Annotated in this window: 53 protein-coding genes (1 of these 53 running past the window's edge); 19 read left to right on the forward strand and 34 right to left on the reverse strand. The window is 53.6% G+C overall.

Annotated elements, in window-relative coordinates:
* The coding region (locus tag ACMV5H_RS16070) for a hypothetical protein (RefSeq protein WP_245209168.1) at positions 1-92 on the forward strand (92 nt) is incomplete at its 5' end.
* Positions 93-276: 184 nt separating this feature from the next.
* Here ACMV5H_RS16070 and mglC read toward each other — a convergent pair.
* The 7 genes from mglC to ACMV5H_RS16105 form a co-directional block, all read right to left on the reverse strand.
* Entirely contained in the window at positions 277-1,287 is a 1,011-nt protein-coding gene (mglC, locus tag ACMV5H_RS16075; protein WP_021805061.1) for a galactose/methyl galactoside ABC transporter permease MglC, read from the reverse strand.
* An 11-nt stretch (positions 1,288-1,298) separates the two neighbouring features.
* Positions 1,299-2,807, reverse strand: coding sequence for a galactose/methyl galactoside ABC transporter ATP-binding protein MglA (gene mglA, locus ACMV5H_RS16080; RefSeq protein WP_094983262.1), 1,509 nt, complete (start codon positions 2,805-2,807; stop codon positions 1,299-1,301).
* Positions 2,808-2,934: 127 nt separating this feature from the next.
* The gene (mglB, locus tag ACMV5H_RS16085; RefSeq protein WP_021180577.1) at positions 2,935-3,927 is read right to left on the reverse strand and encodes a galactose/glucose ABC transporter substrate-binding protein MglB; all 993 of its coding nucleotides are present in this window, start codon (positions 3,925-3,927) and stop codon (positions 2,935-2,937) included.
* A gap of 257 nt (positions 3,928-4,184) precedes the next feature.
* Positions 4,185-5,222, reverse strand: a complete 1,038-nt coding sequence (gene galS / locus ACMV5H_RS16090; RefSeq protein WP_021805063.1) for an HTH-type transcriptional regulator GalS — start codon at positions 5,220-5,222, stop codon at positions 4,185-4,187.
* A 129-nt stretch (positions 5,223-5,351) separates the two neighbouring features.
* On the reverse strand, positions 5,352-6,533 hold the full coding sequence (gene yeiB / locus ACMV5H_RS16095) for a DUF418 domain-containing protein YeiB (protein ID WP_094983263.1): 1,182 nt from the start codon (positions 6,531-6,533) through the stop codon (positions 5,352-5,354).
* Between the two features lie 67 nt (positions 6,534-6,600).
* Positions 6,601-7,266, reverse strand: a complete 666-nt coding sequence (gene folE / locus ACMV5H_RS16100; protein WP_021180574.1) for a GTP cyclohydrolase I FolE — start codon at positions 7,264-7,266, stop codon at positions 6,601-6,603.
* Between the two features lie 314 nt (positions 7,267-7,580).
* Complete coding sequence (locus ACMV5H_RS16105; protein ID WP_414822089.1) at positions 7,581-8,738, reverse strand: YbfB/YjiJ family MFS transporter; 1,158 nt, start codon at positions 8,736-8,738, stop codon at positions 7,581-7,583.
* Between the two features lie 105 nt (positions 8,739-8,843).
* Between ACMV5H_RS16105 and ptrR the strand changes: the two genes are divergently transcribed.
* Genes ptrR through fghA form a run of 3 tightly spaced genes read left to right on the forward strand, consistent with a single transcriptional unit; the run spans position 8,844 to position 11,768 of the window.
* A complete protein-coding gene (ptrR, locus tag ACMV5H_RS16110; protein WP_021805066.1) occupies positions 8,844-9,746 on the forward strand; it encodes a putrescine utilization regulator PtrR in 903 nt (300 codons plus the stop codon).
* Between the two features lie 39 nt (positions 9,747-9,785).
* The gene (locus tag ACMV5H_RS16115; RefSeq protein WP_021805067.1) at positions 9,786-10,910 is read left to right on the forward strand and encodes an S-(hydroxymethyl)glutathione dehydrogenase/class III alcohol dehydrogenase; all 1,125 of its coding nucleotides are present in this window, start codon (positions 9,786-9,788) and stop codon (positions 10,908-10,910) included.
* A 15-nt stretch (positions 10,911-10,925) separates the two neighbouring features.
* Positions 10,926-11,768, forward strand: a complete 843-nt coding sequence (gene fghA, locus ACMV5H_RS16120) for an S-formylglutathione hydrolase (protein ID WP_414822090.1) — start codon at positions 10,926-10,928, stop codon at positions 11,766-11,768.
* Positions 11,769-11,949: 181 nt separating this feature from the next.
* On the opposite strand, the gene gsiD is transcribed toward fghA, so the two are convergent.
* The 6 genes from gsiD to ACMV5H_RS16150 form a co-directional block, all read right to left on the reverse strand.
* Positions 11,950-12,855 carry a glutathione ABC transporter permease GsiD gene (gsiD, locus tag ACMV5H_RS16125; protein WP_024485755.1) on the reverse strand — a complete coding sequence of 302 codons (906 nt, stop codon included), beginning with the start codon at positions 12,853-12,855 and terminating at the stop codon, positions 11,950-11,952.
* Between the two features lie 12 nt (positions 12,856-12,867).
* Positions 12,868-13,788: a glutathione ABC transporter permease GsiC gene (gene gsiC, locus ACMV5H_RS16130; protein WP_059200301.1), complete on the reverse strand. Its 921-nt coding sequence runs from the start codon at positions 13,786-13,788 to the stop codon at positions 12,868-12,870.
* Between the two features lie 58 nt (positions 13,789-13,846).
* Positions 13,847-15,382 (reverse strand): glutathione ABC transporter substrate-binding protein GsiB, encoded by a 1,536-nt coding sequence (gene gsiB / locus ACMV5H_RS16135; RefSeq protein WP_414822091.1) that lies wholly within the window; start codon positions 15,380-15,382, stop codon positions 13,847-13,849.
* 25 nt (positions 15,383-15,407) lie between these two features.
* Positions 15,408-17,285 carry a dipeptide ABC transporter ATP-binding protein gene (locus tag ACMV5H_RS16140; RefSeq protein WP_414822092.1) on the reverse strand — a complete coding sequence of 626 codons (1,878 nt, stop codon included), beginning with the start codon at positions 17,283-17,285 and terminating at the stop codon, positions 15,408-15,410.
* Positions 17,286-17,304: 19 nt separating this feature from the next.
* On the reverse strand, positions 17,305-18,264 hold the full coding sequence (locus ACMV5H_RS16145; RefSeq protein ID WP_059200298.1) for an isoaspartyl peptidase/L-asparaginase family protein: 960 nt from the start codon (positions 18,262-18,264) through the stop codon (positions 17,305-17,307).
* 340 nt (positions 18,265-18,604) lie between these two features.
* The gene (locus ACMV5H_RS16150) at positions 18,605-19,141 is read right to left on the reverse strand and encodes a DUF924 family protein (protein WP_209524067.1); all 537 of its coding nucleotides are present in this window, start codon (positions 19,139-19,141) and stop codon (positions 18,605-18,607) included.
* Between the two features lie 118 nt (positions 19,142-19,259).
* Between ACMV5H_RS16150 and moeA the strand changes: the two genes are divergently transcribed.
* Complete coding sequence (gene moeA, locus ACMV5H_RS16155; RefSeq protein ID WP_115159242.1) at positions 19,260-20,498, forward strand: molybdopterin molybdotransferase MoeA; 1,239 nt, start codon at positions 19,260-19,262, stop codon at positions 20,496-20,498.
* Positions 20,499-20,500: 2 nt separating this feature from the next.
* Entirely contained in the window at positions 20,501-21,310 is an 810-nt protein-coding gene (moeB, locus tag ACMV5H_RS16160) for a molybdopterin-synthase adenylyltransferase MoeB (protein ID WP_115159241.1), read from the forward strand.
* 139 nt (positions 21,311-21,449) lie between these two features.
* Here moeB and ACMV5H_RS16165 read toward each other — a convergent pair whose 3' ends face one another.
* Positions 21,450-23,042, reverse strand: coding sequence for an ABC-F family ATPase (locus tag ACMV5H_RS16165; protein ID WP_021180561.1), 1,593 nt, complete (start codon positions 23,040-23,042; stop codon positions 21,450-21,452).
* A gap of 175 nt (positions 23,043-23,217) precedes the next feature.
* Entirely contained in the window at positions 23,218-24,105 is an 888-nt protein-coding gene (gene cynR, locus ACMV5H_RS16170; protein WP_414822093.1) for a transcriptional regulator CynR, read from the reverse strand.
* 118 nt (positions 24,106-24,223) lie between these two features.
* Between cynR and ACMV5H_RS16175 the strand changes: the two genes are divergently transcribed.
* Both ACMV5H_RS16175 and cynS read left to right on the forward strand, forming a co-directional pair.
* Positions 24,224-24,877: a carbonic anhydrase gene (locus ACMV5H_RS16175; protein ID WP_218519621.1), complete on the forward strand. Its 654-nt coding sequence runs from the start codon at positions 24,224-24,226 to the stop codon at positions 24,875-24,877.
* Between the two features lie 25 nt (positions 24,878-24,902).
* A complete protein-coding gene (gene cynS, locus ACMV5H_RS16180; RefSeq protein WP_059200294.1) occupies positions 24,903-25,373 on the forward strand; it encodes a cyanase in 471 nt (156 codons plus the stop codon).
* Positions 25,374-25,436: 63 nt separating this feature from the next.
* On the opposite strand, the gene ACMV5H_RS16185 is transcribed toward cynS, so the two are convergent.
* Positions 25,437-25,781, reverse strand: a complete 345-nt coding sequence (locus tag ACMV5H_RS16185; protein ID WP_414822115.1) for an antibiotic biosynthesis monooxygenase family protein — start codon at positions 25,779-25,781, stop codon at positions 25,437-25,439.
* On the reverse strand, positions 25,762-26,739 hold the full coding sequence (locus ACMV5H_RS16190) for a cytochrome P450 (protein ID WP_414822094.1): 978 nt from the start codon (positions 26,737-26,739) through the stop codon (positions 25,762-25,764). The genes ACMV5H_RS16185 and ACMV5H_RS16190 overlap by 20 nt, the downstream gene beginning before the upstream one ends.
* Positions 26,740-26,818: 79 nt before the next feature.
* Here ACMV5H_RS16190 and ACMV5H_RS16195 point away from each other — a divergent pair, with 79 nt between their 5' ends.
* From ACMV5H_RS16195 to ACMV5H_RS16210, 4 genes are all read left to right on the forward strand, one after another.
* Positions 26,819-27,502, forward strand: coding sequence for an ArsR/SmtB family transcription factor (locus ACMV5H_RS16195; protein ID WP_059200291.1), 684 nt, complete (start codon positions 26,819-26,821; stop codon positions 27,500-27,502).
* A 77-nt stretch (positions 27,503-27,579) separates the two neighbouring features.
* The gene (locus ACMV5H_RS16200; RefSeq protein WP_414822095.1) at positions 27,580-28,287 is read left to right on the forward strand and encodes a glutathione binding-like protein; all 708 of its coding nucleotides are present in this window, start codon (positions 27,580-27,582) and stop codon (positions 28,285-28,287) included.
* Positions 28,288-28,425: 138 nt separating this feature from the next.
* A complete protein-coding gene (gene phoA / locus ACMV5H_RS16205) occupies positions 28,426-29,838 on the forward strand; it encodes an alkaline phosphatase (protein WP_223499161.1) in 1,413 nt (470 codons plus the stop codon).
* Between the two features lie 219 nt (positions 29,839-30,057).
* Entirely contained in the window at positions 30,058-30,501 is a 444-nt protein-coding gene (locus tag ACMV5H_RS16210; RefSeq protein ID WP_021180553.1) for a helix-turn-helix domain-containing protein, read from the forward strand.
* A gap of 102 nt (positions 30,502-30,603) precedes the next feature.
* On the opposite strand, the gene ACMV5H_RS16215 is transcribed toward ACMV5H_RS16210, so the two are convergent.
* From ACMV5H_RS16215 to ACMV5H_RS16230, 4 genes are all read right to left on the reverse strand, one after another.
* Positions 30,604-31,635, reverse strand: coding sequence for a fimbrial protein (locus tag ACMV5H_RS16215; protein ID WP_059200288.1), 1,032 nt, complete (start codon positions 31,633-31,635; stop codon positions 30,604-30,606).
* Complete coding sequence (locus tag ACMV5H_RS16220) at positions 31,632-34,190, reverse strand: fimbria/pilus outer membrane usher protein (protein WP_179249359.1); 2,559 nt, start codon at positions 34,188-34,190, stop codon at positions 31,632-31,634. Before ACMV5H_RS16220 ends, ACMV5H_RS16215 begins: the two co-directional genes overlap by 4 nt.
* Before the next feature lie 74 nt (positions 34,191-34,264).
* The gene (locus tag ACMV5H_RS16225; RefSeq protein WP_414822096.1) at positions 34,265-34,996 is read right to left on the reverse strand and encodes a molecular chaperone; all 732 of its coding nucleotides are present in this window, start codon (positions 34,994-34,996) and stop codon (positions 34,265-34,267) included.
* 168 nt (positions 34,997-35,164) lie between these two features.
* Complete coding sequence (locus ACMV5H_RS16230) at positions 35,165-35,722, reverse strand: fimbrial protein (protein WP_021180549.1); 558 nt, start codon at positions 35,720-35,722, stop codon at positions 35,165-35,167.
* Between the two features lie 471 nt (positions 35,723-36,193).
* Here ACMV5H_RS16230 and ACMV5H_RS16235 point away from each other — a divergent pair, with 471 nt between their 5' ends.
* Together ACMV5H_RS16235 and ACMV5H_RS16240 are read left to right on the forward strand one after the other, a co-directional pair.
* The gene (locus ACMV5H_RS16235) at positions 36,194-36,910 is read left to right on the forward strand and encodes an EAL domain-containing protein (protein WP_414822097.1); all 717 of its coding nucleotides are present in this window, start codon (positions 36,194-36,196) and stop codon (positions 36,908-36,910) included.
* Positions 36,911-36,931: 21 nt separating this feature from the next.
* Entirely contained in the window at positions 36,932-37,522 is a 591-nt protein-coding gene (locus ACMV5H_RS16240; RefSeq protein ID WP_037375072.1) for a helix-turn-helix transcriptional regulator, read from the forward strand.
* 77 nt (positions 37,523-37,599) lie between these two features.
* On the opposite strand, the gene ACMV5H_RS16245 is transcribed toward ACMV5H_RS16240, so the two are convergent.
* Genes ACMV5H_RS16245 through ACMV5H_RS16255 form a run of 3 tightly spaced genes read right to left on the reverse strand, consistent with a single transcriptional unit; the run spans position 37,600 to position 39,349 of the window.
* Entirely contained in the window at positions 37,600-37,890 is a 291-nt protein-coding gene (locus tag ACMV5H_RS16245) for a pentapeptide MXKDX repeat protein (RefSeq protein WP_021805098.1), read from the reverse strand.
* 60 nt (positions 37,891-37,950) lie between these two features.
* Positions 37,951-38,739, reverse strand: coding sequence for a molybdopterin-dependent oxidoreductase (locus tag ACMV5H_RS16250; protein ID WP_115159220.1), 789 nt, complete (start codon positions 38,737-38,739; stop codon positions 37,951-37,953).
* Positions 38,740-38,749: 10 nt separating this feature from the next.
* Complete coding sequence (locus tag ACMV5H_RS16255) at positions 38,750-39,349, reverse strand: cytochrome b/b6 domain-containing protein (RefSeq protein WP_414822098.1); 600 nt, start codon at positions 39,347-39,349, stop codon at positions 38,750-38,752.
* Positions 39,350-39,499: 150 nt separating this feature from the next.
* On the opposite strand from ACMV5H_RS16255, the gene ACMV5H_RS16260 reads away from it, so the two are divergent.
* Positions 39,500-40,213 (forward strand): response regulator transcription factor, encoded by a 714-nt coding sequence (locus tag ACMV5H_RS16260; protein ID WP_414822099.1) that lies wholly within the window; start codon positions 39,500-39,502, stop codon positions 40,211-40,213.
* A gap of 3 nt (positions 40,214-40,216) precedes the next feature.
* Positions 40,217-41,683 carry a sensor histidine kinase gene (locus tag ACMV5H_RS16265; protein ID WP_059200285.1) on the forward strand — a complete coding sequence of 489 codons (1,467 nt, stop codon included), beginning with the start codon at positions 40,217-40,219 and terminating at the stop codon, positions 41,681-41,683.
* A gap of 77 nt (positions 41,684-41,760) precedes the next feature.
* Here ACMV5H_RS16265 and ACMV5H_RS16270 read toward each other — a convergent pair whose 3' ends face one another.
* The 10 genes from ACMV5H_RS16270 to ygbI all read right to left on the reverse strand — a co-directional run bounded on the left by ACMV5H_RS16270 (position 41,761) and on the right by ygbI (position 55,029).
* A complete protein-coding gene (locus tag ACMV5H_RS16270) occupies positions 41,761-43,854 on the reverse strand; it encodes a fimbria/pilus outer membrane usher protein (protein WP_414822100.1) in 2,094 nt (697 codons plus the stop codon).
* Between the two features lie 89 nt (positions 43,855-43,943).
* Positions 43,944-44,432 (reverse strand): hypothetical protein, encoded by a 489-nt coding sequence (locus ACMV5H_RS16275; protein ID WP_021805103.1) that lies wholly within the window; start codon positions 44,430-44,432, stop codon positions 43,944-43,946.
* A 412-nt stretch (positions 44,433-44,844) separates the two neighbouring features.
* On the reverse strand, positions 44,845-45,510 hold the full coding sequence (locus ACMV5H_RS16280) for a LuxR C-terminal-related transcriptional regulator (RefSeq protein ID WP_223501168.1): 666 nt from the start codon (positions 45,508-45,510) through the stop codon (positions 44,845-44,847).
* A 100-nt stretch (positions 45,511-45,610) separates the two neighbouring features.
* Positions 45,611-46,270: a hypothetical protein gene (locus ACMV5H_RS16285; protein WP_414822101.1), complete on the reverse strand. Its 660-nt coding sequence runs from the start codon at positions 46,268-46,270 to the stop codon at positions 45,611-45,613.
* Positions 46,271-46,279: 9 nt separating this feature from the next.
* The gene (ecpD, locus tag ACMV5H_RS16290; protein WP_115159217.1) at positions 46,280-47,923 is read right to left on the reverse strand and encodes a fimbrial adhesin EcpD; all 1,644 of its coding nucleotides are present in this window, start codon (positions 47,921-47,923) and stop codon (positions 46,280-46,282) included.
* Positions 47,913-50,396: a fimbrial biogenesis outer membrane usher protein gene (locus ACMV5H_RS16295; protein WP_051363686.1), complete on the reverse strand. Its 2,484-nt coding sequence runs from the start codon at positions 50,394-50,396 to the stop codon at positions 47,913-47,915. The genes ecpD and ACMV5H_RS16295 overlap by 11 nt, the downstream gene beginning before the upstream one ends.
* 115 nt (positions 50,397-50,511) lie before the next feature.
* Complete coding sequence (locus tag ACMV5H_RS16300; protein WP_115159216.1) at positions 50,512-51,180, reverse strand: hypothetical protein; 669 nt, start codon at positions 51,178-51,180, stop codon at positions 50,512-50,514.
* 77 nt (positions 51,181-51,257) lie between these two features.
* The gene (ecpA, locus tag ACMV5H_RS16305) at positions 51,258-51,848 is read right to left on the reverse strand and encodes a common pilus major fimbrillin subunit EcpA (RefSeq protein WP_021805109.1); all 591 of its coding nucleotides are present in this window, start codon (positions 51,846-51,848) and stop codon (positions 51,258-51,260) included.
* Between the two features lie 899 nt (positions 51,849-52,747).
* On the reverse strand, positions 52,748-53,536 hold the full coding sequence (locus tag ACMV5H_RS16310) for a winged helix-turn-helix domain-containing protein (RefSeq protein ID WP_037375075.1): 789 nt from the start codon (positions 53,534-53,536) through the stop codon (positions 52,748-52,750).
* 728 nt (positions 53,537-54,264) lie between these two features.
* Positions 54,265-55,029, reverse strand: a complete 765-nt coding sequence (gene ygbI / locus ACMV5H_RS16315) for a DNA-binding transcriptional repressor YgbI (protein ID WP_021180531.1) — start codon at positions 55,027-55,029, stop codon at positions 54,265-54,267.
* A 260-nt stretch (positions 55,030-55,289) separates the two neighbouring features.
* Here ygbI and ltnD point away from each other — a divergent pair, with 260 nt between their 5' ends.
* The 3 genes in view from ltnD to otnC are tightly spaced (at most 2 nt apart) and all read left to right on the forward strand, a layout consistent with a single transcriptional unit that may run on beyond the window.
* Positions 55,290-56,204 (forward strand): L-threonate dehydrogenase, encoded by a 915-nt coding sequence (gene ltnD / locus ACMV5H_RS16320; protein WP_414822102.1) that lies wholly within the window; start codon positions 55,290-55,292, stop codon positions 56,202-56,204.
* Positions 56,204-57,466 carry a 3-oxo-tetronate kinase gene (gene otnK / locus ACMV5H_RS16325; RefSeq protein WP_115159215.1) on the forward strand — a complete coding sequence of 421 codons (1,263 nt, stop codon included), beginning with the start codon at positions 56,204-56,206 and terminating at the stop codon, positions 57,464-57,466. The genes ltnD and otnK overlap by 1 nt, the downstream gene beginning before the upstream one ends.
* A 2-nt stretch (positions 57,467-57,468) precedes the next feature.
* Positions 57,469-57,671, forward strand: partial view of a 3-oxo-tetronate 4-phosphate decarboxylase gene (gene otnC, locus ACMV5H_RS16330; protein ID WP_414822116.1) — the start only. 430 nt of this gene lie beyond the right edge of the window; 203 of the gene's 633 nt are visible here — the first part of the coding sequence; it begins with the start codon at positions 57,469-57,471; its stop codon lies beyond the right edge, outside the window.

A 57,671-nucleotide genomic window follows, 5' to 3' on the forward strand; every position in this document is an offset into this window, starting at 1 on the left:
GAGAGGGCTACTACGAGATATGGTGGTACAGCACGAAAGTGGGGATGATCGACCTGAGAAATAGGTCGATCATCATGGGTAAAGGATGTTAAAAAGTGTTCACCATGTCCTTGAACACCTGTCTACCCTGTCCCCGGTCTGTACATGGGGAGAGGGTTGGGGTGAGGGGGAACAGCGACGAATGGAATAACAGTAAGATGGCATATCTGCCGTGTTACATAGCAAAAGCAAAACGGCCAGCAGATGCTGGCCGTTAACGTAAAACGCAAAACAGACTTATTTTTTCTTGGCGTACTTCAGGGAGTCCAGCGCTACCGCGAAGATGATAATGCTACCCTTGATAATGTACTGCCAGTAAGGGTTCACGCCGATATAGGTCAGGCCGTAGTTGATGACGGTAAAGATGATCACCCCGGTCACCACGCCCAGCACCGTACCTACCCCACCGGCGAACGACACCCCACCGACCACACAGGCCGCGATGGCATCCAGCTCATACATAAAGCCGAGGTTGTTGGTGGCACTACCAATACGGCCCGCCTCCAGTAAACCGCCGAAGGCATAGAACACCCCGGACAGCGCATAAATCATGATCAGGTTCAGCGGAACGTTGACGCCAGAGACTTTCGCCGCTTCCGGGTTACCACCGATGGCGAAGATATTCTTGCCAAAGCGGGTTTTATTCCACAGCACCCAGACAAAGGCGATCGCAATAATGGCGTAGAAGGTGATATAGGACAGCTTGAAGTCACCGAATCGCAAGAACCCTTGGGCAAAGGTGGAGAATTTCGGATCGAAACCGGCCACCGGTGAAGCCCCCACGTAATCGTAATACAGGGAGTTAATCCCATAAACGATGATCATGGTGCCCAACGTGGTGATAAACGGCGTCACGTTGAGATAGGCAATAATCAAGCCGTTGACCAGGCCAATCACCGCGCCCACGGCGCAAACCAGCAAGATCACCAGCGGGATCGACCAGGTTTCCATATGCGGGAACACTTTGTTGACGTTATCCATCGATTGCAGCAGGGTCGCGGCAATTACCGCTGCCAACCCTACCTGACGCCCTGCGGAAAGGTCTGTCCCCTGCGTGACGATCAGCCCGGCCACGCCCAGCGCAATGATAATACGCACCGAGGATTGGGTCAGGATATTACTCAGGTTCATCAGGCTTAAAAAGGTGGGGTCCTGGATAATAATAATCGCCAGTAACACCAACAGGACCAGATAAATGCCACCCTCTTTAAAATAGGTGAACAAGGTTTTTTTATTCAGTGCGCTCATAATTACGATCCTTAAAGATGCAAGGAGGCTAGCCGCAATATTTCATTTTGCGAGGTCTGTTTGGTATTCACAATGCCCGCAACCTGACCATTACTCATCACCAATATTCTGTCGGTAATTCCCAAAAGCTCCGGCATTTCGGAAGAGATTATAATGATCCCCTTGCCCTTCTTCGCCAATTCGGTCATTAACTGGTAAATTTCAAACTTGGCCCCCACGTCGATACCGCGCGTTGGCTCATCCATCATCAGGATTTCCGGCTGTGTCAGTAGCCAGCGGCCAATGATCACCTTTTGCTGATTACCGCCGGAAAGCGATCCGATATTGGTATGGTGGCCCGGCGTTTTCACCCGCATGGCATCGATCACCCATTGGGTGTCGCTTTTCATCCGGTTATTATCCAGCAGGCCCATCTTGTTTTTGTATTGGCGAATATTGGCAATCAACGAGTTAAAGCCAATATTCAGGTAAGCATAAATACCGGTGGAACGACGCTCTTCCGTCACCAGGGCAAAACCGTGGTTGATGGCTTCGTTAGCACTGTTATTGTTGATATTTTTACCGTGCAGCTTGATGGTGCCGGCCACCTTTTCGCGGATGCCAAACAGGGTTTCCACAATGTCGGTGCGCTTGGCGCCCACCAGCCCGGCAATGCCCAGGATCTCTCCCTGATGCAGATCAAAGGAGATATCGCGGATCGAAGGCTGGCGCAAAGAGGTCAGGCCTTTCACCTCTAAAATCACCTCACCCGGCGTATTCTGACGATCGGGGAAACGCTGGCTCAGCGAACGCCCAACCATCATTGAGATAATCTTGTCCATATCCAGCCCTTCCAGCGGCTGGGTGGCGATCCATTGGCCGTCGCGCAGAATGGTGATTTCATCGCATAGCTGGAAGATCTCTTCCATCTTGTGCGAGATATACACGATGCCGCAGCCACGTTCTTTCAGCTTACGAATAATGGTGAACAGATGATTCACCTCCTTCTCGGTCAGAGAAGAGGTTGGCTCATCCATAATCACAATTTTAGCGTTGTAGGAGAACGCCTTGGCAATTTCGATCATCTGCATCTGGGATACCGACAGCGTGCCGACTTTGGCACGGGGATCGATATCAATATCCAGTTCGTCGAAAATTTCCTTGGTGTCTTTGTACATCTTGTCCTGATCGACAAACAGCCCTTTGGTGGGATAGCGACCCAGCCACATGTTGTCCATCACGGTACGTTGCAATACCAGGTTCAGTTCCTGATGTACCATCGAAACGCCCTGCTCCAACGCCTCTTTGGAACTTTTGAAATCGACTTCCTGCCCCTGAAACAGAATACTGCCGGAATCTTTATTATAAATGCCAAACAGGCATTTTAATAAGGTGGATTTTCCGGCGCCGTTCTCCCCCATTAGTGCATGAATGGAGTTTGGACGTACGCGTAAATTCACTTTGTCTAATGCCTTTACGCCGGGAAACGACTTACTGATATCCGTCATTTCCAGTAGCCACTCACGAGAGTTTTCGGCCATAAATAGTCCTGGCTAATTCTGGAACCAGCACTCTCCCAAGCTGGCTTGCAGCAGTGGAGAATTAACGGGTTCTTCTAATAAGTTCCCCCGCCTAAATTCCGGCGGGGGCATTTCTCTCTATCTCGGTTTATTTCACAAACTGAGACAGGTTATCTTTATCTACACCCACGTAAGGAATACGTACGATTTTATCGACGATCTTCCATTGGGTGCCGTCAGCAGCAGGTTTGCCCGCGGCCAGGTTCTTCGCCAGATCGAAGGTCGCCTTCGCCTGATTGTCGGCATCGTTCAGCACGGTACCGGCCATCGCGCCGGATTTCACCATTGCCAGTGCTTCTGGCAGGGCATCGACACCAAAGACCGGAATGCTGCTCTTGTTGTGAGCTTTCAAGGCTTCAACCGCACCCATGGCCATCGCATCGTTGTTAGCGATTACCACTTCGATCTTGTTGGCGTTAGGGCCAGACAGCCAGGCGTCCATCTTGTCTTTAGCCTGAGCGGTATCCCACATCGCGGTGTCCATCTGCAGTTGCTGAGTCTTATCGCCTTTTTCATTCAGCGTTTTGATCACGTAGGTGGTACGCGCTTCTGCGTCCGGGTGGCCTGGTTCACCTTTCAACAGTACATATTGGATCTGACCGTCTTTGTTCAGATCCCAGGCTGGGTTGGCTTTCCAGTGTTTGGCAATCAGCTCGCCCTGGATCACGCCAGACTCTTTAGAGTCGGTACCAACGTAATAGGCTTTGTCGTAGCTATCCAACGCCTTGCGGGAAGGTTCTTTGTTGTAGAACACCACCGGGATATCGTTGGCACGTGCCTTGTCAATCACCACCGGAGCGGCGGCAGGGTCCACCAGGTTGATCGCCAGCGCTTTTACGCCTTTGGCAATCAGTACGTCGATCTGGTCATTCTGCTTGGACTGGTCATTCTGTGAGTCATTCATCAGCAGCGTGACATCCGGAGAGGCCTTGGCATCTTTCTCGATCGCCTTACGCACCACCGACATAAAGTTGTCGTCATATTTGTAAATCGTGACGCCAATGCGGGTATCAGCATGCGCAGCTGCGCCAAACATCATGCTTGCGGCCAGCGCGGCCAGGGTGAAAACCTTCTTATTCATTGTCTGTCTCCGGTTTGTAGAGGGTCGTACTCGGTATTAAGCCTTTAGCCACAATGCACACAGTTGGGCGTGGCAGTTTCAAAAGAATTCCTGTCATCCGTGTTGCTTGTTATTCCTGTGATGCTGTGTCAGCGCCAGATTAAAAGCTTGGCTGGCAAGAGCCTTTGCGCTGGAAAACGACTAGAGCATAGACGGCACTATGTTAATAATCTGTGAATTTTCTCACAGATTGAAAACGGTTACACACTATTAAATGTTCAGAGAGTGACCGAAGCCTCACTTTGCCACGGCGCTACAGAATGGCGGCGTACCAGCGTCGGCATAAACAGGTGTGAAGCCTGAGGTTCAAGCTGCCCGGCAGCGCCCTTCAGCGCCAGCTCGGTAGCCAGGGTGGCCATTGAAACGATCGGATAACGGATGGTGGTCAGCTTGGGGCTGGTATAGCGGGCAATGGGGATATCATCAAACCCCACCAGCGAGAAATGCTGCGGCACTGTGATACCGTTTTCTTTCAGTACCGCCATCGCACCGGCTGCCATGGCGTCGTTATAGGCGAATACGGCGCTCAGGTGCAGGTTGCGACCCAGCAGTTCAACCATCGCTGCCTCACCCCCCTGCAGGTCCGGTGAACCATAGGCACGCCAGCTATCCGGTGGGGAAAAACCTGCCGCGGCCATCGCCTGGCTATAGCCTTGCTGGCGCAGCGGGCCGTCTTCGATGGGGTGATCGGAGCCCAGATAACCGATCCGCTGATGCCCCTGCGAGAGCAGCAAGCGCATGGCAACTTCTGCGCCAAACACATTGTTCAGGCCAACGCAGCGGTGCTCATAGCCCGTTACAATTCTGTTAATTAACACCATGCCCGGGATCTGATCCATAAAGGCGATCAGTTCCGCGTCACCTAACGCTTTTGCATGAACAATCAAGGCATTGCAGCGTTGACGGATCAACACCTCGATGGCATGGCGCTCTTTGTCCGCCTGATGGTAACTGTTGCCGATCAGCAGGTATTTGTGGTTTTGCTGCGCCACCGTGTCTACCGCTTTCACTAACGCGCCGAAGAACGGATCGGAGACATCCATCACCACCACGCCCAGCGTTTCACTGCTCTGGGTAGCCAAAGCCTGCGCGTTGGCGTTTGGCCGATAACCCAGTTCCGCCACCGCCTTCAGCACCTGTTCGCGGGTCTCTTTGCTGGTCAGGGCACTGTTGTTCAGCACTCGCGAGACGGTAGCGACGGACACACCCGCACGCTTCGCCACATCGCGAATGGTGGTTGAATGCACAGAATTCATGAAACGTCCCGAGGTCGACAGAGTAGACAGTGGCGCTATCCTACCCCGTTTGTCATCCTCCTCAGCGTGAATTACGTCACAGGAAAGAAAACGTTTACATACAATTTTTTAACCTACCTGCGCCAGATCTCATTTTGTCGGCTGACGTAGACTTTCGCCCGCAGCAAGGGAAGTCAGCTTGCGCCATAGCCATTCCATCGGGCCCTGCGCGAAGTACCGCAGCCACAGTGTGGAAAACAGCAGGTTAGCCAGCCACACCAAGGGAACGACCGCCAATAGCTGCAAACGGTCGAGCTGTTGATAGAGGCCAAAATGAAAGAACAGCGTGCTGCAAATCAGGGTTTGTAGCAGATAATTACTTAGCGCCATCCGCCCAACCTGGGTTAACCAGTGGCTGATACGCAGACGGGAAAGCGTTGGCCAAAAACCGTAGACCAGAGCCAGGTAGCCAATAGCCTGCAGCGGCGAGCCCAACTCACGCGGCACCTGCAGCAAAAAGCCACTCCAGCGATAATCCCAATTCAGCTGCCACTGCAGCAGCACACCGGGCAACTGGATCAGCAATGAAAGCGGTATCAGCCAGGCGGCCTGACGGCGGTAATAAGCAGGCGAATAGCTGTTACGCAGCCAACCGCTGCGCATCATGCCTGCACCAAACAGCATCAGCCCGGCCAGTTGCCAGCCATACTGCGCACCGATGGCTATCAGGCTGGAAGAGAGCAGATCCAGACGGCTGCGCCAGGCTTCCGGTCCGCCTTGCAGCTTCCAGAACTTCTCGTACTGCAATTCGGCCACGCTCGGCTGCCAGAAACTGCCCGGCTCACCGTGAGAGATAAACCCTAGCAGCAACAATACCGCCACGCCGATCAGATACAACACCGCCCCTGTTTTCAACAGGGTGAAGGTATTCTGCGCGTCGCGGATCATCCTCCAGCACACCAGGCCGATCAGCCCGTAGGCCAGCAGGATGTCCCCATCCCATAAGAAAATGGCGTGCCCCAAGCCAATCAGGACCAGCCAGGATAACCGGGCACGGATCCAGACTTTGCCCCGCCGTAATAGCAGTTGCAGACCGGCACCAAACAGCAGCGCGAACATGGCCAGGAACTTGACCTGAGCGAACAGATCCAACAGTGCCCAGGTCCAGACATCGCGTGTAGAGGGCATACCCAGATAGGCAGGGTTGAGATAGGCGGCTTTCGGCAGGCCAAACGCGCTGATATTCAGCAACAGAATGCCAAGGATGGCGATACCGCGTACGCAGTCCAGCGTAGCAATGCGTGGTAGCCGGGGAGTTTCGTTAGCGTTCATGTTCTTCCGCTGTATTTCTATCAGTAAAAAGGCGCCCACAGGCGCCTTCATCGTCATAGCTCAGCCATCAACCGTGATGGTGACGCACCGCACGCAGGAACTCCTGGCGCGTATTCTGGCTGGACTTGAACAACCCACCCAGCGACGTGGTGGTGGTAGCACTGGTAGCGTCACGAATACCGCGAGCCTTGACGCAGTAATGTACCGCATCGATCGATACCGCCACGTTGTTGGTGCCTAACAGCGTTTGCAACGCCACCAGGATCTGCTGAGTCAGCCGCTCCTGTACCTGCGGGCGGCGGGCAAAGAACTGCACGATGCGGTTGATTTTCGACAGGCCAATCACCGAGTCTTTGGGAATATACGCCACGGTGGCTTTACCATCGATGGTGACAAAGTGATGTTCGCAGGTGCTGGTCAAGGTAATATCACGCACCGTCACCATTTCGTCCACTTTCATCTTGTTTTCGATGACGGTGATCTTCGGGAAGTTGGCGTAATCCAGGCCGGAGAAGATCTCATCGACATACATTTTCGCAATACGGTGTGGCGTTTCTGCCAGGCTGTCGTCGGACAGATCGAGGTTCAACAGCTGCATGATTTCCGTCATGTGCTCTTTGATACGGCGCTTGCGCGTCTCACGATCCAACACTTCCCCACATAGCGGGGTTTCCAGGCCACGCGCTTCAAGCGCCGCGTGCACCAGTGCAGCTTCATTACTTAACGATGTCATGGCGATGTATCTCCAGCAGGCGGCCCCGGCAATATCCCCGTGGTCTTTCAAATTGCAGCGTTGTTATCGGCTGTTGGTTACTCGCCCCGAGTGATGAGGAGCAGTATACAGCGCCCCTACAAATCCAGGGAAAGAGCTAACTGCAGCTTGAAAGACGACGGATAGATAACGTGAACCCGATCAATATTTTCCCCCACTCTAGATGAGAGTGAGACGTTTATCCAGTGATTGTGTTTCATCCCAGTATGAAAAATCCGCATCCAGCCCGTAGCAGGCTGGCTGCGGCTATCCCACATTTTTTGTATGTATTTTACTCAAGATAACCTTGGCTTGCTGGCCATGGCCCGCGCCGGGGTATTGATCACCAGCACACCGGCGATCAGCAGCCCCAGCACCGCTACATACAGCGCGGGTTCCAGGCGATGCGTCAGCGCAGTTGAAACCGCCGAGAGCATCGGGCCCACCAACTGACCGATGGCATAACCCGTGGTCAACAGCCCGGCCATATAGCGTGCGTGATTGGGAGCCAACTCCCTACCGTGCTGGATAGATAGCTGGACCACACTGAGGAACCCACCGCCGGTTAGCATGGCCCCTAATGCCAGGCCGGTAACGCCCGGCACCACTTCGGCACAAAGCACGCCCAGTGCCTGTACCCACAGCGTGATTGCCAGGCGGGTCTGCGTGGTGAGCCGATGACGGGTTGCAATCCCGATGATAATCCCCAGCACCGCCGCACCGCCAAAAATCGGCCAGACAAACTGGGCGAACAGGCTATCAGGGAAACGGGCCGCCGCCATCTGTGACAGGAAGGTCGCAGGCAGGATATAGCCAAAGCCCGCCAGGCTGTAGCTCCACACCAAACGCTTCAATGCCGGGGTGAGCACTAACGGTTCAGGCTTCACATCGGGGCGATGCAACTCCCCTGCCCTTGGCAAGTTAATGCTGATCGCGGAAATTAACACCAACGCCAATGCGCCATACACCAGCCAGGCCTGCGAAGCGCTCAAGCCCCAGCTGTTGATCGCCACCGCCAGCATGCCGCTGATGAATATCCCGGCCCCAGGCCCGGCAAAGACCGCAGCACTTAACGCGGGACGGCCATAATGCGCCAACCGCTCGTTAGTCCAAGCCGCCACCAACACCATCGACCAACCGCTGGCCCAACCAATCGCAAAGCGCACTGCACCATGCAGCCACTCGCCCGACACCAAGGCAGACAGCAGCGTCAGCGCCACTGCTCCCCACACGCCAAGCCACAGACGGCGCTCCACATGGCGGCTGGCACGCATCGCATCATAGGCACCGCACAGGTAGCCCAGGTAGTTCAACGCCGCCACCAGCCCGGCCCCGGTCAGGGTGAACTGGTGCTCAGCAATCATCAACGGCACCTGCGGGGTAAAGGCAAACCGGCCAATCCCCATCGCCACGATCAAAGCAATAAAACCACTCAAGGCTATTTTTAGCGCCATCGCTGTATCCAACCTGTTAAAAGAAAGTTGCGGCTAGCATGCCGCAGTATTACACTCACAAAAACTGAATAATACTCATCAAGTTCATCACGAAAAGAGAAGGTTATGGATCTCACCCAACTGCGCATGTTCTGCTGCGTGGCCGAAACCGGCTCCGTCGCCCGTGCCGCCGAGCAATTGCACCGCGTGCCGTCAAACCTGACCACGCGCCTGCGTCAGCTCGAGCAGGAACTGGGCACCGATCTGTTTATCCGTGAAAAGCAGCGCCTGCGCCTCTCGCCGATGGGCCATAATTTTCTCTGCTACGCCCATCGCATTCTGGCGCTCAGTGAAGAAGCCATGAGCATCACCCATGCCGGGGAACCGGCCGGTAACTTTGCGCTTGGCTCGATGGAAAGCACCGCCGCCACCCGGCTACCTACCTTGCTGGCAGCTTATCATCAGCGATTCCCGCAGGTTTCCCTTTCGCTGGCTACCGGCACCTCAGGAGAAATCATCGAGCGTGTACGCGCAGGAACCCTGGCCGCCGCCTTGGTAGATGGCCCGTTGCAACATGATGAACTGAACGGTTGCGTTGCTTTCCCCGAACGCATGGTGGTGATCACCTGCCTGGACCATCCGCCCATTCACAGCGCCCAGGATGTCAAAGGGGAAACCCTGTTTGCCTTCCGCGCCAGCTGCTCTTATCGCTTGCGCCTGGAGTCCTGGTTCAAGCGTGACGGTTCATTGCCAGGCACCATCATGGAGATCCAGTCTTATCACTCCATGCTGGCCTGTGTGGCCAGCGGTGCCGGGCTGGCGATGATCCCGTATTCGGTGCTCAACCTGCTGCCCGGCTACAAGCGGGTCAAAGTTCATGCACTCCCTGCCGACATTGCCGAAACCGCCACCTGGCTGTTATGGCGGCGTGATGCGTTTGGGCCAAACGTCCGCGCGTTAAAACAACTGATTATAGAACAGGCTGAAAGTTCGGAGGTGGATGCCGAGTCCATCCTCCTGACAGAGTAGCCAAAATCTGCACCACTAGAATTTAATGAGGAGAGAATCATGGAATTTATCAAAACCCGTGCTGCCGTAGCTTGGGGACCGAACCAGCCGCTGAAGATTGAAGAAGTCGATCTGATGCCGCCACAGAAAGGTGAAGTACTGGTGCGCATCGTCGCCACCGGCGTTTGCCATACCGATGCCTATACCCTGTCAGGCAAGGATCCGGAAGGCGTGTTCCCGGCGATTTTGGGCCACGAGGGCGGTGGCATAGTCGAAGCGATCGGCGAAGGCGTGACCAGCGTTGCCGTCGGCGACCACGTGATCCCGCTGTATACCCCAGAATGCGGCGAGTGCAAATTCTGTAAATCCGGCAAAACCAACCTGTGTCAGGCCATCCGCGCCACCCAGGGCAAGGGTCTGATGCCAGACGGCACCACCCGCTTCTTTAAAGACGGCAAGCCGATTTTCCACTACATGGGCACCTCCACCTTTGCTGAACGCACCGTAGTACCCGAAATCTCACTGGCAAAAATCAGCAAAGAAGCACCGTTGGAAGAAGTCTGTCTGCTTGGCTGTGGCGTCACCACCGGCATGGGTGCGGTGATCAACACCGCCAAGGTCAAGGCTGGCGATACCGTGGCTATCTTCGGCCTGGGCGGCATCGGGCTGTCGGCGATTATCGGCGCTCAGATGGCCGGTGCCAGCCGCATCATTGGCATCGATCTCAACACCAGCAAGTTCGATCTGGCTCGCAAGCTGGGCGCGACCGATCTGATCAATCCAAAAGATTACGATAAACCTATCCAGGACGTGATCGTCGAACTGACCGACGGCGGCGTCGACTTCTCCTTTGAATGTATCGGCAACGTCAACGTGATGCGTTCGGCGCTGGAGTGCTGCCACAAGGGCTGGGGTGAGTCGGTCATTATCGGCGTTGCCGGCGCCGGTGAAGAGATCGCGACCCGTCCGTTCCAACTGGTGACTGGCCGCGTCTGGCGCGGTTCTGCCTTTGGTGGCGTAAAAGGCCGCAGCCAACTGCCGGGGATCGTGCAGCGTTATCTGGACGGCGAATTCGCACTGAACGACTTTATCACTCATACCATGGGGCTGGAGCAGATCAACGAAGCGTTCGATCTGATGCATGAAGGCAAATCGATCCGTTCCGTGATCCATTTCGATAAATAAGCCAGGAGGCAGAGGATGACGATGTCATTAGAACTTCTCGAAGAGCACCGCATGTTCGGTGGTTGGCAACAACGTTACCGTCACGCGGCGCAGAGCCTGAATTGCAACATGACGTTCAGTATCTATCTGCCACCACCGCGCGACGATAACCCGCCGCCGGTGCTGTATTGGCTGTCGGGTCTGACCTGCAATGATGAAAACTTCACGTTGAAGGCCGGTGCCCAGCGCGTTGCCGCAGAATTAGGGTTGGTGCTGGTGATGGCGGATACCAGCCCGCGCGGCGATGAGGTGCCAAATGACGAAGGTTACGATCTGGGCCAGGGGGCGGGGTTTTACCTCAATGCCACTCAGGCACCTTGGGATCAACACTTTCGCATGTATGACTACATCAGCGATGAGCTGCCTGCGCTGATTAGGCAGCATTTCAGCGTCAGCGATCGGCAATCCATTGCGGGCCACTCGATGGGCGGCCATGGTGCGTTAATGATGGCAATGCGTAACCCGCAGCGTTTTCGTTCGGCATCGGCCTTTGCGCCGATCGTCAACCCTTGTCAGGTGCCTTGGGGTCGTAAAGCCTTTGCTGCCTATCTGGGGGATGACGAAACGCAGTGGCTGCAATATGACAGTTGCCATTTGCTGGCCAGCGGAGCGGAACCGCTGCCGATGTTGATCGATCAGGGAGATGGGGATCAATTTCTGGCAGATCAGCTGCAACCGGCCAAGCTGGTGGAGTTGGCACGCCAGCGTGACTGGCCGTTAACCCTGCGCATTCAGCCAGGTTACGACCACAGCTACTTCACCATCGCTACCTTTATCGAAGATCATCTGCGTTTTCACGCCGAGCATCTGTTTAAATAGTCGATACCCCCCTCACCCTAACCCTCTCCCTCAAGGGAGAGGGGACCGATCGAGCTCGCTGTTTTTTCTGTGTAATACTCTAACTTTCTTTTTACTTACCAAGCACTTACAGAAGCAGCACGATCCCACCCAAGGCTCAGGGCAGCTCCCTCTCCCTGTGGGAGAGGGTTGGCTTGAGGGGTCATCCCTTCAGCTTCGGATCCAATGCATCACGTAGCCCATCGCCCAACAGGTTAAATGCCAGCACGGTGAAGAAGATTGCCAGGCTGGGGAAGATCGCCACATGCGGAGCAATCACCATATCCGCCCGCGCTTCATTAAGCATCGCTCCCCATTCCGGCGTTGGCGGCTGCGCCCCCAATCCCAAGAACGACAGGCTGGCAGCGGTAATGATTGAAGTACCGATACGCATGGTGAAATAGACCACGATCGACGAGATGGTGCCCGGCAAGATATGCCGCAGGATGATGGTCCAGTCCGAAGCGCCAATGCTGCGCGCCGATTCAATGTAGGTCAGATGCTTCAGCACCAGAGTATTGCCACGCACCAGGCGCGCAAACGCCGGAATGCTGAAGATGGCCACGGCAACAATCACGTTCGCCATGCCACTGCCCATGATCGCCACCACGCCAATCGCCAGCAGAATACCGGGGAAGGCAAACAGCACGTCACTGATACGCATCACGATGCGATCCCACCAGCCTTCATAATAGCCCGCCAAGAGCCCGAGCACCGTGCCAATCACGCTGCCAACCAGCACCGAGAACACCCCTGCGGCCAAAGAGATCCGCGCGCCCATCAGAATACGGCTGAAAATATCCCGGCCCAGCGAATCCACCCCGAGCCAGTGCACCAACGAAGGCCCTTCATTGAGCCGATCGTAATCAAAGAAGTTTTCCGCATCAAAAGGCACCAGATGCGGTGCCAGCAGCGCAGCGGCCACCAGCAGCAACACAAACACGCCAGCCACCATTGCGACCTGCTGGCGACGAAAGCGCCGCCAGAACTCATGCCAAGGCGTACGCACCGCGTTGGGATTAATCACCGGCATTGCCTTGAGCGCGGCATTACGTCGCCAATATTTCATCATACGGCCTGCCTATTGGTAACGAATCGAAGGGTTGATTGCCGCATACAGCATATCCACCAACAGATTAATCAGAATAAACTCCAGCGAGAACAGCAGCACTTCGGCCTGGATCACCGGGTAATCGCGCATTTCTACCGAATCCACCAGCAAGCGCCCCAACCCCGGCCAGTTAAACACCTTCTCGACCACGATCGAGCCACCCAACAGGAAACCAAACTGTAGGCCCATCATGGTGATCACCGGGATCATGGCGTTGCGTAGCCCGTGTTTGACGACCACCAGTGACTCCGGCACGCCCTTGGCACGGGCGGTGCGCATGTAATCTTCCTGCATCACCTCAACGAACGAGGCGCGGGTGAAGCGTGCCATCACCGCCGCTACCGCAGCGCCCAGCGTGATTGAAGGCAGGATGTAATGCTGCCAGGTATTCGCTCCAACCGTCGGCAACCAACCGAGATTGACCGAGAACACCTGCATCAGCAGCATCCCCAACGCAAAGGCCGGGAAAGAGATGCCCGAAACGGCCAGCGTCATCCCCAACCGGTCCGGCCAGCGGTTGCGCCATACGGCGGAAATCATGCCGATCGCCATGCCAAAAATCACCGCCCACACCATGCTGGCGATGGTCAGCCAGAAGGTTGGCATAAAGCGCGAAGCGATCTCTTCACTGACCGGGCGTTTGGACACCATCGACGTGCCGAAATCGCCCTGCAAAATATTGACAAAGAAATGCACAAACTGCTGTGGCAACGGCTTGTCCAGCCCCAGATCCTGGCGCACCAACTGGACGACGGCTTCGTCGGCCTCCGGCCCCGCGGCCAACCGCGCCGGATCGCCCGGCAGCATATGGACAAACAAGAACACCAGCACGGCCACGATCAGCAGCGTCGGGATCAGGCCCAGCAGACGTTTTAGAAAATAATTAAGCATTGCGCATAAATCCCCCTCACACCGCCCTTCCCGTCAGGGAAAGGGCGGCGCTCAGCCCTTATTTCAAATCCGCGTTATCAAAGTTGAACGAGGTGTCCGGCATCACGTAGAAACCGCTCAGCTGTTTGTTGTTGGCAGACAGCAGGCGCTCGGTCACCAGGAAAATCCATGGCGCATCGGCCCAAATGCGATCTTGGGCATCTTTGTATAGCGCCTGCTTCTGGGCACGATCGGTGGTGGCCAACGCTTCGGCCAGATCCTTGTCCACCTGCGGGTTGCTGTAGAACGCAGTGTTGAACTGCTTAGGCGGTGCGGATTGGGTGGCGAACAGCGGCGTCAGCGCCCAGTCGGCTTCCCCAGTTGAGGCAGACCAGCCGGTATAGAACATGCGCACACCGGTATCCTTCACGCCGACGCTCTCTACCTGCGCCGCACGCTGGCCCGCATCCATCGCGGTGACGGTGACTTTAACCCCAACCTGCGCCAGCTGCTGCTGAGCAAACTGCAACACTTTCTGCGCGGTACTGTGGTTATGGGATGACCACAACGTGGTAGTAAACCCGTTCGGATAGCCCGCTTCTTTCAGCAGCTCACGCGCCTTGGCCGGATCGTATGGCCAAGCGTTGTAGAGGGTGGCAAAATCAATGGCCGGAGGCACCGGGCCTTGCGCCGGAACGGCAAAGCCGGAGAACGCGACCTTAATCAGCGCGTCCTTGTTGATCGCATAGTTCAGCGCCTGGCGCACCTTCGGGTTATCGAACGGTTTCTGCGTCACGTTCATGCTGATGTAGCGTTGCAGGATCGACGGCGCGGCCACCAGATCCAGCTTGCTGTTTTTCTCCAGCACCTTGGCTTGCTCATAAGGGATGGGGAAGGCAAAGGTCGCTTCGCCGGTTTGCAGCATTGCCGCACGGGTGTTGTTATCCACTACCGGCCGCCAGGTGATGCTGTCCAGCTTCGGTAAGCCCGCTTTCCAGTAGCCGTCGAATTTCTTCACTTTTACATAGTCGGTCTGGTTCCAGGTTTCGAACTGGTAAGGGCCGGTGCCCACCGGATGGAAACCAATCTCCTTGCCATACTGCTTGAGGGCCGCCGGGGAAATCATCGCCGCCGCCGGGTGCGCCAGATTGTTGATAAACGCCGAGAATGGCGCTTTCAGCACGATCTTGACCGTGGTGGGATCGACTACTTCGGTCTTATCGATCATCTTGAACAGGTTGTAGCGTTTCAGGCGATTATCCGGGTTACTGGCACGATCCAGGTTAACCTTGACCGCTTCGGCATTGAATGCGCTGCCGTCGTGGAATTTCACCCCCGACTGCAGTTTGATGGTGTAGGTCAGACCGTCTTTGCTGACGTCGTAACTGTCCGCCAAGACGTTCACCAGCTTCATATCCTTATCAAAGCCAAACAGCCCCTGATAGAAGGATTTGGCGACCGCCTGCGACAAGGTGTCGTTGGCATCGTACGGGTCGAGCGTGGTGAAGTTGGACGCTACGGCAATCACCGCATCCTTGGCAGCCCAAGCCGGGCCAGCAGCGGCAGCCAGCAGTACGGCGGCCAAAACATTACGCTTGAATGTGTGCTTAGTCATATTGCTTAACTCTCCTGAGGCAAGGCTAAAAAGCACCGGCGATAGGGTGGCGGGCCACAAAGTGCCCTGGCCCTACCTGCACTAAAGGTGCGGTAACGGGTTCATCGTGCAGCCCACGGATCGGGCTGGGTATTTCATCCACCAGCAACGGCTGGCGTTTATGCGCATGGGTTGGATCGGCCACCGGCACGGCGGCCATCAGCTTACGGGTATAGGCGTGCTGCGGGTTTTCAAACACTGCACGGCGTGGGCCGATCTCCACGATCTGGCCCAGGTACATCACCGCGACGCGATGGCAGACGCGTTCCACTACTGCCATATCGTGGGAAATAAACAGAAATGCGATGCCCAATTCACGCTGTAAATCGAGCAGCAGATTGACAATTTGCGCCTGAATCGACACGTCCAGCGCGGAGACCGCCTCATCGGCAATTACCACTTTCGGATTGAGTGCCAGCGCGCGGGCAATGCAGATACGCTGGCGTTGGCCACCGGAGAACTCATGCGGATAACGCCGCGCATGTTCCGGCTTCAGCCCTACCCGCTCCAATAGCCAGGCGACCCTTTTTTCTGCCTCCGCCCCACGAGCGACATTGTGCACCAGCAACGGCTCCATGATGGAGAAACCAACGGTGAGCCGTGGATCCAGGGAAGCGTAAGGGTCTTGAAAGATAAACTGAATATCACGGCGTAAATGCTGTAAGGCGGAACCTTTCAAGCGGTTGATCTGTTGACCGTTGAAGGTAATGGTGCCGCGTTGGCTGTCTACCAGCTTTAACAGTGAGCGGCCAGTGGTGGATTTACCACAGCCGGATTCGCCGACCAACCCCAGCGTTTCACCGGGATAGAGGTCGAAACTGATATTTTCCACCGCATGCACTCGGCGGGTGACGCGGTTGAGAATACCGCTGCGCAGATCGAAGCGCGTGACCAGATTTTCTACCTGCAGGATCGGCGTAGCTCCTGCGGGTATGGTGTCTTGCGGCTGGTCGTTATCGTCAACGCCAGCTAACGGAAATTTTGCCGGGAAGTCTTTATCTGCCATCGCGCCCAGCTGTGGCACGGCAGCCAACAAAGCCCGAGTATAAGGCTGCTGAGGAGCGGCGAACAACGAGCGCACTTCCCCTTGTTCCACCTTCTCGCCTTGATGCATCACCAGAACCCGATCGGCAATCTCCGCCACCACGCCCATATCGTGGGTAATGAATATCACCCCCATCTGCATTTCCTGCTGCAACACGCGGATCAGTTGCAGGATTTGCGCCTGAATGGTGACGTCCAGCGCGGTGGTAGGTTCATCGGCAATCAGCAGCGCCGGTTTACACGACAGCGCCATGGCAATCATCACCCGCTGGCGCATCCCGCCAGACAGTTGATGCGGATAGCGGCCAAGGACGTTTTTGGCCTCGGGAATGCGCACCAGATCGAGCATACGCAGCGCTTCACGTTTGGCGCTGCGGTGATCCATCCCCTGATGCAGACGCAAAGATTCGGCGATCTGCTCCCCCACCGGAAACACCGGGTTGAGCGAGGTCATCGGCTCTTGAAAAATCATCGCCATATCGGCGCCGCGCAAGGTTCGCAGGGTGCTCTGTTTCGCCTTGGCCAGATCGAGTACCTGACCGTTACGCCGGCGAAAATGCATTGCGCCGCTGGTCAACTCACCGCCACCCTGTTCTACCAGACGCATCAACGCCAGTGAGGTGACCGACTTGCCGGAGCCGGACTCTCCAACGATCGCCAGCGTTTCGCCACGGTCGACGGTGAAGTCCAGATGACGCACCGCCTCAATGACGTCGCCTTCTTGACGAAATTGCACGCACAGATCGCTCACTGCCAGTACACGCTCGGGCGGTAAAATCAGCCCACGTTCTGCCTGTGGCTGGATGGCCGTATCGGTCATTTGCCCTCCCGGCAAGCGTTCAGCGGTAGATGCCTACGGAAGGGGCATCGCCGACGTAGCCGAAACCGCGATACATTCCTTCACTGTTAAACGGCAGTGCGACGTTGCCAAAACGATCTATGGCGATCAGCCCACCGCTGCCACCCAGCGCCAACAGCTTTTCCATCACCACTTTATCGCAGGCCTGTTGCAGGGTTAGACCGGCATATTCAATCAATGCAGAAACGTCGTAGGCCGCGACGGTGCGCATAAAGATTTCGCCGGTACCGGTGCTGGAGACCGCTACCGTGGCGTTGTTGGCATAGCAACCAGCGCCAATAATCGGCGTATCGCCAATGCGCCCTGCCGCCTTATTGGTCATCCCGCCGGTTGATGTGGCCGCAGCCAGGTTGCCCAGAGCATCCAGCGCTACCGCCCCCACGGTGCCAAATTTGCGATCGGGATCCAGTGGGTCGCCGCTGAGCGCCGCCGCGCCGTCGTGATCGAGCAACACCCGGCCCTGCTCAGCCTGAGCACGGTGCAGTTGGTCAAAACGTTCCTGGGTAAAGAAGAAATTGGGCTCGACCATTTCCAGGCCATGATTGGCGGCAAATCTTTCCGCCCCTTCGCCGCCAAACAGCACATGAGTGCTGTTTTCCAGCACCGCACGCGCGGCCAGTACCGGGTTGCGTATCCGGCTGACCCCGGCGACCGCCCCTGCGTCACAGGTATGGCCATCCATCACGCAGGCATCCAGCTCATGGGTACCCTGGTGGGTAAATACCGCGCCCTTGCCTGCGTTGAACAGCGGGCACTCCTCCAGCAGCCTGACTGCCTCCGTTACCGCGTCCAGTGCGCTGCCGCCTGCGGCCAAAATAGCCTGCCCGGCAGCCACAATGTCGGAAAGCGCCCGGATATAATCTTGTTCTTTCTCTGCACTCAATGCCGCACGGGTAATTGCGCCCGCACCACCATGAATGGCAATCACTGGTTTGCTCATTGACCTGACACCTGTTTCTATCCGCGGCAATTCAAGCAGGTACCGCATGAAATTGGAGAGAGAATTATTATTTCGTGTTTTTCGACTATATTTAGCCCGGCAATCGATGTAAAGCACAAACTGGTCGCCAAGCATTAAGCGTAGCCTGCTTAGACTGTTTTGTGCATAGAAAGAGCTAAACGGTATAAAAACAGTGGGTTATCTGGTTTTTTATTTATCGCTGACAGATTTAACCAGCCTATTGGCAGCAGCAGGAAATAGACCGGCTCGGCTCATGTTTAATAAGCGTTATCCCATGCCCCTTTCCGCTATTCCCCACTTACACGCCAATGAAAAATATTCAGAAACCCGATCCCGGTTGTTGCAGAAATTCCTGCTCCTCAAACGTAGATTCCCGGCCTAATATCTCGTTACGATGGGGATAACGTCCAAAACGATCGATTATGGCTTTATGACGTAATTCAAACTCCAACTGGTCACCATTATTTAATTCGCGAAACAACTCCAACGCCTGCTGGTGGATCAAGGCGGATTCGGAATGCATAAACGGCAAATAAAGGAAGCCGCGCTGCTCAACCGTCAGGTTTTCACATAGCCCAGTGGCGATCGCTTCCTGAGCCAGCACCAGCGCCATTCCGTCACAAGCAAAGGAGCGTGGTGTGTTGCGGAACAGATTACGGCTGAACTGATCGAGCACGATGATTTCCGCCAGTCTGCCTTTGATGGTTGCACGCCAATGTGCCAGTTCACCCTGGGACGCCGCCTGCCACAGCTGGCCAAAGCGGGTGTGCAGCAAACGGTCGAACTCATCGTCCTTCTTAAACCACATGGCTGGGTCGATCTCTTCGAACCAAAAATCCAGTACGTGCTGATGCATGGCTGTCTCCTGTTATTGATTTCAATGCGTTAACCTGGTTTCTCCACCACGGCGTTATCTGCCATAATAGCCCCACTTTGCCGAAAAATTCGCGCACGCCGATTACGGAGTTTTGTTTATGGATCACTGTCATACTTCTGACCTCATTTCTCTTGAGCAGGCACTGGAGAAAATGCTCTCCCAGATCGCGCCACTGCAACAGAGCGAATCTATCGCCTTGACCAGCGCAGCCGGGCGCATTACTGCCACCCCGGTGGTCTCCCCTATCGATGTCCCGCCCTTCGCCAACTCGGCGATGGACGGCTATGCGGTACGTCTCAGTGACCTGAACGGCAACTCTCCGTTACCGGTAGCAGGTAAAGCCTTTGCCGGGGCTCCGTTTACGGATGCCTGGCCTGCCAACACCTGCGTACGCATCATGACCGGAGCGCCAATTCCCGCCGGTGCGGATGCGGTGATCATGCAAGAACAGGCTGAAGTCACCGAGGCTGGAGTGCGTTTCAACGCCCCGGTAACCGCCGGGCAAAATATCCGTTTGGCGGGTGAAGATATCCTGCGCGGGGCGAGCGTGCTGCCCGCCGGGATCACGCTGGGGGCCGCACAGTTGCCGTTACTGGCCTCATTGGGCGTAGCCGATGTGCAGGTGATGCGTAAATTGAAGGTGGCGGTATTCTCTACCGGTGATGAATTGCAGCCGGTCGGCCAGCCGCTGCAAGCCGGACAGATCTACGACACCAATCGCTTTGCCGTACGCCTGATGCTTGAACAGCTGGGCTGTACGGTGATCGACCTGGGGATTATTCGTGATAATCAGGAAGCATTACGAGCGGCCTTTATCCAGGCGGATAGCGAGGCCGACGTGGTGATCAGCAGCGGCGGCGTTTCCGTCGGTGAAGCCGATTACACCAAGCAAATGCTGGATGAACTGGGTAAAGTCAGCTTCTGGAAGCTGGCCATCAAACCGGGCAAGCCTTTTGCTTTTGGCAAACTCCAGAACGCCTGGTTCTGTGGCCTGCCTGGCAACCCGGTCTCTGCGGCTTTGACCTTCTATCAGCTGGTGCAACCGCTGCTGGCCAAACTGGCCGGTCACACCGAATGGCAACTGCCACCACGCCTGAAAGCTCGCGCCCTGACGCCACTGAAAAAGTCGCCGGGCCGCCTCGATTTCCAGCGCGGCACCTTCACCAGCAATGCCCAAGGCGAGCTGGAAGTGAGCACCACCGGCCATCAGGGCTCCCACGTTTTCAGCTCATTCAGCCAGGGTAACTGCTTTATCGTGCTGGAACGCGAACGCGGCTCGGTGGCCGCTGGTGAGACAGTGGAGATCGAACCTTTCAATGCGTTGCTAAGGAACTGAACATGCTGCCGGAATTAACCGATGCACAAGCGCTGCGCTACAACCGCCAGATCGTACTGCGGGGTTTCGACTTCGAGGGTCAGGAAAAGCTGCAGGCGGCGCACGTGCTGATCGTTGGACTTGGCGGACTGGGCTGTGCGGCGGCGCCTTATTTGGCTGCCGCTGGCGTCGGCCATCTGACGCTGGTTGATTTCGACACGGTTTCCCTCTCCAATCTCCAGCGCCAGATCTTGCACCGGGATGATCGCATTGGTATGGCGAAGGTCGAATCTGCCCGCATTGAGCTGGGCTCCATCAATCCTCATATCCGTATTGACACCCTGGACACTCACCTGGATGACGAGCAAATGGCGGCGCAGATTGCCGCTTGCGACGTGGTGCTGGACTGTACCGATAACGTGGCGACCCGCGATCTGCTCAACCGCCTGTGCCATGCACAGCGTAAACCGCTGGTCTCAGGGGCAGCCATCCGCATGGAAGGCCAGCTCAGCGTCTTTACCTATCAGCCGGAACAACCTTGTTATCGCTGCCTGAGCAGGCTGTTTGGCGAAAATGCGCTAACCTGCGTTGAGGCGGGTGTGATGGCACCTTTAGTCGGCACTATCGGTACGCTGCAGGCGATGGAAGCCATCAAGCTGTTGGCAAACTATGGCCAGCCGTTGGTGGGTAAGTTGTTGATGTTTGATGCGATGAGCATGCAGTTTCGCGAGATGAAGCTGCCTAAGGATCCACGGTGTGAGGTGTGTGGTAAAGATGCGGCCCCTCACCCTAACCCTCTCCCACAGGGAGAGGGGACAGATCGAGCTCGTTGATTCTTCTGCGTAATACCTTTCGTTCTTGTTTTTACTCCCTACTTTCCGAAGCTGCACGGGCTAATTACCTACTCCGGGCAGCTCCCTCTCCCTGTGGGAGAGGGTTGGGGTGAGGGGCGTGCGGTAAAGCTCGAAGGGATCAGTTGATACCCTGGCTACGCAGATAGTCTTCGTAGTTGCCGGTAAAGTCGATCACCTTGTTCGGGGTCATTTCCAGAACGCGAGTGGCCAGCGAGCTAACAAACTCACGGTCATGGGAAACGAAGATCAAGGTACCTTCATACATTTCCAACGCCATGTTCAGTGACTCGATGGATTCCATATCCATGTGGTTGGTCGGTTCATCCATGATCAGGATGTTCGGGCGCTGCATCATGATCTTGCCGAACAGCATACGGCCCTTCTCACCACCGGACAGCACTTTTACGCGCTTCTTGATATCGTCCTGGCTGAACAACAGGCGGCCAAGAATGCTGCGTACCGCCTGCTCATCGTCCTTTTCCTGCTTCCACTGGCTCATCCAGTCGAACACGCTAAGGGTTTCATCGAACTCGTATTCGTGATCCTGTGCGTAGTAACCAATTTTGGCGTTTTCGGACCATTTCACCGTGCCGTGATCCGGCTGCAGGTCACCCACCAGCGTTTTCAGCAGGGTAGATTTACCGATACCGTTGGCACCCAGGATCGCCACCTTCTCGCCCACTTCAACCATCAGGTTGAGTTTGCTGAACAGCGGGCCGTTGTCGAAGCCTTTGGCCAGCGCTTCCACTTCCAGCGCGTTACGGAACAGCTTCTTGTCCTGTTCAAAACGGATGAACGGGTTCTGACGGCTAGAAGCTTTCACCTCTTCCAGTTGGATCTTGTCAATCTGGCGGGCACGAGAGGTAGCCTGCTTGGATTTGGAGGCGTTGGCACTAAAGCGGCTAACGAAGGACTGCAACTCGTTAATCTGCGCCTTCTTCTTGGCGTTGTCAGACATCAGGCGCTCACGAGCCTGGGTAGCCGCCGTCATGTATTCGTCGTAGTTACCTGGGTAGACACGCAGTTCGCCGTAGTCCAGATCCGCCATGTGAGTACAAACCATGTTCAGGAAGTGACGGTCGTGCGAAATGATGATCATGGTGCTGTTACGTTCGTTCAGCACCTGCTCCAGCCAGCGAATGGTATCGATGTCCAGGTTGTTCGTTGGTTCGTCGAGCAGCAGGATTTCCGGATCGGAGAACAGGGCCTGAGCCAACAGCACACGCAGTTTGAAGCCGGGAGCGATCTCGCTCATCGGGCCATAATGCTGTTCTACCGGAATACCTACGCCGAGCAGTAACTCACCGGCACGTGCTTCTGCGGTGTAGCCGTCCATCTCGCCATAGGCCACTTCCAGATCGGCCACTTTATAGCCGTCTTCTTCGCTCATCTCCGCCATGGCGTAGATGCGGTCGCGCTCTTCCTTCACCGCCCACAGTTCGGTGTGGCCCATGATCACGGTGTCCAGCACGCTGAACTGTTCAAAAGCGAACTGATCCTGGCGCAGTTTACCCAGGCGCTCATTCGGATCCAGGAACACGTTACCGCCGCTCGGCGCCAGATCGCCACCGAGGATTTTCATGAACGTCGATTTACCGCAGCCGTTGGCTCCGATCAGACCATAGCGGTTACCGCCGCCAAATTTGACAGAGATGTTTTCAAACAACGGCTTACTGCCGAACTGCATAGTGATGTTGTTAGTGCTTAACACAGCGCTCGCTCTTAATTTGATTGGGAATGTGATTTGGCGCGCATTATGCCATAACGCAACACAGAGATCGTGGGAAGTTTTGGTGAAGATTTGTTCGGCGCTCGGGGTATGGAGATATTCGCCAGCTAAATATCTCGTTCAGAACGAATTAACGGATAACCAAACCAGTCACTTTTTAGCCCATTTCCTTGACCTGATCTTGCAACATCGCAATAAATGCCCGTGAAGCTGCACTGCGGTAGCCCTCTTTGCGTTGCAACACTACGGCATGGCGTTCGGGCATGGGAACCGACAGCTCGATAGGCAGCAGCAGCGGATTACTCCGTGCGATGGCCTGCGGCAGAATGGTCGCGAGCTGGCCGTGGCGCACAATCTCGACGATGGCGCTAATCGCATTCGCCTCCATGGCAACCTGAGGATAAATCGCGTGCTGCTGGAAATATTCATCTACATAATGACGCGTGGCGAAGTCACCGTTGAGTAGCACCAACGGCACCTGCTGCACCTCCGCAACGCTCAAGGCAGCGCGGCGCTTGGCAAGCTGATGCCCCTTCCCCACCATCAGTTGCAGCCGCTCCGTGAACAGCCTGGTCGCGGCTATATCCGCAGAGTGAACCGGCTCGAAGGCAATCCCCAGATCCAATTGGTCATCGCACAATAACGCCTCTATCTTATCCTGCGTCATCTCACGGATATTAAGGGTAATCCCTGGGTAGCGCCGGAAAAAACCGTCGACCAATGGGCCAATCAGGTAGGAGGTAAAGGTCGGCGTCATCGCCAAACGCAGGTTGCCGCGTTCCAACGTCGCGACATCCTGAATGGCCCGCTTGCCGGCATCCAGATCCTGTAACGCCAGCCGGGCATAGCGCATCCACGCCTGCCCCGCATCGGTGAGTTGTACCCTGCGCCCGGAACGGTCGAACAGCTCTACCTGCAGCGTCTCTTCCAACTGCTTGATCTGCTGTGACAAGGTGGGCTGAGAAACATGTAGCACCTCCGCCGCCCGGGTGAAGTTCCCCTGCTCCGCAACCGCCAGAAAGTAACGTATGTGCCGCAGTAACATAACGCCTCAACTATTAGTGATACCTATCGAGGTGATTATAAATGAGTCTTGGAACCTATAGCTAGAAAAGTCCATTCTTGCCTCTATTGAAAGCAAGCCACACATTGATGGAGTCACCATGCAAGAGGTTATTGACGGTTTTCTGAAGTTTCAGCGCGAGGCTTTTGTGGAGCGCACAGAGCTGTTCAAACGCCTGGCCACCAGCCAGAACCCACGCACCCTGTTTATCTCATGCTCCGACAGCCGATTGGTGCCGGAGCTGATCACCCAACGTGAACCGGGCGACCTGTTCGTCATCCGCAACGCAGGCAATATCGTGCCTTCTTTCGGGCCTGAGCCCGGTGGTGTTTCGGCCTCGGTGGAATATGCCGTTGCCGCGCTGGGCGTAGAGGATATCGTGATTTGCGGCCACTCCGATTGCGGCGCCATGACCGCCATCGCCACCTGTAAATGCCTGGATCACATGCCCACCGTAGCCAACTGGCTGCGTTATGCCGATGCCGCCAAGGCGGTCAATCAGGCCAATGAACACGCCAGCGAGCACGATCGTATTAATTCGATGGTGCGAGAAAACGTCATCGCCCAACTGACCAACCTGAAAACTCACCCTTCGGTCGCGCTGGCGCTCGATCGAGGCAATCTGCGACTGCATGGCTGGATCTACGATATCGCTACCGGCTGTATTGATGCATTAGATGGCAATACCCGCCGTTTCGTACCGCTGGCGGGCAACCCAAGCGTCACCGCCAGCCCAGCTATGCAACGTTTCTAATCTACCCAAACCTCTAGGAGTTAACATGACACAATCACTACATAGCGTTTCAGCACGCCAAAGCCTGACCGACGTCATCATGGACGCTAAAGTCCGTAAGGGCCTGACCTTCGAGGCGATTAACCAAGGCACCGGCTTGAGCCTGGCGTTTGTTACTGCCGCGCTGCTCGGCCAGCATCCGTTACCGGAACAGGCCGCCCGTGCAGTAGCGGCAAAGTTGGATTTGGATGAAGATGCGGTGCGCCTGCTGCAAACCATCCCGGTGCGCGGCAGTATCCCCGGCGGTGTGCCGACAGACCCGACCATCTATCGTTTCTACGAGATGGTGCAGATCTACGGTTCAACCCTACGGGCGCTGGTGCATGAACAATTTGGTGACGGGGTGATCAGCGCGATCAACTTCAAGCTGGATATCAAAAAGGTCCAGGACCCCGATGGCGGTGAACGTGCGGTGATCACGCTGGATGGCAAATACCTGCCAACCAAGCCATTCTAATAGTTATGTTATTAAATTATTAAGTTAATATAATCCAGCACCGGAACCCCGGCGCTGGATCACTCAACCATGAAAATAGCGGCTATCCGCTGGAGCCTCTTCACGCGGTTCCAACCCATAATCCCGCACCACCTCGGCCACCCGCAGCCGGTAGTATTCCAGCACCTCATGCCTGCCACGCGCCTGGGCCCGACGGTGTTGCTCCAGGTTGCGCCACTGCTGTACCGCCGCCTCGTCACGCCAGAACGACAGCGAGAGCAACTTGTCCGGCTCGCTCAGACTCTGAAAACGTTCGATAGAGATAAAGCCGTCAATTTCTGCCAGCAATGGTTTCAGCTCCGCCGCCAACTCTAGATAGGTTTCCCGCTGCCCAGCGGCAGCCTGTAGTTCAAAAATCACCGCGATCATCATCGTTCTCCTCGGCAGTATAAAATTCGGGTACGCGCGCATTTTGCGAAACGCGCCAACGAAAATGGCTTAACAGTTCGGGCTTAAGGTGGTGTTTGGATAAATAGCCGATCCCCGCCAAGGCGATCAACCGTGCCCAACGTTCTCCCGGGCAGCGATGAGCACCATAACCGAAGGCAAAACTTTCCTGCGGCGTTTTCAAATGGACCAATACGCTCTGCCCCACCGCCAGCGGTTGACCGTCAAGCAATGTCACCTGTAGCGCAAACCTGCGGGTAGTCTGGATCGGCGGAGTTTGCAGCAACACCGCCAGGATCAACTCTTCTTCTGACTGATGAGGTTGATTTGCCAGCAACAGCGTCTGGCCGATTAATCCGGCGGTGCCTTCACAAGCCTGGAACAACAGCCCGATGGCATTGGCTATCGCCAGAGCACGATCGCCAATCTGTTGGCACAGTTGTTCAAACAACGGTCCATCAGCCAGTTGCATCCGGATCTGCAACTTCCCGGCAGCCGCCGCCCCCACAGCCATCTGCTCTGCGCTGCCGCCAGGAGCAATGCAGCGCACAAAGTCCAACACCTCATCCACCAAGACAGATCGATCCTGATGGGCCACGCCCAATAAGTCAGCCAGTACGCAGATCGGCAAAGCGTAGTTAAACCGGGTGAGCTGCTCTGCCGTTGTCAAACTGGCCGCTAACCATTGAGCCACGTAAACCGTGGTCTGGCGGATCTCATCATCGGTGATAGCGGCCAGCGCCACCTCGATCGCTCCCTTTAATTCACGCTGCACGGCACCATCATTCATACGTACCAGAGAGGCGAAAATCGATTGAGCGGGCGTCCCAATTAAAGCTGCGGGCACCGGCTCATCCGTGGGGCGAACGCCGAGTTGAGGATGGGTTAAGGCTTCACGCACCGCTTGCCGCGATGCAACTGAAAAGGGGCAGGCCGTCATGGCAATTTCCTTCCGATAAGCATAGAGAGCAGCCATTGTCGGGTTAGACGAGCAGCAATACTTCGGTTATTCTCGAAGTATGAATGACAATACGCTTGAAGACCGCCTGGCCGCACTGACGGCCGCTATCGCCGATCGCACCCGAGCGCGCATGCTGTGCCTGTTGATGGATGGGCGCGCCTATACCGCAACGGAGCTGAGTGCGGCGGTGGACGTCGCGGCATCCACCGCCAGCAGCCATCTGGCACGCTTGCAGGAACAGAACCTGATCGGCTGCGTCAAACAGGGCCGCAATCGCTTTTACCGCCTGGCGGGCAAACCGGTGGCCGATATGCTGGAAAGCCTGATGGCGTTGGCCGGCGTAGAACGCCCAACGGTCAAAAGCAGCACCCCGGCCTCATTACGTTATGCACGCACCTGCTATGACCACATGGCAGGTGAGATCGCGGTTCAAATACATCATCAGTTGCTGGCGCGGGCCTGGCTAATCGGGGATAACGACTATCAGCTCAGTGAGTCTGGGCAGGCTGCCTTGACACAGTTGGGTATCGACTGCTCCCCGGCCCCGACCCGGCGGCGCTTTGCCTGCGATTGTCTGGACTGGAGCGAACGCAAGGCCCATCTCGGTGGCGCACTGGGCGCTGCCATGTTAGCTGCATTTGAAAAACGCGGATGGGTTCAGCGCCAGCTAGACAGCCGTGAGCTGCAACTGACCGCCACAGGTCGAAAAGCACTGAGTGCACATTTTGGCCTGGCGCTTTGAATACCTGGCGCGCTAGCTTTACTGCCATACTCAATGAGTTTTCCTGTTGACGATCCCATCGCTTCCGAGGAGTTATCATGTCCGATATTACCCTGTTCCCGATCGCCAAACGTTGGCCCGCCAAACATCCTGAACGGTTACAACTCTACTCGCTGCCGACCCCTAACGGGGTGAAAGTTTCCATCATGCTCGAAGAGATCAGCCTACCCTATGAGGCCCACCTGATCGACATCGGCAAAAATGAAACCTGGACGCCGGAGTTCCTGTCGCTCAACCCTAACGGTAAAATCCCGGCGATCCTCGATCCTGCTGGCCCGGACGGTAAGCCGTTTGCGCTGTTCGAGTCCGGGGCAATCCTGCTATATCTGGCAGAGAAATGCGGCAAGTTGTTACCCAAAGACCCCGCCCAACGTTATGAAACCATCCAGTGGGTATTTTTCCAGATGGCGTCCGTGGGGCCAATGTTCGGCCAGCTAGGCTTCTTCCACAAATTCGCCGGGCGCGAATATGAAGACAAACGGCCGTTTGAGCGCTACCAGAAAGAGTCCAAACGGCTGCTGGGTGTGCTGGAAGAGCGGCTGCAAGGGCGTGATTGGATTATGGGGTCGGAATATACCATTGCCGACATTTCCCTACTCGGCTGGGTACGCAACCTGATCGGTTTTTATGAAGCGCGCGACGTGGTGGAGTTCGACAATTTCCCCCTTGTTGGCCAATGGCTGGAACGTGGACTGGCAAGACCAGCCGTACAACGCGGCATTAATATTCCTGCCCGCCAAGTCTGATAACCTATTGGGATTGCCAGGAAAGGCTATCCCTTTTCCCACCTCGCTCGTCATAAAAATGTCACTTTCCTGCTCTACTCTCCGATGTAACAAAATAATGCCAACAATATTTTTGTATTACGACAAGGAGCCCTACCCATGCAACAGTCCGTTTCTCTGATCGCCGGTGCCCTATTATCCGCTCTGTTATGTTCCACCGCCCTGGCTGACAACAATCAACTCAACAACCGCGCGGCTCGTGGCGATATTACCGAACCCGGCGGTGCACGCCGTTTGGCAAGCGATCAAACCGCCGCACTGCAAGCATCGCTGTCGAATAAAACCGCTAAAAACGTGATCCTGCTGATCGGCGACGGCATGGGCGATTCGGAAATCACCGGCGCACGCAACTATGCGGAAGGCGCAGGCGGTTACTTCAAAGGGATCGATGCTTTGCCGCTAACCGGCCAATACACCCACTACTCGCTGGATAAGAAAAGCCATAAGCCGGACTATGTCACCGACTCTGCCGCCTCGGCCACCGCCTGGGCTACCGGCGTCAAGACCTACAACGGCGCGTTGGGCGTAGATGTGAACGGCAAAGATCAACCGACGATTTTGGAACTGGCCAAGGCCGCGGGTAAAGCCACCGGCAACGTCTCTACGGCGGAGCTGCAAGATGCCACACCGGCAGCACTGGTTTCGCACGTAACCTCCCGCAAGTGCTACGGCCCAGAGGAAACCAGTGAGCAATGCGCCAGTAACGCGCTGGAAAATGGCGGACATGGTTCTATCACCGAGCAGTTGATTAAAACCCGTGCCGACGTCACGCTGGGCGGCGGAGCAAAATCCTTCGCTCAGTTGGCGAAAAGCGGTGAATGGCAGGGGAAAACGCTGAAGGCCCAGGCCGCCGCATTGGGCTACCAATGGGTGGAGGATGCCGAAAGCCTGAACGCGATTAACCTCGCCAATCAGCAAAAGCCGCTGCTGGGCCTGTTTGCGCCAGGCAATATGCCTGTACGCTGGAAGGGACCGAAAGCCTCCTACCACGGTAATCTCGATCAGCCTGCGGTGACCTGCGAGAATAACCCTGAGCGCAGCGCCAATGTGCCAACGCTGGCAGCGATGACCGAGAAAGCCATCGAGTTGCTGAAGAACAACCCGAACGGTTTCTTCCTGCAGGTCGAAGGAGCGTCCATCGACAAGCAGGATCATGATGCCAACCCATGCGGCCAATTTGGTGAAACGGTCGATCTGGATGAAGCGGTACAAAAAGCGCTGGAGTTCGCCCGCGCCGACGGTAATACCCTGGTGATCGTCACCGCCGACCACGCTCACTCCAGCCAGATTATTGCCGCCAAAGCTAAAGCACCGGGGCTGACCCAATCATTAACCACCAAAGACGGCGCGGTGATGACCATCAGCTATGGCAATTCGGAAGAAGGCTCCCAGGGTCATACCGGGACTCAGCTGCGCGTTGCCGCTTATGGCCCGCATGCCGCCAACATCGTGGGGCTGACCGATCAGACCGACCTGTTCTTCACCATGCGCGACGCCATGAACATCAAGTGATCCACACGGGCACAGCATGCTGTGCCCCTTCCTATCTCCCTATCCCCCCGCCCAATTCACTATACCCCTAGCCCTTGCGGAGCATTTTTCGCCACGTCAATTATCCAAGTTTACCCTTGCGTAACTGCCGATGCGCGCCTATTATCAAAGAATAATCTTGGATTATTAAGTCCCATTTGACGGTTACCCGAATGTCGTCGCTGCAGGAGAATTAAACCAATGGATCGCGCCAATATCATTCACGATTTGCTGAACTGGATCGAAAACCACCTGGATCAACCGCTGCTGCTGGATAACGTGGCTGCAAAATCTGGCTACTCCAAATGGCATCTGCAACGTATGTTCCGCAGTACCACTGGCCATGCGCTCGGCAGCTATATCCGCGAACGCCGTTTGTCGAAGGCCGCACAGGCATTACGCGCTACCCCCCGGCCGATTCTGGACATTGCCCTGCAGTTCCATTTTGATTCCCAGCCTTCATTTTCCCGGGCCTTTAAAAAGCAGTTTGGTGAAACGCCGGCGGTCTATCGCCGCACGCCGCAGCAAGATGAAGTGGCGCTCTCCTCAGAGCACAGCTATCGGCACAGCACACCGAGCCTGCATTCACTCTACAAACGCCAATGCGTAGACGAAGGCTGCACCAACTGGGTCGGCCAGCGTTAAAAGCAAAAAGGCCAACGGGTGTCTAAACCCATTGGCCTTTTCAGATCCCGTTAAACGGATGCAACAACGCCGCCCCTACGTGTCGAACTGGCTGACGTCTTATCAGTTATATTCTAGGGTAAAGGTGGCAATCGACTTGATGGTGCCGCCCTTCATTTTTGCTGCGGTCTGGTAGTAACGCGCCTTGAGCGGCAAGGTGATGGTATTGGTCTGGTTGGCAATGGTATGCCCGGCATATACCGCCGTGCCGCTAGTGATTGGCGTTGAGTTTTTGCCGGTCAGCAGTTGGACACCAACGCCGCTGGCGGCATTGCTATCCTGTACCGGCTGGAGCACACCCGGTGCATTCGAGGTATCGCGGGTATAGTCAAAACGTACGTTCACCAGCCCCTCCCCTGTACCACCAGGCAACAGTTCCGTCCCCGAACCACCTACGCAGTTGATGTTAATCGAAAAGTCCTGCTCTGCGGCAGTACTGCCCACGCCTTTGAACGCCGCAGTAGCTACCGTACTCAGGTTGATCACCTTATTTTTGGAACCGGCGTCCACCGAACAGGATGAGGTGACGATAGTGATACTATTCGCCAATACGTGAGAGATCAGGATCGGTCTGGAAGGCCCCGTCCCATCCGCATAGTAAGAAGAATACTGCCCGGGGGCTAACGAACCGGTACCGGTATTCTGGGCAATTTTGATCACCTCAACCACAAAATACCCCTCAGCCAGATACACCCCGCCGTTGCGGTAGATCTCGTGCGGGTAATAGGCACCTTCCTGCGAGCCGATCTGGCGATAAAGCCGCAGCCCCACTCCCGGTACGTTGGTGGTCCAGATTTTGTCACTGATCGAACTCGGCCCACCTTGTAAAATGCGGCCGTACAACGTGCTATTACCGCTGCAAGAAATATTGTTATCCCGACTGATATCGAATTTGCCAGTGGCCAGGATATCGCCCACCTTGGTATCCGGCGTAATCAATACCCTGCCGACGTTCATGATGATGTCCTGCGGCCTGGTCGTGTTAACCCGGCATTGAGCATAAGCCTGTTGCCCGGCCAACATCAGTAACATAAACAGCATGGCTTGTTTAGGGCGCTGGCGCATGGCGGTGAATTTATGGATAAGGTTGATCATTTGCAGCTCGCCTCGATAATTTCGTAATCAGTGCTGTTTTGTGCTTTGGCCTGGTAGTTCACGGCACACTGTTGTGTCGGCTGAGTCCCCCATTTCACCAATAGCAGCCCCCGTAACGCTTCGGTACGCAGATAGATACGGCTGCCCTGGCCGACGATGCCGACCACCTGGTTACGGGTATCCAATACTTCGGCACCAAAAGGTAACGCCGTGTTGTTCGGGCCTAACGCATGGATAATCAGCGCCTGGCCTTTGATGGTCTTGAACTCCAGCTTGGCAATCGCACCGGCATAAGGCGCAATTTGCTGGCTACTGCTTTCCAGCTCAACATCGCGTGACATGCCGTTAGGATCCAACGTGACGTTGGTCATACGGTAGGGAGCAACATAAGGCACCACCGCATAGCCGTTGTCATCGATTCGCACCCCAGGAGAGTTGGTGACGATCGCCCCTGCGGCATCCGGCGCTTCAACCAACACCATGGTTTGGCCACGTTGAGGCGTCATGGTCACGCCGCCGCTATGGGCCACAATGCTGCCGGAAGCCCCGATCGACGACTGGCGGAAATCGCGGCCATAGCTGTAAGAACCGTTCATGGTGGCGAAACGGCTGCGGTATTCCCCATTCACACTGGTATTGGTCCCGCCGCTCTGGTCGTTAGCCAAGGTGGCGCTGTAACTGATGTTGTTATCCTCCCCGGTGGAGCCGTTAATCCCGATGCGGCTGCTGTCGTAGCCTTGGTCGTTATAAGCCAATGCGCTGTTCAGGCTGATGTTTTGCGAGCCAATGTTGAACGGGATCGAGAAATTCAGGAAGTAACGGGTTTCATCGTGGTTATAAGTATCGGTGGTACGCATGGCGGACAAACCGTAGGTAACTCGACCGATGAAGTTGTTGTAGCCCACCTGATACTGTTTGGAGGTACCGCCACGGTTCCAGTAATCGCGCACCGAACCGGTGATATACAGCGATCCCAGATTGGCACCCAGCCCCTGGTTCAGCGTGAGCTGATATTCACTGCGCTGGCGGTTAACCGCATCGGCACTTAAGCCCCGGCTCTCGTTATCACGGGCATACACCGCATCACGCAGTGACAGATAGCCGGAAGTCGAGTAGCGGTAGGCCGCAATGGTGAAGTTGGTGTTGGTTTCCGACATCAGCTTGCTGTAGCTGATTTTGTAGCTCTGGCCGGACATATCGCCCTGTTTCAGGCGGGTGTTGGCCTGAGTCACGTCGACGGCAAAAGCCCCCAACGGTGTTGCCACCGCACTCCCCAGCAGCACCGCGCTGTAACCGTCACTCACGGTCGCACCGGTATAGCCGGTCAGAATATTGGTAAACCCGCGCTGATAAGTCGCCTGGAACATCTCGGGCAAGGTATGTAAATTATCATCGCGAACTTGGCCTGCGGTTAACGCATAGCGCTGGATCCCCGGGCGCAACATCTGCGCCACCGAAGCATAGGGAACGCTAAACTGGCGCACAGAACCATCGGCTTCATTGACCGTCACGTCCAGATCGCCGCCGTAGCCGGTAGGGAACAGATCGTTTATCACGAACTCGCCCGGCGCTACCGTGGTTTGGTAGATCAACTGGTTGTTCTGGCGAATTTCTACCAGAGCGTTGCTTTGCGCCACGCCGCGCACTACCGGCGCATAGCCGTTAAGGGAGTCCGGCAACATGCGATCGTCGGTACTCAGTTGCGCACCGCGAAAACCGATCGAATCAAAGAAGTCCCCGCTGGTAAACGCATCCCCCAATGTCAGCATACCGCGCACAGCCGGAATGGCACGCTGCGCATAGGTGGCCGTGTTCTGCCAATGGGTGCTTTCCTGACTACGCCAGTTCACGTTCGAGTCATGGCGCAGTTGCCAACCGGCAATGTTCACCCCGGCGTTCATCGTCAGATAAGCGTTGGTCGAGTCCGAGTTGCCACCGGAATTGGAGCTGTGCGAATTAAAGGCGTTGAAGTTATAGGACAGAAAACCAGCGGTGATGCCGCGATCCCAGAATTTCGGATCGACATAACCCCGTGCGGTACGGCGTAACGCGACCTGCGGAACGCTGACATCCATACGCAAGGTGCTAGTATTGAGGCGGTAAGACGCTTCCGGCACCCATTCCCCCAGCGGCTTGCAGCTGCTGGTCGTCACCGCCGGATCGCTGCCCATTGCCGCAGTATCGACGCCAAACTCTTCCAGAGACAGCAGGTTAAAGCAGGTATCTGCACTGTCTTTACCCGGCACGCTCTTGAATTCGATGTTCTTTTTGCCCTTCCATTCCCCATTGACGTAAACATCCAGAGAATATTTCCCCGCCAATACCGGGTTGCCGTCACGAAAGCGCGAAAGATCCACACCCTGCGCCTGGCCAACCAGGAAATTGCTGTTGAAAGTGGCTTCGACCGGTGCAGCGGCCTGGTTGGCATCGCTTTGAGCCGCTGCCAGGGAAAATGCCGGGGTGGTCAGGCAAAGGGCACTACCGGTCAACAGCAGGATGGATCTGTAATTGAAAAGTGCCGACTTGACGGCGGCAGAGATAGGTAACTCGTTCATATCCATGCATTCCTTTACCAAATTAAGCGTCCCCACCGGCTGACTTCACCTCGCGGCATGGGGCTTTCCAGGAGTTACTTTTGCTGATTTTTGCTGCGTTGAACCCGGCCACCAAAGTCATTGATGGTGGTGTACTCAATATCAGCGATGCGTGAACTATCACTGGAAAAGGCCAGCGTTTTTTCCTGGCCTGGGGCCAGCATGTCGCCATGCGGTGCCAGCGCGACTTTCTTGCGATTGGCAACGGCATTGATTTCGGTGAAAGAAACATAAAACGGCGTGGGATTTTTCACTTTCACACCGCCCGCCACGAAGCTCCACTGCAGTTTTTCTGGCGCGTCATTGGCTACGCCGCTCAGACCTTCCGGCCGATAGAACAATTTCACACGGGTTCTGAAGGCCACCTGCAGGAAGTTTTCTGGCGTAGTGTCGGCGGCCGTTCCGGTCGGTGCAGGGGGAATTTCCAGCACGTTCAACCAGAACAGAGATTCTTTGTCTTGCGTCAATGCCGAAGTCGTCAGCGAAACACGCAGCGCCTGGCCGCCGTTAGGCTCAATACGGCTGATGGGAGGCGAAATAATAAAGGGAGCCTTGCTGTTTTCTGGCGTCGTTTCCGCGTTGCCCTCATCGATCCAGGCCTGGATCAACGCCGGCGAGGTCCCATTATTGGACAATTGGACGGTCACTTCCCGCTGTTTGGCCGGATAAATAACGCGAGTGCCGTTAACAATAACGCTGGCAAAAGCGCTGCTGCTGAAAAGCACTGCCATCAGCAATACGCTGTATTTCTTAAACGATGTTTTCATTTTAATATCACTACTATAGAAATACAGCGGGGGAAAAGTTTCCACCCGCCAGAATAAATACCCGATGCTTTCACCCCCTGTAATTAGAGGCTATCAGGGCGAAACTATTCGCCCCGAATGCTCACAGGGAGGAAACAACATTTAACTATAAAATGGACGGGTAATAACTTATTGGTAAATGATGGTGTATTGTACGTTTGAGGTTACATCACCGGCGCCCGCAGCGGCAGTTGCGAAATATTCCGCATAGTAGTTCAGGTCTGCTGAATCACCTTCATTGGCAACGGTAACCCACTGGGAGTTGGTCTGTGCGCCGTTGTTGGTGGCAGCCAGAATTGGCAGGAACTGGTTGTTGCTACCCAGCAGCTGGATTTGCACGTTGGTTGCGGCATTGGTTTTGGTTTGGTTATTCAAACGACCCGTTTTGAAATCAACGGTTGAACCTGGTTCGAAATAGGTTGCTACCTGGCCTTTAGAACATTTGGTCAGATTAATTGCGAATGGAGTACGGCCCGCGGTGGCGCTAACCGCATTCAGGGTAGAAGAAGATACGGTTGGCAGAGTAACGGTAAAATCTTTACCACCTGGGGTGCTGATAGTACAGGTCTGGTCGGTCACTTTACCGTTGAAAGTAATAGTACCATCGGCAGCCTGTGCTGAAAGAGAAGGAATGGCGGTGGCGCATACAGTCAGTGCTAATACAGCGGACAGCTTAGAGATTTTCATATTTTCGACTCTCGGTGAATTAATACATCCGTTAAGTACATTCAACGATGCTACTCCCTGTCAGGAATGAAGCCCGATGAATCCATTGCCCGGCGAAATATAGTCCAAGAACATTCTCATTGATAAATCGTTTAAAACATTCATAACGCCCCTCATGATAGGGAAAAACTATCAACAAATACCTATCGATCGATGTTGACTATTTACCCGGTTCGTAATAATCTTAATTAGTCAAATTTAGCGGTCAAAAAATTCGATAAAACGCCGAAAAACCAGAATATAACTCTGTTAATGCGCTTTCAGCCATCTTGAGCGCAAGCCTGTTCCCTCTGAAATTTCAATCTTTTAGGGGAATTTACCACCAGGTAAGATGATTCTTTCTTTAATAAGATTATTACCAATAAACAGCCATTTGTTTCTTTGTTTATTGTTTAAAATCATACAGATAAATTTCAATCAAAGGATTGAGGAATGCGCAGCGATTTTAACGATAAAAATAACGGCATTAATTATGTTTTTCAGCCTATGTTTGCCAAATCGGGGCAACTGCTGGCCGTTGAATGTTTATCACGCTTCTCTTTTGATAGCGAATTTGCGCATTTCTCTCCAGAACAATTCTTCCAGCAGGCCGACCGGGAAACCCGCGTTAAGATCCTGCATCAACAAATTGAATTGATAGAAAAATACCGAGACTGGTTTCAACAACACCAGATCATTGCCACCATCAATGTCGACGACCATTCGCTGCAGGCGCTGGCAAACTGCGCGTTGGCCGATAAAATCCGCGCGATGAATTACCTGCATTTCGAAATCAACGAGAACGCCAGCAGACTGGTAAAAAACCGTGTCCATAACGATCCTTCTTTGAATAATTATTCATTTTGGCTCGACGATTTTGGTTCTGGCTATGCCGGGTTTTCCGCCTTGTATAACAGCCGTTTCTGCTTCGTAAAACTCGATCGACAACTGCTGTGGGACTTTATGAAAAAGCCCGGCGGTGAAGGGTTGATGCGCGCCTTGCTGCGTTTTTTTCACCTGAATCATTACCGGGTGATTATCGAAGGAGTTGAAACGCATGAACAAAAAAAATGGTTGGACGAAATGCCTTATTATGCACTGCAGGGGAAGTTGTGGCAGGAATCCAGCATCAAAGATTTAAATCAGCTGCTTGCTGCTGAATACTTTTAACTCATTATGGGTATCCCCAATATGTCTAAAAACAATGTCCTGGTGATTAGTGAGTGTAAGTACAGCTATGTCGGGCTTTCAATGCTGTTGAAAAAACATTATGGCAAGTACGATATCAAGCTGTTTTCGGACTTTATGCACGGTGGTGCGAAGGCGGAGAAAATTATCAAGCATGATATTGCGCTGATTTTCACCTCGCAAAATCTGGAACAAAGCGTCAACGTGATCGAAAGCCTGGTGTCTGTGCATCAGCAACACATGAGCTCAACGCGTATTCTGGTGTTTTATGATGATGAACGGGTGGCCAAACTGTTGGCGATCCTGGGGATCTCGGTGGAACTGGTATCGGCACGTATGCCGCTTTATTTACTAGAAGAAAAAGTGGAAAACCTGTTGGCGAGTGAAGAGTCTGGGCAATTAAAGGTGCAGAAAACCCGCGAGCTCAGCCCAGCAGAAAGCGATGTGATCTTCAACCTGTTGCGCGGCGATAGTCTGCTGAACATTGCGGCCAAGCGAGGCACCCATCCGAAAACCATTTTTTCACAGAAATACAGTGCATTGAAGAAATTGCGTCTGCGAAATATGAGCACTATTTTCGTCGCTGGCAATTGAGCAACAGGGGCGGACTCAGCAATTGAGCGCGCCCCTTGCCGTACCAGAGACAGGATAGCTGGCGGTCATGGCGCCTTTTACTGGCTCATAGCATCTTTCTTCATACCCTCTTTAGCCATGGAATCTTTCTTCATGCTGTCTTTGGCCATGTGATCCTTCTTCATATCATCTTTGGCCATTGAGTCCTTCTTCACGCAGTCTTTACCCATGCACTCTTTTTTCATGCCCTGTTTAGCCATCCCATCGTGAGACATCTGGCTCATACCGTCCTTTTTCATCGCATCCTTACCCATGCTATCGGCCGCATTGGCTCCGGTGATACCCAGCATCAGTGCGCTACACATCATCATGGCAAATAACTTTTTCATGGTATTTCCTTTTCTTGGTTAATCGGCACGCGTCGTGCCATGAAACTGCACCAGCGGCAATCAACTACCGCCAAACCAGTTGTAGCCTTGGTCTTCCCAGTAACCACCGGGAAAGTGGTTGGTGACTTCGATCACTTGAATATGTTTGGGATTCTTGTAACCCAGCTTGGTGGGCATCCGCAGTTTCATCGGATAGCCGTATTTACGCGGCAAAATCTGCCCGTCGTAGGTCAGCGCCATCAGCGTTTGCGGATGTAACGCCGTGGCCATATCGATGCTGGTGTAATAGTCATCGGCACATTTAAAGCCGATATAGCGGGCGTTAAGATCTGCGCCAATCGCCTTCAGGAAGGTGGCAAACGGCACCCCACCCCATTTGCCGATGGCGCTCCAGCCTTCGACACAGATGTGCCTGGTGATCTGGCTGATTTGCGTCATCTGGTGCAACTGTGCCAACGTCCAGGGTTGCTTGTGCAGTACCAGCCCCGCCACTTCCAGACGATAATCGTCACCGTTGATATCCGGCGCCTGATCCTCGCTATAGAAGGCATTAAACGGGAATGGCCGAGTGATCATCGATTCGGCATACTCTGGTGCCAGATGGTTGGCATTGAACAGCCAGCCCTGAACCCGATCGTTGAAGCGTGAGATGCGGCTCAAGGCCTGATCTACCTGAGCATTATCACTGAGATCGCAGCCAGTCAGCATCGCCATCCCCCCCAGGGTCAAGCCATTGCGCAGAAAACGGCGGCGCGACGACGATGCCAACTGGCGCGCTAACAGACGTTGCGCTTCTTTAACGATATCCTGGCCTTCGCTCAGGCTGAGAGGTTCTTTTTCCGTTTTCATCGGTGTCTCCTTAGCGTCCACGCAACATGACCAGCAACGTACGTGGCACCAGGGCCACCATCACCAGATGGATCACCACGAAGCCAACCAGCGCCGTCATGGCAAAAAAGTGGATATAGCGCGCCGCGTCGTAGCCCCCAAGCAAGGTACGTAGCAGAGGAAACTGCACAGACTTCCACAACACCAGCCCAGAAAGCACCATCAGGATGCTGACCACGATAGCCACCAGATAAGCCACACGCTGCACCATGTTGTAGTGGCGCAGATCGGCGTGTGACAACTTGCCGCACAGTGCGGCCCAGAGATCGGCCACAAACTGCTTGGGGCTGAGCGGCCAGAATTGGCGTTTAAAGCGGCCACTGAACAGGTTGATCAGCAGATAGCACAGGCCGTTGATGCCAAACAGCCACATACCGGCAAAATGCCATTGCAGCGCGCCCCCCAGCCAACCGCCTAGCGTCAGCTCGTTGATAAAACTAAAGTTAAACAACGGGGAAGCGTTATAAATGCGCCAACCGCTGGTGACCATAATCAGCATGGCAAGTGCGTTCAGCCAATGTGTCAACCTTAGCCACAGCGGGTGGATAAGGGTCTGTTTCGCCGTGATCATCGCTTCTCTCCTGCCCCGTATCGGTTGAATGTCTGCAGTATTCAACGGATTTGTTCCCCAAGACCTCACGCAAAGTTAAATAAAATGTGATCACTTCCAAGGTGGGGGTTGTGTAGACTTCAGGTAGGCCAGTTAACCGCGGTAGAGAAAATGGAAAAGGCAAAACGAATTTTGATCGTCGAAGACGACGGACATATCGCCGAACTGTTGCAACTTCATCTGAGCGATGAAGGCTATGACATCAGCCATGCGGCCGATGGCAATCAGGGTATGGCAATGCTGGAACAAGGGGGTTGGGACGCGCTGATCCTCGATCTGATGCTGCCGGGTATCGATGGCCTGGAAATCTGCCGCCGCGCTCGCAATATGACACGCTATACCCCCATCATTATCACCAGCGCCCGCTCTAGTGAAGTCCACCGGGTACTGGGGTTGGAACTGGGTGCAGACGACTATTTGGCTAAACCCTTTTCCATGCTGGAGCTGGTGGCCCGCGTAAAAGCCCTGTTCCGCCGCCAAGAGGCGATGACCCGTAATCTCCGGATGGAAGCGGGAACGTTAAGCGTGAACAGGCTGGTGATCGATCCCATCGCCCGCGAAGTGTTTCTGAACCAGCAAACGGTGGAACTAACACCGCGCGAGTTCGACCTGCTGTATTTTTTCGCCCGTCATCCCGGCAAAGTGTTTTCCCGCCTCAGCCTGCTCAATCAGGTCTGGGGCTATCAACATGAAGGGTATGAACACACGGTGAACACCCATATTAACCGGCTACGGATCAAGATTGAGCGCAACCCGGCAGAACCCGAGCACATCCTGACCGTGTGGGGCATGGGCTATAAATTCGCGGCTTCGCCGCAAGGGTAAAAGATGAAAAATCTCACGCTGACACAACGCCTGACTCTGGTTTTCGCCCTGCTGCTGCTCATCTGTTGTTCGATCTCCGGTTGGTTACAGGTGCGCAGCAGCACGCAATATAGCCAGGCGGTGATCCAACAGTTGTCCACCAATCTGGCGCAACATATCGCCACCAGCAATCCCCTGTTGAGTTCGCAGGGCTGGAACGATCGGTCGGTGCATACCCTGTTCGATAAACTGATGGCGGTTAATCCGAGCGTTGAGGTTTATCTGCTGGATAAACAAGGCAATATCGTCGGTAACGCGGCGCCTGCCGGGCACATGAAACGCCAAAAGGTCGATCTGTTACCGATACAGACATTGTTGAACGGGGCCGAAATGCCCCTCTATGGTGACGACCCGCGCAATCTTGATAACCAAAAAGTCTTCAGCGCCGCGCCGCTGCGGGTAAATGGCGAGATTGAAGGCTATCTCTACGTAGTGCTGCTGGGGGAGGATTATGATGCGCTGGCCAATAGCGCCCAGATCAACTCTGCCATTTATACCGCGCTGTGGTCGATGGGGCTGGTGGCGCTGTTCGGCCTGCTGGCTGGGGGCTTTGCCTTCCACTGGGTGACACGCCCGATCCGCCGTCTGACCCAGCAGGTTAGTGCGCTGGATGGCGACGGCATCTCAGCACTGCAAACCTATGCCAATGCCCCTGCGGAGAGTCATAGCCGTGATGAGGTCAGCCAGTTGCAGCAGGCATTCCGCCGTATGGCACAGCGCATTACCGAGCAGTGGCAAGCCCTGTCACAACAGGACCAACAACGGCGCGAGTTTATCGCCAATATCTCTCACGATCTGCGTACTCCATTGACCTCGCTGCATGGTTATCTGGAAACGCTGTCGGTGAAATCCGCCAGCCTGACCCCCACCGACCGTCAACGCTATCTGGAGATCGCCCTGGCGCAGAGCCGCAAAGTCGGGCGGTTGGCGCAAGAGCTATTTGAGCTGGCCAGGCTGGAATACGGCGTGGTGAAGCCTCAGAAAGAACCTTTCTCTCTCAGTGAGTTGGTGCAGGACGTATTCCAGAAGTTCGAATTGGCCGCCGAGGCTCGCCAGCAGCGCCTGCTGGCCGATATTCAGCCGGGCATTCCCCAGGTGTTTGCCGACCTGAGCATGATGGAACGGGTGCTGACTAACCTGCTGGATAACGCGATCCGCCATACGCCAAGCGGTGGAGAGATCGAAGTGCGCCTGTGGCCGCAGGGTAATAAGGTGATGGTTCAGGTCAATGACAGCGGACCTGGCATTCCCTTGGAGCTGCGCCCAGATCTGTTTATCCGCCCGTCAATTCTCAACCATGCCCGCCGCCATGCGGGGGGGTTGGGGCTGATGATTGTCAAACGCATTCTGCAGTTACACGACAGTGACATTACGCTAGTGGATCAGCCGCATGCTGGAGCCTGCTTTCGTTTCTCCGTGTCGGTACTTTAACTAAAGTACCGACGGCCTGTCCCCAGGGAAGGGGGCTTACGGCATGTCGGCGTCCTGTACCTCTTCGGCACAGCGATTTAATTAAGCAACTCATAATAGGATAAGGCCCCTAATGTCGGCACTTTAACGACTTCATTGGCTGGCTCACCAAACTCCCTCTCCTGGCCTATCTCATCATTGACCACGTTGACCTGATAGGGAATGAGATTGGGGATAATGGCATGACCGCGGCTGTCGGTAACCACATCAACCTGCTCAGGGATCGTCGCATTGGGATGCTTTTTGCTATAAACCAGTGCGTTAGTGTCACCTAACGTTGGCCCTAAGGTAATCCCCGCCTGGTGGGCAACCAATGAACCTGAGCTGTTCGCCGAGTAAAACGCATAGTTTGTTCCAGACTGGTATCTGATCGCAGATTCACCGGCGGCGTAGCGGTAATTGGCACTCGCCTGATAACTTGCCTTGCTCTGTTTGCCCTTGCGGCTAATCACCCGGTAGTTAAGGTTGTTATTTAAATGCCTACCGCTAACGCCAAGCTCAGTTTGATAGTGATCATAGGGGTTATAGCTGTATCCCAGATTCAGGCTGGTGTTATCAATCCCCATTCTCTTTAAGGGTACCCTGAAGGTAAAACCAAACAGCATTTCATTTTTTTGCGTAGGGTATTGATAGTATGACAGGTCAAGATCATAGGATACGTTGACGGTGTTTTGCATAAACCTCAGCGAGTAGAACGTCCGCTTGCCTTGATCTTCTTTGTATTTTTCCTGGTTAATATTGAATGACAAGCTCTGTGAAGTACCAATCAACGCACTTATCGAAAAATCAAAACCATATTCTTTTTTATAGTAATCACAGCAATAATAATCTGTTTTAGCATTATAGGCATAACTATTGAAATCATTAAAGTGAGGCTGTAGATAATACTCGCCATTTAACCTGATGCTGGCATTCGCCTTGTTGAAATTAGCCACATACTGTAAACGCAACCTCTCACCGTTTACCTTGCCCTGCTCTGCCGATGTTATACTGCTGTACTGGTGATTAAAGGTGACATCACCGAATTGATTGAGTCTTTGACCAATACCTAATGAGTGGCTGTAGTAATTGGGTGATATCAGCGCTCCGCCAAATAAAGAGCTTTGTGCAGTGAGACCATATCCAGCGCCTCCCTGAAAGAAAATGGGATTAGACTCTTCCATTCTCTCACGACTCATAAACTTGCCGAATGAGACATCATATTTCCACATGTTCTTATCCAGGATATTGTCCAGTCGACTCCAGGGTACATCATAATAAGCGATGCTACCGTCGCTTTCTCTCACCGTCATGGTAATAGAACCCGATTTGTCAAACAGTTTGATATTTCTCAGCACGAAATCCCCAGCTTGAACCATCGTGCGGTAAACCGGTTTGCCGTTCTGCCGGACCTCAACTTCAGCATCACTGGTGGCCACACCATATACCCAAGGCAACACTGGCCCCTGTGACGAAGGAAACATATTATCGTCAGATGACAATTTTATCCCACGATTGGGGAAGGGATCCAGATAGAAAGTATTATTGTAGCCCTCACCAAAATACAGACGAGAGTTTATCGCGGGGATGTCTCTTTCAGCGTAAAGATCAGAAAACCTTATCCGTTTCTGTGGCATATCCTCATTATCATGAAATTGCCGTGATCTTAATCGCCAATGTTGGTAGTTGATGCCAGACTCTAACTCAACGACTAAGTTATCTTTTCTTTTTCTTCTGATATAACGTTCTCCCTGATATTTTTTATAGTTAACATCATAGTTTATCAGGATAGCTGGAATACCCTCATCTCTATACTCGATAGCCAGGCGAGGATCGGCCTTGACCTCCGTTGACTCTAAGAATGTAAAAAAAAGAAAATTCACCTTATCAATTAAGGTAACGGTAATATTTAATGGATAAAGATCTTTAACTTTGATACAGCCGGTTTGTGGTAACTCACTCATGTTTTCTGGTGAGAGGATTTCCCATTCTATAAGCTTTTTTCTATCAAAACACGGAAAACCGTCCTCCGCCATGTCCAATTCAATATGACCGATATCCCGATCCCCTTGGGAGATATAAAAATACTCACCTGCATGGGCAAAACAGGCTGCCATGAATAGAATAGGAAAAGCGAATAAACTTTTATTCATATTGTTCGGGTGGGAATAATAGAATTTATAAAAATGCACCGGCAGTCATCATTAAACATGCCGGTACATTATTATTGAATTAAAACAGTTTACTTACCTTCGACGGAAGGCAGGATCGCATCCAATTTATCCAACTCACTCATCATGGCACGATAAACATAGAGTTTAGACTGAGCATGGCGCCCATCTAATTTGTTTGTTGCGCCAAGATCACGCAGCTTTTTGAGCAATTTCTGAGTATTTGGTTTGTTGGCATCTGCCTTGGGAATGGCGCTATATTCTGCAAAGAGATCCTGCCACTCTGCTTCCCAAGCCTCTTGCTGGTTGTACCCTGGCGTGATTGCAGTTCTGGTTTTAGCGGCAACGGAACCACAATACTTATGTGCACCACCGCGTGTGCCGTAAATAACCCAGAGAGGCGATTTTTCCCGAGGATCATTGCCATATGACTGGATATCACTGACGCACTTGGTAACTTCATTACGCATATTTTGCTCTTGGCTGCTGATACCAGCAAAAGCATTCGCTGAGAACACCAGAGTACCGAGCATCAAAAGCCCAATTTTGCTTTTATTCATCTATATAGATCCTTCTAGAATAATTAATTAAAAACATGAATACGCCGTTCTTAAAGGCAGAAGGACCTTAATTTATAGCATTTATTAAGACAATAAAATTCAGCTAAAATGTTTTACTTTCGGATCTTTCATGAGAAATTCTTTAATATAACCAGTAAATTCTCAACTTAACACCGGAAATGATAATATTATCACGCTATTAATAACACCAGACTGGTCGTTTTATAGTCACTTGTAATGTAAAACAGCGAACGGTTCGCTTACCAGTGTTATATATATCATTAATATAAATCCTGGAATGAAGAATAAAACCAGAATAAAAGTGATTTGCACTGATTTAAGCCAGGTAGATTGACAGTGGAATTGTTTGAACTAACGCAACTGGCATTACCTGAGAAAGAGCCCTTCTCTCTCAGTGAGGTGGAGCAGGATGTATGCCCGAAATGGCAGTTTCATCCCAGTAGCGGGTTCTGAACGCCAACAGCAGCTGCATAAAGCCAACCTGATTCAGCCCCAACTTGCGCATAATATTCAGCTTATGGGTGCAGACGGTCTTATAGCTGCGCCCGATAACCTGAGCGGCATGCTGTGCATTGGCTCCGGCAACCATCAATCCCAGGATACGCCATTCACAACCTGATAATGGCCGCAGTTCCTGCAACAACAGTTGCCGCATCGCTGGGCTACGATAACTGGCGGTGGGATGAGCCGCCGAAATGGCTGCCAGTAAATAATTCACACTATCGCGCTTGGCCACTAATGAGAGGTGTTTTTGCGTTGCAAGCAGCGACAAAATATCCGGGTTGATGATATCGGTGAAAACCACCAAAGACGCCTTTGGCCAAAGCGTACCGAAGGTCAACACGAATCGTACTACCTGATAAATTTCTTCGGTATGATGGTAGAGCTCCATAATAACCGTTTGCTGTTCATTATCATTGAGTGATGAGACAATATCTTTCAGTCGACTTAGATGGCTGATTTTTTTATTTTTCGGGTCAATCAACGCCTGCAGGCCGATCTTTACCAAAGGATGGGGCTCAAAGAGAATAGAGGTCTCGTTATAGAAGGCATACATAATTAATTATCCAATTGAAAATATTTTATTTTTTAGTTTATAAAAACCACCTGAAACCCGCGTTCCTTGCCGAATGGTCAATAAAATCCAATCTGGCTAATTAAATACAACTTTTATCCACGTTGATAAACTTATCGTTATAAATAATAAATTTCTGACCTTGCAGTTTGATACCCGGATGCGACAGCGTATCCCCTGGGCGTAAATACTCGGTGATCCCCTCTTCATCAGTGCTATCACAACCGGGTTTCAGCAGAAACTTAAAAAAGGTATTACCAGTGTTTTTGAGCGTACCGCGCTGCTTGTCAAGCTGGTAGTTAAACTGGGTGACACGCGGTCTGACCACCAGAATGGTATCCATTACCACGATCGGCTCAAGATTGGCACCGGCTTTGTTGCTCTGCCCGGTGGTCAGCAGGTTAGTCGGTACCTCGCGAAATGAGACACGATAATAACGCTCTTTATTATCCTTCGGCCCATGGTAGTAGAACTTGTAATATTCCCCCTGCCCTGCCCGCAGCGTCAGTTGCTTGGGGGCAAACAGCAATTCACCCTCTGCCGGTCGGGTTCGCACCTCTTGCTCCCCTGGCCGATCGATGGCACGAATGGAAACCTGATAAAACCGGGCGCTGGCGTTATTGTTCAACACCCGTTTGGCGACAAAGGACTGATCCTGATCCATCGCAAACGTCATGGTGCCCACGTTGATCGCCCCGGCGGTAAAGGGCAGGAAGATTAGCCATAGCAGCAGAGTTTTCACATCATCCCCTTAATTGATATTGCGCCAGGTTGCCTCAACGTGGATTTCACCGGCGGCATGCACATCACCATACCAGGCGTTACCTTCCACCGTTTTCAGCGAGATCGGTGCGTTCATCGGGATCCTGAACTTGACCTTGGTCTTGTTCATCACCCCCACGTCACCGGAAATATCGTTCCATGGTGTGCTGCTCCACAGGGCGTTGGTCATATCGTGCCACTGGCTGTCACAACCGGCATCAAACACCTGCTCCGTCCCCGTGCTGGTAGTAATACTAAGCTGGGCCGGGAATGGAACCTTCGTGGTATTGTCTGGCGAGGAGAAAATACAGTAGTTGATCCCTCCCAGTGACTGCGTTGGGCCGGTCGCCATCACCCTGACCTGATCGGCATTGGTCTTGGCGCTAGTGGTCACAATATAACCAAATTCCAACGGTGGCTCTGAAGGGCCAACATAGCCTTCCCGGTGCGGGCTGTTATCGAAATCCTCGGAAATAATGCTGATACTGAAATCACGAGGCTTGATGATCAGTTGGTTAGAAGTCGAGAACTCATACCAACCCGATTCCGGCGAGGTGGTGTTCTGGAAACGGAAGTTAATCAGATCGTGCGTACCGCCGTCGGTGATCCCCAGCTTGACCATCTGTTTGAAGAAGTTACTGGCAAAAAACACGTAAACGGCATTGCTGCTCTTCAACTCGTTAAACGTATAGTAGCTGCCGGTACCCGAGGTATTTTTCCAACTGTTGCCATTCAAACTGAATTGCAGATCGGCCGCATTAACCGCCGATGACAGTGCGGCATGGTTGATCGACGGAAAAATATGGATCGAGGTGTTACTGACGCTGCCATCCGTTTGCAGATCGTAGCTGACCATCTTGCACATGATACCGCTGCGGGCACCGACGGTTTGGTTGCGGCAGTCCGCATTACCTTCACCGATGATCGGTATCCCATCGCTGTTGACGAACACTTCCGATACCGCATTGGTATTGATGAAGCGCAGGTGTGCCGCCTTGGCATGGGTGACGGTACGTCGATACCAGGTGCCTGAGCTTTGATCCTTGCAGCGTTCGCCACTGCTGGCACTGTAGACCGCAGAAGTCTGACAGCCGTTGATCTGCATGCTGAATGACTCACCAGCCCCCATCTGCCTGAGGTACTGATAAAAACTCGGTGACATCATGCCGTGCATCCATTTTTGATTCCCGGGAGTAACAACCACCCCATAGAACCCTTTTTCATCGCTGGTCTCTGGCAGGATCAGACTGGTTTCCATATTGCAACCGGTATACCAGTTGATACAGCGCAGGCCAAGAAATGGATTTTTGATCGGCGCATTTTCCAGCCACATATCGTAACGCCAGTTGGCGATCAGACCATAGTTGAAACCATTGTCGACGTAGCCCAGGCTCTGTTGATAAATGGTGCCGGATCCGCCATATTTCAGGCCGGTCCATTTATTGGCACCGGTCATACGCGGATCTAGCCCCCCTGCCGGGGTCACAAAGAAGTTATCGTCCGCATTGTTCTCAACAAAGACAAACTTCATCGTGGCGGCATCTCCCAGATTGGTCGGGTTCACCGCCTGCGCCGGGGCGATGCTCAGCAGGCCGCCGATCAACAGCGCCAAACGTATGCTATTAGCCTTCATTGTTCATATCTCCTGGTTGGCCCACTTTGGCGTAGGACTTCAAGCCGCGGCAAACCACGTCGCCTACCCAGACCGCACCCTGTGCCTTGCTCAGATCCAGCGCCACCTCACAGCTTTGATTGTGGCGGTAGGTAAAATCGATTACCGGGAATTTCTTATCCACATCCATCACGAACTCCCCTTTTTCATCCGTACGGGTACGCCCGATATGGTTGTTGATATTGGCGTTGGCCAGCAGCGTGCCATCCTCGGCCTTGATACGGCCAAATACCGTGACCATCTGTTTGATTTGCGGTTCGATGACCGCCACGTTGCCCGGGTACAGCGTCAGGCTGTTCTTACGATTGGTGACGATATCGAAGCTTTCCGCCGAGTTTTTGTTGTTCATCAACTCCACCACATACTGACCATAAGGGGACAGGGGCAGATAGTTCTTGTCGCCGGTCAGCTTGACGACGCGGCCATCCACGCGCGCGGTCAGCATGCCTTCATTTTCCAGGCCGGTATTGATAATAATCCCTGAGTTACCTTCATTGCGTCCACTTGCCGCGATATGACGCCCCTGCCAACCGACGCTGCCGTTAGCGGTTAGGCTGGTATTCACGTAGCCGTCTGCGGAGCTGCTAACGTTGACGGTGCCGGTAGAATACTTGGTGTCAAAACGGGCGTAGGCACCGCCGTTAAAGCTGTTATCCCCGTTGGTATCCCCGGAGATGGCGCGCGACAAATTGGCCCCCACGGTTCGGATCGGCCCATCGGCAATCTCTTTACGCGCCGCAATATTGGCCGTGGTGTAGCCGTTCTGGTTAGAAACCCCGGCGCTGAACCAGTTGCCCAGTGGCAAGGAGAAATCGAGCGCAATGTACTTGCCGGTATTACCGCCGGAATGGCCATTATTGTATCGCTGTACCCCCGCACGTATGCCCAGCGTGCCGTAACGGCCGGTGAACAGATTCTGGTAGTAATCCACGTTGTAATAATGGCTGCTATTTTTCTTGTCGTCGTTATAACTGACGCTGAGCGTGCCGAGGTGAGGCACAATCGCCCCCAAGTTCAGCGAGCCGCCGATCGCCCGGTTATGCGCATCGTTTTGGCGCAGTTTGTTGCCGATCACCGTTTTTTCTTCGTTGGCCCACAGCGTACTGAAACCACCGGGCAGCGTGGCGCTCACGGTGTTGATCAGCGTCCAGGATCGGTCCGTGGCTACCATGCTCTGCGTGCTAACCTGCACCGCATCGATGATCGGTATGCTTAAACGGCCTTCCGCCACCGAAGTACTGTCCAGGGAATAGCCGGACAGCGCCCAGTTAAAGCGAGACAGGTTGCCAGAGGCTGAAGCCCCCAGCAGGTAGCTATCTTTAGCCTCAGCGAAGCGATCGTTGTCGCCATGCCACTCATCCATACGCACCATACCGCCCCAATACTGCCAGAACATCGGCGCACCCGCGGCGTGCAGCGGACTATAGAGTTTGTTAACCCGCTGCATACGGCGGCTGATCACCTGACCATTGACGATCACCTCAACCTGCACATCGTAAATACCGAAAGGCAGCGTGCCGGTATCCACTTCGTGGTTACCCATGGAGAAATTCTGTACGCTGAGCAGGCGGCCATCACGCGACAGGTGAACCTCCCCCGCCGAGGGGAAGAAAGCGACAATCGGCGTTAACGACTGGGTATTATCAAACACCGTCGAATTGGCACGGCTGCCATAGGACATGCCGTAGATTTTGCTCGAATTGATGGTGGTCACTGGACCCAACGATTGCAGGTTCCAACTGTCGAGCATGCCTGCGGCAAAGCGTCGGCCAGCGAAGTCACGCTCATACATCACCTTATACAGCGTCGAATCCTGGTTGCTGCTGCCAATCCCATAGACAGAACCGTTCACTTCCACATGATGCTCACGCAGAGAAGTGACGTTATTCAGCGATAAATAGCTGGAGGTAAAACCTTCACTGGCTTTGGTGCGATTATCGTAAATGCCCAGGTTATAGGCTAGCGTGCTGCTTATCTCATCAACACTCGACGCACCAATATCACTGGCGCGCTCACGCAATACCGTCCCCAGGGCCGATTGCTTCACCACCAATTGCAGGTTCAACTGGCGGAAATCCAACGCCAGCCAAGCATCATCCGACAGCGTGATGCGTTGCTTATCGTCAAAGTTGGCATCATTGAGCGCATTGAGCTGCTTGGTGATCGCGGCGGTCAACTGTGCGCCACCCTCGTTATCTTCCAGGGTAATTTCGCTGATTTTCAGATGGTTATCATCAAGCACCAGCAATGCGCGCCCAATGCGTTGATCGTCTTTCAGGGTGCTGTTTTGTTCAAAATGCAGCAATAACGGGATGCTCATCCCCTCGCGCAATGCCATGCTGAAAGTCTGGGGGATCAACACACCATCAATTTGGGTTAACCCGGCGGCAAGAGCCGACTGCCCAGGGATCATCACGGCCGGGATAACGCTCATCCCCACCGCTACTGATATCTTGAGTAATGCACTATCCAGTGCTAGTTTCACGTCTAACTCCTTGAACTATTATGCATCCCTTTACTGCAACATCCCGTGGCAGCCCAACTCAGTGTTATTTGACTTGAATAAATTGCTCTCCATACCAAAGCGCAACGTGGCTTTTCTTATCATTGATATCCACTTTGGACAGGCCACGATCTTTACCTGGCATGACAAAATAGTTTTCCTTGCAGTTGCTGCCTTCTTTCTTATTCTTGCAGGGGCCGTAGGCCACCATTTTGAAGGTGGCATTGCCGGTATTGGTGATTTTGTTATTGGCAAACTGATGATTAAAATTAACCTGACGTGGCGTAACCACTAAAATGGTGCCAATACGCGCCGAGGTGGTGGCCACGCCATTGCGTTTGGCGGTATTCTGCCCCGCATCGGTTAATGCCTGATCAAACCAGACAATCCGGTAATAGCGTTCTTGATTATCTTCTGGCCCTTTATAATAAAAACGGATCACGTCCCTGGCGTTGGCTGGCATCATCAGGCTGGCGGGTGACAACAGCATTTCGTCTTTCGTCACCATCGGGATCACGGTGCCCGATTCCGTCGGGTCGGAAATCCTTTCTATTTTTATATTCACCAGGCGGCCGCTATCCGTCGTATTTTTAATTTCTTTACTTAGCGTCGCGCTATTACTGGGCATAAAGGAACTGATCGCACCAACATCCAGCGCCAAAGCGCTGTGGCACAGAGACAGCAACAGGGGAATAGAAAAATAGAAACGATTCATAGCGGTATTCCAAACTCTTTAGCTGACAAAAACAGGGGGTTTCCCCCCTGTTAGGACGCATTACTCTGGGGAAAAGATTATGCGGTAGTCCAGGTAGCGTTGAACTCTACGCTCACGTCACCACTCCAGATACCTTCAGGCAGGGTGCTGAAATCCGTCACCGCAGTTGTGCCATCAGCAGTTGCGCCGATAATGGTGAAAGTGAACTGGTCCTGCGCGCTGGTACGAACGGCTTTGTCGTAAGCTGCAGACAGTGCGCTCAGGTTACCACCCAGAACACCGGCCTTAACGTCGATCATGGTAGTTTGAGCGGTTTTGCCTACGTTAGCGCCGTTGTAGTCAACGCCGACTTCCAGGGTAGAACCCGAGGTGTCAAGCTGAGTCAGAGTATTGGATACCAACTTGGAGGTCAGTTTAAAATCGGTGGCGGTTCCTTCGCCCTCGATAGTCACGTCGAACAGACCTTTCTGGCTGTTGAAGCCTTTGATGCCTTCAGCATATTGGAAAGACAGGCTGCCGATTGGCGTCACAACCAACTTGCTGGTGGTATCTTTCTTGGCAGTGGCTGACCAGGTAGCCAAGGCTTGTGCGGTAACGTCTGCTGCCTGAGCGGTGCCCACTACTGCGAATGCTGAAACGATTGCCAGAGCAAGTGTGATCTTTTTCATGGTAAAACTCCCTAAGTTATAGATTTCTATTGTCCGTTAAATGTACCGATCTTTGTCATCTCCACTCACTCCGGTATTGCCAGTTGCTAGCGGGATAACGCCAAGTATTGATATGCAACGTGAGTATGCCTCTCGTCCTACTTGGCGAGAAAAATCTTAACCCAAATAAATATTAAGATAATCATTAACTAGTAAATGTGAAATGTTTAGATTTAAATCCTGTATTTAATATTTTTAACACTCAATTAAGGATAGAAATCCCACCCATGCAAGGCGAGTAGCAGAATTATCCTAGATTAATTCGATCAAACATTAATCACGTTATAACTACCGTTATTCGGCGTCCATTCTGGTGAAAAATCAGCCTGTACAGTTATTGCCTGTCAGTTAAGGCAACCCATTTCCCCTCACCCCAACCCTCTCCCAAAGGGCGAGGGAGCTAGTACGGTGCCGTGTTCAAGTGCAGAGAAAAGCTGCGACAGGGTTGATGCAGAAGCAGTGTGCCGTAATAAAATTGTGGCACGCTCGGTCCCTTCTCCTTTTGTACGAGGGTGGCGGTACTACAGGTGCAGAAGTGAGCAGAGAGAGGGTTGATGCAAAGCCGGAGTGCCGTAATAAAATTGTGGCGCGTTCGGTCCCTTCTCCTTTTGTACGAGGGTGGCGGTACTACAGGTGCAGAAGTGTGCAGAGAGAGGGTTGAGGCAGTGTGCCGTAATAAAGTTGTGGCACGTTCGGTCCCCTCTCCCTTTGGGAGAGGGCTAGGGTGAGGGGCATTACTGTTTCGGGATAGTGAGCCAGCGGAATAAGAGGGCGGATAACGCTAATGAAGTGGTTTATTCTAAGGTCACAATACTCTGGCTGTCGGTCGTTCACCCCGCCAGCCAATCAGCATCATTCAATTACAGGGAGGATTCGCTTTCCAGACCAGAGCAAAGTTCAATCTTATGCTCTCGCAAAATCTTGCAGCGGAGAAAAAATAGCCGTGAGATGCCAGAAATATACGACTTCACCTGATTTCCACGTATCAGCAACAGGTATTCATCCGGCTGGCATTGGATTTTTTGCCTTGCCACCTGCGCCAGCACATCATCGCTGAATGCCGGATCTGCCCGAACCGTGGAGTACGACATAAATACCGCACAGTTACCCGATTTACCCAGATAGCTCTCTTGCCGGATACTTGGATTGAAAATATAGAACGCTATGCCTGCCAACACCACACACACGAAGCCCAGCATCCCCCAACCATAGCGCAAGGAAGCACGGGAGAACACCTTGCCTACCACCACGGGTATGGTTTTAGCGACTGATACCGGCGGTTCGGCACCAAGGATCGGCGTATCCTTATCATCTTCACAAGACACAATCTGGATTTCGCTGTGCAGCATAAAACCCACCTTGGGAACCGTGACGATCACCTCCTCATCAATTCCCAGCGCCTTGATCACTCTACGTAACTTGCTCACGCACTGGTTAAGATTATTGTTACTGGAAATCATCCCATAATCATCCCACACCTTTTTGAAGATCACTTCACGGCTCACGGCATCGCCCTGGTGGACAATAAGTAACTGCAGCAAGCGCTTGGATGGGTTGGAGATGGTGACAGTATCGTCAAACAGATCGCTCAAACTCAGCGTTCCGCTATCGACATCGAAGATAATACGGTCATTAAGCTTATATTTCATTATATTCACGACTTTCACTATAAAAACAGACAGCCCAGGCATTAATCGTTAATAAAATCATTTAATTGAAATTAAAAAAAAGCCTTCGTGAACGTTTTTATCGCTAGTAAATAGACCGCGGGTAATTGTCATTAACTGTGGCATTTTTCCTTCTCCCTGGAATAAGAATTTTCTCATGACCAAAACAAAGATTATCGAAACACGCTGATTATTGATATATTGATTCGTTAAATTTCACAAGGATAGATTTTTATGTTGCCATAAATTTATTTTTAGCGAAAAAATTCACCAAAACACCTTGCATAGCCTGTTTTAATGTAAAAATATCGCAGATTTAACCATCACAAAGATCTTACAGGACTGGGAAAGTCGATGTTTTCGGCTAGCGTTGATAACCTTTATCATTTAAATCAATGTTTTTAACCTGTCACTCTGCCAGATAACCGCCTTGACATGACACTGACTTTACATAGCGATATAACCTGGTATTAACCATACTCATTAGGGTGTATATCAGCACCGCATTAAGGTGAATCCATAAAAATAACTCATTAATTTTTTATAGGTAAATATTATGTAGTAGCGGGCTGACGGTGCCACCGGCTGGCACCTGGACGTGATGGAATTATTGCGGCTCAATGCCTGGATTATCTGCTGTGAAGTCTGTAGCCACGATCTTGGGGCAGCGATAACCACCCCGGTGTTTATCAGATTGGCGGGATTGAAAGTCACTGCATCGCAGTAAGCAACGTAATATTTGCCTGCATAATCGCCTCACGCGCCGCTTCCGGCAGGTGATCGTCAGTGATAATCACCTCAAAGACCGAAATCGGCAGCGCCAGATAGGTGGCCACTTTGCCATATTTGGACGTATCACTTAGCAAAATGCGACGGCGGCTGGCCTCAACGATGGCGTTTTTCACCACCACCTTATCCTCGTTCGGGGTAGACAAACCACGCATACTCCATGAAGAAGCAGAGATAAACGCCAGATCGATAAACAGATTACGTAAAGCCTGAGCCGCAGCGGCCCCCACGCAGGAACGGTTTTCCCGGCATACCGTACCGCCGGTGTGGATCAGCTTGCACTGGCTATGTTCCAGCAGATAGGCGGCAATAACAAAATCGTTGGTCACCACAGTGATATCGTCACGATCGCCGAGCTGACGAGCCAGGGCCAACGTGGTGGTGCCTGCATCCAGGTAGATGCAGCTGTTGGCCGGGATCTGCCGCGCGGCCAGTTGCCCAATGGCAGCTTTCTGCTGGCTGAACATCCCTTCCTTATCCTGATGCGAAGGCTCAATCGCCACTCGTTCGGCCGACTGCACACCGCCAGAAACGGGCAGTACGCTGCCCTGCTCTTCCAGTTTTTGCAGATCGCGCCGGATGGTCATGTGTGAGACCCCGAGCCTTTCGGTCAGTTCAGCTATGCTGACTGCGCCGCGCTCGGACACCAGCGCCAAAATTTGTTGGTGGCGTTCAACAGGTATCACGGTTCCCCCTCTGTGACTACGATGATAATAATTGTGATTTTACGTCAATTTTCGTGCGACGGTAGTAAAGCTTTTCAGGCTGTGAAGTCAGTCATAAACATAAAAAACATTTAAAAGCATTATGTTAGCAAGCGTAACCGTTTTTTCGACCGTCTGTTGCATTGTTAATAATTGTGAAGGTGATCACCGATATCCGCGTCAATAACGCTTACATTTAACACATCAAAACAAATAATCACTAAAATTAACAGAGGTGCATCATGGCACAACCAGGAAACTACGCAGTTTGTATCGTCGGTTTAGGTTCAATGGGCATGGGCGCGGCAACGTCCTGCATCAATGCCGGGCTGACTACCTATGGCGTCGATCTCAACCCTCAGGCACTGGCGGCGCTAAAGCAAGCCGGTGCCAAACAGGCCGCCACCAGCGCAGCAGACTTTGCAAACGAACTGGATGCGGTGCTGCTGTTGGTGGTTAATGCCAACCAGGTAAAACAGATCCTGTTCGGGGATAACGGCCTGGCGGCACAGTTGAAACCCAATACGCCGGTGATGGTGTCATCCACCATTGCTGCTGCGGATGCCAAGGAGATCGAACAGAAACTGTTGGCGTATAACCTGCCGATGCTGGATGCCCCGGTTTCCGGCGGTGCAGCCAAGGCCGCGGCTGGCCAAATGACCGTGATGGCCTCGGGCAGTGAGAGCACCTTTGCCCAGTTGCAACCGATGCTGGATGCCGTAGCCGGGAAAGTGTACCGCATCGGCGACGAGATCGGCCTGGGGGCAACGGTCAAGATCATCCATCAATTGTTGGCAGGCGTACACATTGCCGCCGGTGCTGAGGCGATGGCGCTGGCCGCACGCGCCGGTATCCCGCTGGACGTGATGTACGATGTGGTCACCAACGCCGCGGGTAACTCCTGGATGTTTGAGAACCGTATGCGCCACGTGGTCGATGGCGACTACTCACCAAAATCTGCGGTAGATATCTTCGTCAAGGATCTTGGGCTGGTGGCCGATACCGCCAAAGCGCTGCACTTCCCGCTGCCATTAGCCTCCACGGCGTTCAACATGTTCACCTCCGCCAGCAACGCAGGTTTCGGCAAGGAAGATGACAGCGCAGTGATCAAGATCTTCGCCGGGATCGAACTGCCAAAGAATAAGGAGAACTCATAATGTTACTCGGAGTGATTGCAGACGACTTTACCGGTGCCACCGATATCGCCAGCTTCCTGGTGGAAAACGGTTTACCTACGGTCCAGCTCAATGGCGTACCGCAGGATGATACCCCTGTCGACTCGCAGGCAGTGGTGATCAGCCTGAAATCGCGCTCCTGCCCGGTCGACCAGGCGGTCGAGCAGTCGTTGCAGGCTTTAGCCTGGTTACAGCGCCAGGGTTGCCGCCAGTTCTACTTTAAGTACTGTTCCACCTTCGACAGCACAGCCCAAGGCAATATCGGGCCCGTTACCGACGCCTTGCTCGATGCGCTTGGCGAACAGCAAACGGTGATTTCCCCTGCGCTACCGGTAAATGGCCGCACGGTATATCAAGGCTATCTGTTCGTGATGAACCAGTTGCTGTCGGAATCCGGTATGCGCAACCATCCGGTGACGCCAATGACCGACAGTAATCTGATGCGACTGATGGAGGCCCAGGCCAGCGGGCGTTGCGGGCTGGTCAACGCGGCAGAGATGGATCGTGGAGCCGGTGCAGTGCAGGAAAAACTGCAACAGCTGGCACAGCTTGGCGTGCGCTACGTGGTATTGGATACCCTGAACGAACAGCATCTGCTGACACAGGGCGAAGCGCTGAAAACCATGAAGTTGGTCACCGGAGGTTCAGGGCTGGCGATCGGCATTGCCCGCCAATGGGCGCAGCCGGGTCAGGGAAAAGCCCAATCTGCCGGAGCGCCACAGGGGAAGAAAGCAGTGGTCCTTTCCGGCTCCTGCTCCACCATGACCAACAAGCAGGTAGCACGCTACCGCCAGCAGGCTCCGGCACAGAGCATTGATGTCTCTCGCTGCATCACCGCAGGCGATCGCAGCGCCTACGCAGCCGAGCTAAGTTCCTGGGTAGAACAGCAGGCCGCACAGCCACTGGCCCCATTGCTGTATGCCACCGCCGAACCGGAGCAACTGCAACGAACCCAGCAGCAATACGGCACCGAAGCCGCCAGCCAGGCGGTAGAAGCCCTGTTTGCCGAAGTGGTTAAACGCCTGCAACAACAGGGTTTCAGCCGCTTTATCGTCGCCGGCGGTGAAACCTCTGGCGTGGTCACACAGGCATTGGGGATCCGCGGCTTCCATATCGGCCCTTGTATTTCTCCAGGCGTGCCTTGGGTACGCGCAATCGAACAACCGGTATCACTGGCCCTGAAATCGGGCAACTTCGGCGATGAAAACTTTTTCGCCAGAGCACAAACGGAGTTTTCAGTATGACGATGACCGCTGACACTGAACGGCTGGCAAGGGAAGAGATGGTGCGCCTGGGGGCTTCGTTCTTCCAGCGCAGCTACGCTACCGGTTCAGCAGGCAACCTTTCGCTGTTGTTGCCAGACGGTACCCTGCTGGCCACCCCAACGGGCTCCTGCCTGGGGGATTTGCAGGCAGACAAGCTGTCGAAAGTCAGCCTGAGCGGTGAATG

The sequence above is a fragment of the Serratia sp. N21D137 genome, assembly GCF_047530005.1.
Lineage (GTDB): Bacteria > Pseudomonadota > Gammaproteobacteria > Enterobacterales > Enterobacteriaceae > Chania > Chania fonticola_B.

What these genes read in the sequence shown, in the direction of transcription:
- mglC (WP_021805061.1), bottom strand. Translation starts at nt 1,287, where the DNA reads ATGAGCGCACTGAATAAAAAAACCTTGTTCACCTATTTTAAAGAGGGT.
- mglA (WP_094983262.1), bottom strand. Translation starts at nt 2,807, where the DNA reads ATGGCCGAAAACTCTCGTGAGTGGCTACTGGAAATGACGGATATCAGT.
- mglB (WP_021180577.1), bottom strand. Translation starts at nt 3,927, where the DNA reads ATGAATAAGAAGGTTTTCACCCTGGCCGCGCTGGCCGCAAGCATGATG.
- galS (WP_021805063.1), bottom strand. Translation starts at nt 5,222, where the DNA reads ATGAATTCTGTGCATTCAACCACCATTCGCGATGTGGCGAAGCGTGCG.
- yeiB (WP_094983263.1), bottom strand. Translation starts at nt 6,533, where the DNA reads ATGAACGCTAACGAAACTCCCCGGCTACCACGCATTGCTACGCTGGAC.
- folE (WP_021180574.1), bottom strand. Translation starts at nt 7,266, where the DNA reads ATGACATCGTTAAGTAATGAAGCTGCACTGGTGCACGCGGCGCTTGAA.
- ACMV5H_RS16105 (WP_414822089.1), bottom strand. Translation starts at nt 8,738, where the DNA reads ATGGCGCTAAAAATAGCCTTGAGTGGTTTTATTGCTTTGATCGTGGCG.
- ptrR (WP_021805066.1), top strand. Translation starts at nt 8,844, where the DNA reads ATGGATCTCACCCAACTGCGCATGTTCTGCTGCGTGGCCGAAACCGGC.
- ACMV5H_RS16115 (WP_021805067.1), top strand. Translation starts at nt 9,786, where the DNA reads ATGGAATTTATCAAAACCCGTGCTGCCGTAGCTTGGGGACCGAACCAG.
- fghA (WP_414822090.1), top strand. Translation starts at nt 10,926, where the DNA reads ATGACGATGTCATTAGAACTTCTCGAAGAGCACCGCATGTTCGGTGGT.
- gsiD (WP_024485755.1), bottom strand. Translation starts at nt 12,855, where the DNA reads ATGAAATATTGGCGACGTAATGCCGCGCTCAAGGCAATGCCGGTGATT.
- gsiC (WP_059200301.1), bottom strand. Translation starts at nt 13,788, where the DNA reads ATGCTTAATTATTTTCTAAAACGTCTGCTGGGCCTGATCCCGACGCTG.
- gsiB (WP_414822091.1), bottom strand. Translation starts at nt 15,382, where the DNA reads ATGACTAAGCACACATTCAAGCGTAATGTTTTGGCCGCCGTACTGCTG.
- ACMV5H_RS16140 (WP_414822092.1), bottom strand. Translation starts at nt 17,285, where the DNA reads ATGACCGATACGGCCATCCAGCCACAGGCAGAACGTGGGCTGATTTTA.
- ACMV5H_RS16145 (WP_059200298.1), bottom strand. Translation starts at nt 18,264, where the DNA reads ATGAGCAAACCAGTGATTGCCATTCATGGTGGTGCGGGCGCAATTACC.
- ACMV5H_RS16150 (WP_209524067.1), bottom strand. Translation starts at nt 19,141, where the DNA reads ATGCATCAGCACGTACTGGATTTTTGGTTCGAAGAGATCGACCCAGCC.
- moeA (WP_115159242.1), top strand. Translation starts at nt 19,260, where the DNA reads ATGGATCACTGTCATACTTCTGACCTCATTTCTCTTGAGCAGGCACTG.
- moeB (WP_115159241.1), top strand. Translation starts at nt 20,501, where the DNA reads ATGCTGCCGGAATTAACCGATGCACAAGCGCTGCGCTACAACCGCCAG.
- cynR (WP_414822093.1), bottom strand. Translation starts at nt 24,105, where the DNA reads ATGTTACTGCGGCACATACGTTACTTTCTGGCGGTTGCGGAGCAGGGG.
- ACMV5H_RS16175 (WP_218519621.1), top strand. Translation starts at nt 24,224, where the DNA reads ATGCAAGAGGTTATTGACGGTTTTCTGAAGTTTCAGCGCGAGGCTTTT.
- cynS (WP_059200294.1), top strand. Translation starts at nt 24,903, where the DNA reads ATGACACAATCACTACATAGCGTTTCAGCACGCCAAAGCCTGACCGAC.
- ACMV5H_RS16185 (WP_414822115.1), bottom strand. Translation starts at nt 25,781, where the DNA reads ATGATCGCGGTGATTTTTGAACTACAGGCTGCCGCTGGGCAGCGGGAA.
- ACMV5H_RS16190 (WP_414822094.1), bottom strand. Translation starts at nt 26,739, where the DNA reads ATGACGGCCTGCCCCTTTTCAGTTGCATCGCGGCAAGCGGTGCGTGAA.
- ACMV5H_RS16195 (WP_059200291.1), top strand. Translation starts at nt 26,819, where the DNA reads ATGAATGACAATACGCTTGAAGACCGCCTGGCCGCACTGACGGCCGCT.
- ACMV5H_RS16200 (WP_414822095.1), top strand. Translation starts at nt 27,580, where the DNA reads ATGTCCGATATTACCCTGTTCCCGATCGCCAAACGTTGGCCCGCCAAA.
- phoA (WP_223499161.1), top strand. Translation starts at nt 28,426, where the DNA reads ATGCAACAGTCCGTTTCTCTGATCGCCGGTGCCCTATTATCCGCTCTG.
- ACMV5H_RS16210 (WP_021180553.1), top strand. Translation starts at nt 30,058, where the DNA reads ATGGATCGCGCCAATATCATTCACGATTTGCTGAACTGGATCGAAAAC.
- ACMV5H_RS16215 (WP_059200288.1), bottom strand. Translation starts at nt 31,635, where the DNA reads ATGATCAACCTTATCCATAAATTCACCGCCATGCGCCAGCGCCCTAAA.
- ACMV5H_RS16220 (WP_179249359.1), bottom strand. Translation starts at nt 34,190, where the DNA reads ATGAACGAGTTACCTATCTCTGCCGCCGTCAAGTCGGCACTTTTCAAT.
- ACMV5H_RS16225 (WP_414822096.1), bottom strand. Translation starts at nt 34,996, where the DNA reads ATGAAAACATCGTTTAAGAAATACAGCGTATTGCTGATGGCAGTGCTT.
- ACMV5H_RS16230 (WP_021180549.1), bottom strand. Translation starts at nt 35,722, where the DNA reads ATGAAAATCTCTAAGCTGTCCGCTGTATTAGCACTGACTGTATGCGCC.
- ACMV5H_RS16235 (WP_414822097.1), top strand. Translation starts at nt 36,194, where the DNA reads ATGCGCAGCGATTTTAACGATAAAAATAACGGCATTAATTATGTTTTT.
- ACMV5H_RS16240 (WP_037375072.1), top strand. Translation starts at nt 36,932, where the DNA reads ATGTCTAAAAACAATGTCCTGGTGATTAGTGAGTGTAAGTACAGCTAT.
- ACMV5H_RS16245 (WP_021805098.1), bottom strand. Translation starts at nt 37,890, where the DNA reads ATGAAAAAGTTATTTGCCATGATGATGTGTAGCGCACTGATGCTGGGT.
- ACMV5H_RS16250 (WP_115159220.1), bottom strand. Translation starts at nt 38,739, where the DNA reads ATGAAAACGGAAAAAGAACCTCTCAGCCTGAGCGAAGGCCAGGATATC.
- ACMV5H_RS16255 (WP_414822098.1), bottom strand. Translation starts at nt 39,349, where the DNA reads ATGATCACGGCGAAACAGACCCTTATCCACCCGCTGTGGCTAAGGTTG.
- ACMV5H_RS16260 (WP_414822099.1), top strand. Translation starts at nt 39,500, where the DNA reads ATGGAAAAGGCAAAACGAATTTTGATCGTCGAAGACGACGGACATATC.
- ACMV5H_RS16265 (WP_059200285.1), top strand. Translation starts at nt 40,217, where the DNA reads ATGAAAAATCTCACGCTGACACAACGCCTGACTCTGGTTTTCGCCCTG.
- ACMV5H_RS16270 (WP_414822100.1), bottom strand. Translation starts at nt 43,854, where the DNA reads ATGAATAAAAGTTTATTCGCTTTTCCTATTCTATTCATGGCAGCCTGT.
- ACMV5H_RS16275 (WP_021805103.1), bottom strand. Translation starts at nt 44,432, where the DNA reads ATGAATAAAAGCAAAATTGGGCTTTTGATGCTCGGTACTCTGGTGTTC.
- ACMV5H_RS16280 (WP_223501168.1), bottom strand. Translation starts at nt 45,510, where the DNA reads ATGTATGCCTTCTATAACGAGACCTCTATTCTCTTTGAGCCCCATCCT.
- ecpD (WP_115159217.1), bottom strand. Translation starts at nt 47,923, where the DNA reads ATGAAGGCTAATAGCATACGTTTGGCGCTGTTGATCGGCGGCCTGCTG.
- ACMV5H_RS16295 (WP_051363686.1), bottom strand. Translation starts at nt 50,396, where the DNA reads ATGAGCGTTATCCCGGCCGTGATGATCCCTGGGCAGTCGGCTCTTGCC.
- ACMV5H_RS16300 (WP_115159216.1), bottom strand. Translation starts at nt 51,180, where the DNA reads ATGAATCGTTTCTATTTTTCTATTCCCCTGTTGCTGTCTCTGTGCCAC.
- ecpA (WP_021805109.1), bottom strand. Translation starts at nt 51,848, where the DNA reads ATGAAAAAGATCACACTTGCTCTGGCAATCGTTTCAGCATTCGCAGTA.
- ACMV5H_RS16310 (WP_037375075.1), bottom strand. Translation starts at nt 53,536, where the DNA reads ATGAAATATAAGCTTAATGACCGTATTATCTTCGATGTCGATAGCGGA.
- ltnD (WP_414822102.1), top strand. Translation starts at nt 55,290, where the DNA reads ATGGCACAACCAGGAAACTACGCAGTTTGTATCGTCGGTTTAGGTTCA.
- otnK (WP_115159215.1), top strand. Translation starts at nt 56,204, where the DNA reads ATGTTACTCGGAGTGATTGCAGACGACTTTACCGGTGCCACCGATATC.